This is a genomic window from Brucella sp. IR068, assembly GCF_049065885.1.
GTDB classification, from domain to species: domain Bacteria; phylum Pseudomonadota; class Alphaproteobacteria; order Rhizobiales; family Rhizobiaceae; genus Brucella; species Brucella intermedia.
On sequence record NZ_JBAKHE010000016.1, the window covers coordinates 1 to 57,671 of the forward strand.

Here is a 57,671-nt window from a genome sequence, read left to right on the forward strand (position 1 = left end):
TGGTACTTCGCAAGGCCAATGACCGCAAGCGATGTCATGCGAAACATCCCAAACACACACAACCAAGCCAAGCCCTCATCCGGCCATACCACCCATCCCGAAAACACAAGCAATCAAACAATCACAAATTAAACCATCACAATAAATCCCTCAAAATATCCGCGGCCGGTGTGATGCATTCATGAAAGCAACTAGCGAAGTGCTTCTATATCAGTATATTCCAGTCGCGCCCTTTCAGTTAATGACCGTACCGAAGGCCTCAGATGTGGGAAGCAGCCCCCACCTCCGTTATGTTTGGAAGCCGACAGCATTTAACCGCTTACGATTTGCCGCGAGGTAGCAATGGAATTGCATAAAAGTGATCGCAATATTCTAATAATTTACTGGGTTGTTGCCGTTTCCACCGCCTTGATCGCATTGTTCGGTGTCTGGCAACTATCGATAACAAACAAAGAAGCAGAATTTCTGGATGCGGAACATAGCGCGCGGGTTCTGGCTGTTGCTTTGGCCGGCCATGCTCATCAGATAGCAGTCAAAATGGATGTCCTGAGCGCGATAGTCATCGAAGACGAGGATAAAATTGCAAGCAACGGCGCCAGGACACGAGCCGAAGCGCTGGAAGGCAGAGCCGCCGCAGAACCTGCGGCACGTGCAATTATGATCGTCAATACGAATGGCGAAATAACGGACTCTTCAGACCAGGCACTGGCCGCGCAACTGAACGAGAAGCAGATTCAACCCGTAACCCCGTTCGTTTCAGCAGACACGCCTACGATGTGGTTCAGCCCTCCCTATTATTTGGAGGACACGTCCCGTAACTGGTCCGGATATACGTTTAACTTCAACAGGAAGATATTCGACAAGTCAGGGAAATTTACGGGATATGTTTCAATCGTACTGGAAGGACAGTTCCTTTATGGTTTCTATGACAACCTGGGTGACCGCGCCACGAATGCGGTCGGTCTTGTAGGTAGCGACGGAGTGATACGCGCTTCAAACCGACGGGCCGCGGTTGGCAGAAACGTTGAGAACCTGATCAAGGTTTCGATCAGAGACGGCGATGGACACCAGATTTCGACTTCGGTGGTGGACGGCCAGGAATATCTGTTCGTATATTCAAAAGTTGCTTCATCCGCTCTTTATGCTTATGTGGGCATACGTACCGCGCCTATAATCTATGCCTGGGCGGCCGATTTAATTCCGATAATTCTGGCTGCGATTATAATGCTTGGTTCGTTGACAGCAGGCGGACTAATGCTACACAAATACGTAAAAGGTCGCCGACTCCAGTTGCTTAGTGCCAGAGACGCTGCGGCTGAAAGACGTAACCGGGAATTTTTGCAGGCTGTTCTGAATACGGGAGGGGCACTTGTCGCAGTGACTGATGCCAAAGGCGACCTTGTTGTGGCAAATCCCGCATTTTATAGCGTATTCGATGATGTGCCGAGGGCAGACGGGCAATCCGAACTGGAGTTTATGTTCTCTCGCAAATTGGAACAGCTTGTAGAATGTTTGCCGCTACAGGCTTCACTCACTATCAAAGATAAAGATGGTCAGCGCCGTGAGATTACCTGGACGCTAAATTCAATAAGGCATGGTTCGGAAATCGAACATTTTGTTGCAATCGGATTCGATGTGACGATGCAGCGCAAGGCCGAGCTGGCGGTATATCAGGCGGGGAAAATGATCGCGTTGGGCGAAATGACGACTGGCTTGGCTCATGAAATCTATCAGCCATTGAGTACAATGGGCATGAATATCGATGTCCTGAAGAACAGAATTGAGTCAGGGGTAGCGGACAGGGAATTCATAGACGGCCGTATATCAGAAGTAAGCAAGCAAATTAAGCGTACTGTTGGCATAATAGACAGGATGCGGATATTCGGTCGAAAAGGCGACCTGGTTCCACAAACATTCTCAGTTGAGGAAGTGATATCGGATTGCCTGGTGATTATGCAGGCGCTGCTCGATGAAAAAGGGATCCAGATACGGGTTGATCTCCAGACTGACAGGGACCTGTTCGCAGACAAGATTCTGGTAGAGCAAATTCTTTTGAATCTGATCAGCAATGCGAAGGACTCCATTGTCTCAAAAGGCGGCGGTCAATCAATGATTACCATTCGTGCGAGGGATGAAGACGGCTCAACGATAGCCATCGATGTTATCGATACCGGGACCGGTTTCTCCGAAGCCCATGCAGCCCAGTTGTTTGACCCTTTTTTTACGACGAAACCCGTGGGCAAAGGCACAGGACTCGGTTTGCCGCTCAGCTTTGGAATGGCGAGCGATATGGGAGGGCGTATCGAGGCCAACAACGTTCCTGAGGGCGGAGCATGCTTTACGTTATTCCTGCCATCCTCAACGGCGCCTAACGCTTCTTAGCTCAAGTCACCTGGAGAAAGAACATGCCAGTCAATATGTCCCAAACAACGCCAATGATAGCTGCTAACGAGCGCAATCAGTTTTCGGTGCTTCTTATTGATGACGAGCCGGAACTGCTGGAGATTTTGCATCTGGCGCTGACCGACGCGGGCTATAATTGTCAAACAGCTGTTTCGGCAGATGCCGCACTCCAGCTTCTTGAGCGCAGCAAGGAAACTGATGTGGTGATCAGCGACATCAATATGCCTGAACTCGGCGGACTCGAACTGATTCATCTGGTGAGAGAGCGCTTCGCTGACAGGACATGGATGCAGGTTCTGTTTCTTACTGCGCATGCAACGACGGACGCGGCAATCTCGGCATTGAAGTTAAAGGCGGTGGATTTTCTAAAAAAGCCTATAAGCCGGGAAAAATTGCTGGAATCCGTTGACGCCGCGGCGCGGGTGGCGCAACGCGAACGGCAGCTCGTGGATTTTTTGAACAAGGGCAGGGCACAGTTCAACCAGCTAAGCCAAAATGCTTTAAGAATATCGGAAATGCTCCGCGACGTGAAACTGGATACCGTCGCGCCCGCGGGGGGCGCCAGCCGGCCGCCGAAGGGTGAACCTGTTGCGACCACCGGAAATAGATGCGAGCGAATTTCCGCATACCAGAATGCTGCAACTACTGAGTTTGCGCTCATTACGCTTCAAATATTTCGGTGAAAAGCTGTTTGCCGATCCCGCCCTGTCGATCTTGCTCGATCTGATGGAAAGCCACATTAACAGTACTGAAGTGTCAGTTTCTTCAATATGTGTTTCGGCAGGTTCGAGTTTCAGTACAGCCATTCGACGCGTTGAAGACCTGGAGAAGCTTGGGCTGTTAGAGCGGTTGAACGATCCGATTGACGGACGCCGACAGTTTGTAAAGCTCACCGACTTGGGTATAGAGAGAGTAACCGACTTCTTGATCGCCCTGGATGCTAATATCACCGGGGCAAACTCATGACCTGAGAGGCACACAGGGTGGTGCCTTGCCGCTGACAGACTGGTTGATGAGCAAGGTTTATCCAGATCGGATTTCGCTCCTTCATTGAAGCAGAGCAATATACATCATTGCTGCTAGTCCTTTGCTCCCAGAGGGGCCGACGGCACGTGGCATAATCGAGCCGGCGGGTTTTAGGTTGATCGTTCAGCCGCAATATAGTCTCGCGTGAAATTCCAGAGTCAAAGGGCGCCTTTGCGACAAGGCCGCGGAGCGAATTGTCTTGCCGCCTGTCAGACGGACCTTGAAAAAGTCGTCCGGATCGCAATCGGGAGAAGGGGGGAACATCACAGCATTCTTCGCGATCCAGTCCACATGAAGAAGAATGCTTGAATCCAGCTTCGGCAAAGTTTCGCGTCATAGCGCTTCTGTATCTGTGGGAGAGCTTGCGATTCTATTGTAACTGGAGGACGCAGATGAATTGGGAGGAAGGGCTTTGTTTAGCAACAATACCGGTGGCCGTTTTGTTGGTCTTTTCCGGTTTGACCGGACTAACGGTGTGGGCTGAAATCGGCTTGCTCGTGGCAAGTTTGTTGGTAGCGTTAATACTGGTGTTGCGCAGGATCCGCAAGCGGAGCTCCAGATCCCGGCTTGAGGAGATACTGGTTTGCGAACGTTCCGACCGATACGTTGGAATTGACCATGAGGGGGCAGTCGTTTGCGGAGACAGGCAGCTGCAAGTTACTCTCCCCCCTAATACGATTGTTCGTGTGAATGTAAAAGTCAATTCGACGGTCGTTGCCACAGGCGCTCGCACTATCGACCAGGATATACGCTCGAAATTGAAAGGTGAGATGGTAAAATCCTGCTTCCTGGAGATATCAACACGTGAGCCTGCCGTGCAGCAGTTTGTAATTCATCTCCTGGCCAAGGGGCGCCCGCGGCATCTCGACACGATAGCAATTCGCAGGGCAATGACAAAGGCTGAATACTGGCTGCGAAACTTAAGAGCATAAACCGGGGCAAATTCATCGGGTGATCCCGCCGAGGTGCTTGTTTAACTTTGCAAAATGGTCGTGGTCGCTCCAACCGCTGAAGCGGTATTGGTCAACTCGAGTGCCGAAGCGAAGGAAAATGGACCGTATGGGGGGCACGTTGGCGCGATGTCCCCGTGGGCGTGAAAGTCGCTGTTAGACCGTCCCGACGGCAATCGAATGATTATGCCAGACTGCACGTTTGACATCGGCTACCTGACCTCTTGACTGGAGTTGTTGAAAATCTTCCCAAAACTCTTCCCGTTAGAAGCCATCCAAACTCCACCCGGACACAGCTGCCGGTCCATATGAGATGACAATTACAGGGCGACGCCGGTTTATAGCGGGTGCTCTCATCCAAAGGGGCTTGTTTAAACCAATCTCGGCGAGAGACAGCAGCGGCTCAGGACCAACACATTCTTTCTGGAGATATTGGTTTCAAAATGATTTGAGTAGCTCGCGTTATTTGGCGGCGCCGCCTTTATTGCAACCAATGCATTCAAAATGGCAGCGATTGTGGGTGCGTGGAGAAATCGATTGGTTTAAATAATATTCATCAGACACGAGATTTCGCAGCCTAATTTTTATCAGGCTATTTTCAATGACGAATGAATTTTCCTTCCTGATAGGGAGGACGGATAGGGTATTCGGATTGAAATGTTCAACGCTCGCTGATTAGCTACTCTAGCGCAAGATTTTACGAAGACGTCCGCAGGCAGAAGAGGCTTCTGGTGAGGATCGCCTCGTTGTGGATGCTATGAAATCAACCAGTCGATTGCTTCTGATTTCTACATTTCCATAAACGCGACGGCTTGCACTGATGCCTCACGTTCATCTAACGTCCCGCTTTATTTTTACGTCTGCGTTGGATGGCTTTATCAACGGTCCACGCAATAAGAACGCCAACAGACACGCCGGCGACTGCAACGGCATGAAAATTCACTATTTCAAAGTAGAAGAGACATATCCAGCTCAGAGCAATCAGTGACCAAAGCGCACCCCAATGAAAAGATCCAAGGTGTTTTTTTTGATGTTGTGGGCCGTCAACCTCGTTCATCGTCTCCTCCGGAACGCTCCGAACCATTTCTACCAGATATCAAAATCTATTGCGGTTTATACCGCTATTTTAATTCAGCCGGAAGAAATTTGCATCAAGGTTGTTTGAGCTCGGTGCTGGTTGGCTTCTCCTGTTCCCACCACCGGCTGGCCTGGTTGTGCTTTTGCTGTGAATTGACCGCGGTCGGTAACGCCGGTGATAATCTCCTGAAGTAGGGGCTTCGAAGCAAAGCTCCTGCTGGGCGTACCGCACCCGCTACCACGATGGAAATGTGGAGACTTTTTGATATCGCGCGAACTGCCTTTCAAGGCGGGCGTGCATTCAACCGAATTCTGCTTGCCGTTGTTGAACGATATGGTGCGACGTTTCCTGTACTCTCGATCAAGCCACCTTGGCTGACGAATATTCCAGCTTGAGGAAAGTTTCCGGCTGTAACGGAGCGCTTCGTTTTCCCAAGAAAAAATGGTTCCGTGATGAATAAGTACAATGTTGTTGTGTTTGCTTTAATGGGCGCCAGCCTGCTCGCCTGTGCGGCCCCTCCTTCCAAAATCAAACCTGTTTATAGTGTCGGGGCGGTTTGTACGCTAGCGGATAGAGAGCGTCTGGATGACTTATGGGCTGAGCAGAAAAGGACTGCTTCGCAAGACGCGTGGGGAGTATTCTGGCTGGGTATTCCTACAGGAAAAGGTCAGGATCATGCCCCAGAGATCGCGCGTTTGAAGGGACGTTGTAACGTCAAGTAGTCGTCATCTTCCATAGCCGTTGGGGTGGAGTGCTGGTTGAAACCTGCGTGATCGCGGAGATTGCGTCGGCATGGCAAGCATTGTCCGCCTCCAGCACCATCTGCTTTGACCCGTGCTATATACCGTCCCCCCAGGTCCGCGAATATAGCAGCGGCCCCTGGGAGCCAATTGAAAAGCCCTTCGGTGGTTACAGATGCGATGCCGGAGAACCTTCAGTTTGATCCATTCCGGTTCTCATGGATACTGATGATATCAGGCCGGCGCCATAGGGAATTCTTGTCTCTTGGCCTGATACTTGCCTGCATCCGAAGATCCAGTCTGCCGGCAATAATGCCCGCAGAGGACTTTTGTCCGTTGTGAGCATGGAACGCTTGTACCTGCACTGAACGCAAAGCAGAAAATGTGACCGGAAGAGCTCGTGCCGATAGCCATGCTCGAAGTGTCGTTCGTTGCGTCTGTCGGATGGCGTACCTGGCAGCAAGTTGAGGGCCAACCTCGTCGGTAAAAGAGTCGGTTTCAATAAGCGCCCATCGACCCGCTTGCCCTGCCTGCCCGATAAGTCTGCCGGATATGTGTGGCGCCAGGAAACGCATCGCGAGACGGTAAGGGTACGGGCATTCTGCTCTTCATGCTGCTGAAGTCTGCTACCACTTTGCCCAGTTTCAGCAAAGCTTCGTATAATAGCGATCAGGTGATGGTTAAAATGGCCGAAGGCCTTGAATTTTGGTGAATGACTGAGGCGCGATAATGAAATGGGAGGAGCTGCTATGTCTGGCAACTTTACCGGTGGCCGCTGCGTTGGCATTCTCAGGCTTTAAGGGCCTGACCGAATTGACTGCGATAGGATTGTTCGTTGCAACTGTCCTGGTGGCAACCATCCTTATTATCCGCAGATTCCAGAAGCCTGTGATGGACTTTGTGTTCATCGAAAAGATATCTTGCCAGCGTTCGCAGCGATACGTTGGAATTGCTGAGGACGGCCGCATAATCTGCGGGGACCGAAAGCAGCATGTCGCCCTCGATTCCGGAGCAATTTCTGGCGTATATGTCAAGATTAACTCTGTCATTGTGTCGCTAAGCGGGAGCGGCATCAAATTGAGCGATCTGGTAAGTCAACGCCTCAAGGGCCAGCTGATAGATTCATTTTCAATTGAAATTTCTACCCGTCATCCGGCGATGCCAGAGTTTACCCTTCATCTCCTGACAACCGGGAAATCCCGCCCCATGGAATCCTTGGCGGTGCGCATGGCCCTAACCAAGGCGCAGTATTGGTTGCGAAACTTGCGAGCATGAAAAAGAAGTAAGAGAGCAGTGAGAACACAATCTACCACAAGCCTTGCTCACCGCCGTTTGCATCAGGTGGGTTAAGTGCCTGACCTCATAAGGAACGGGATTGAGTAATGGGCTGGGAGAAGCGCTTGAACATTGCGGCGATACCGCTCTCTGTCATTCTGGCCGTAGCCGGGCTGCTTGGTCGGACGGCCGCGGCTATAGCCGGGCTCATCCTGGCTGCTATGCTGGTTGTCGCGATTTTGATGCTGCGACTGCTAACGCCGGCCGGCATTGGTTCTGAGTATGCTGAAGTCCTTGCATGTAAGCGTTCCAGGCGCTTTGTCGCTGTCCACCGTGATGGAGGGCTTGTTCTTGGCGATCAGAAGACACAAGTGAAGGCGGCGTCTCATGAGATTGCTAGCATTGATCTGAAGATTAATGAGGTGGCCGTCCCAAGATGCGGAAGCCGTTTGATGTGGAATGAGCTGTCTGCGAAATGCCTGATAGACAGTGTCTTTCTTGAAATTACAATGAAGAACCCCGCGGTTCCAAGCTTTATGGTTCATCTGCTCCGGGAGGAGGACTCTTGCCAGGCGGAATCTGCGGCCTTCGGGGGAATTGCCAAAAAGGCGGTCTACTGGTTGGATAATCTGATCAACTGAACGGATATCCCACACTTTCGGCCCCAGATCCGCGTTCCCGACAAGCGTCGCGCGTTCAGCACCCGGGGACCTTTTTCCTGGTGTCACCTATTAACATTACAGCGCCTGACGTTGCCAGATCTCTTCCACCCTCCAGGCGGCCGACCAGAGCGACTGCAATCCTGATCGCGGTTTTGCGGTTTGAGCCTCTTTTCACGCATCGATTTCGCGCCCATGTCTGGAGATTATCCGGTAGAAGTTCATCGAATGTGCGAGGAATTACGAGCGAAATGGACAGCGAGCCCGACTTCGCGTCGCAAAGCGAAGCAGGTGAGGTCCGTGTGGGAAATCACCTGCTTTGAACGATGCATTAATGCGAGCTTTAGAGCTTAACAGTTTTCCTCAAACTTTACCGAGACGCTTGCGCAGTTCTTCGTTTTCTGCGCGCAGCTTTGCTGCCAGTTCCCTGCGCAGTCTGAGATTTTCTGCTTCAAGAGCGACCAGAACGGCGAGCTCGTCGCCAGAAGATTCATTTACCGGACCGGCTGTAGCTTTTTGTGCAGCGTTCTTCCAGTTGTAATAGGTTTGCTCGCTTACTTCAGCCTGTCGCAACGCAGCCTTCAGTGTGGTCTTGCCCCCTTTTGTTGCCTTTTCGATAGAAGCGAGAATAGCGGCGCGCTGAGCGGGCGTATATTTGTTGCGTTTACGCTCGGCCGTGGATGCTGCCGCGGGTTCTGCTTTTGCAACAGCTTTAGCTGAACTAGAAGTCCCCTTGCTGGTTCTGGTTTTCTTTGATGGCGTGTCCGCGCCTGTTGCGCTGGTTTTCGGGGCGTCTTTTTTTCGCGAGGTCCGCGCCTTTGGTTTCTCGTTTGCAGGTTCAGCAGTTACATTTGGAATTTCAGCCGGATTTGCATCCGCAATTGTTTCATCAGCCACGTCGAGTGTCTCCTTTTTTGTTGTCGGGAACTCCCGGTCATTGATTTTATAGATTAATACTTAATATGGGAATAAGATTGAATCCATCACGGTATGGGGCGTCGCTCTGAAAAGGAGCCCGGCTGGATGTTGAAATTCAAAATGAAAACCTATAGGTAGCGACAAAGCTCTTTGAGCGTCCTGCTGCCATTGGATTGCTGTCCACTATGAAGAAACCAGCCCGCAACGTCGTCGTCGAATATAAGAACAAGCGTGCTCGCAAGAAGAGCGTTTCTCTTTGGGGAAACCTTGATCTGAAAACTATCGCCCGCGAGGTTGAAGCAGATACGGTACAATCTCCTGTGACTGCTCCCGCAGATCCTGGTTTGCCAGAAACGGCTGAGAACAAGGCTGAAGTCAAGGACACGAACATGGGGCTTCGGGTCGTGGCCGAAACTCAAGTGCCAGAAGCCCGGGATGAGCTTGCGGCGGCAGAAATTGCAGTGCCACAACCGGCTGCAATCCGGATTGACCCGGCGAAGTCGAAGACTGCCGAAAAGCTTGCTGTGAGGCAGAAAAAGCGGTCCGGTCAGCACCGGCCAAGCAACAGCATGTTGCGAGAAACAGAAATGGTAACGCGCCCCGTTACAATACCAGATATTCGCGTTGAGTTATCAATGCTCGAACAAGAGAATGCAGATCTCAAGCGTGAACTAATCGCGAAATTGAGCGAGGAAAACGGGAAATTGTCCGGGATGCTCGAACGGGCTCAGCATCGATCTGTCACCTACAGGAAGATGAGCCCGGTTCAGCCAGAGCGCCGCTTACCATGAGCGGGATCAATGCGGGTTGTATCAGCACTAAACATTAAATGTTTCGTGCGCTGGTGATACTCGCCCGATCAGGTTATCCTCGCATTCGCTCATGTTTTCGGAAGGAAGACTGCCGTGGTCTTTTTGTCAGGAAAAGGGAGGGTAATGAACGATGAAATCATGGAGTGAGCGTTTCGTTGCGGGCCTGAAAAACTGGCGGTCGCGCAAGAACATCTCCAGCGAGGATGCAGCGCCTGAAACGCAGTACACGTCAGCTGATACGAAGCCGCATCAATCGGTTAATGGATCGCAAGCAGAATTTTCAGTTAACGGGGCGCCGGAAATCGTTGATCGCATTGACGATGCAATGCCGAAGGTTGAAACGACAAATCCTCCTCTCTCCGTATCAGTGGCTGGTGACGAAACACAAGCACCTGTCTTATCGCCGGATCAGCCGGAATTGACAAACGAGGTGTCCCGCGAGCCCTCGACCCCAACGTCTGTTACTGCACCGCAGCAAAAGCCGTCTCGTAGGAAATCAAAAAGCTCTCGAGAAGGGAATGTGACCGTCGAGACCCTCTCCACTTCAGACGGGCAGGAAGAGCCCCATGGCAGGTCCGGGAGCAAGCGTGTCGCCAGAAGCAGTAAATTGCAGTCCCACAATGCATTGCAGAAGGGAGCTGCCGGAAAGGTTCGGGCAAAAGCACTTGATAAAGCTAATGGCAAGCCAGCTACGCCGTTAGGAACGGGAATTCCATCAGTTGCATCTGTGCCATTCAAAAAGGCAAATACACGTCAGAAAAGTTCCGGAGACCCGGAGCTGCCGATTGCAGAGCAGGCAACGGGCAAAGATACGACCGCTGCTACGGCTTCCAGGTCTAAGCCTATTCGCTCTCGTGTCAGAAAATCAGAACATGTAGATGATGTGGTAACAGACGAAGTTCTTGCTGAACTGGAAGAGGAGAACGCCCACCTCAAACGCCTTCTGCGCGAAAAGTCCAGTGCGTCGCATGGTAATTCCGGCAATTGAGGTGGTGGTCGCTCCCAACAAACTCGGCTGCTGCCGGATGAAATTTGCTTGGACCGATAACTGCCTGCAATGGCCTTTGATGCGGGCCGGGTTGAATTCATATCACCCGGCCTGATGATGGCCAGCCAGGATGCTGCGCGTTTAGGGGAAGCCTGAGCCTACTGGCGGGTGACGGACGAGCGGTGGATGCGGAAGTGCTGAAACCACCATCTCAGAACCACGCGCGACGGCTTACCCGGCTATCTGATCTCGGTCGCCATGAAAGAGCATTGTAACTGCTTTATAAGCGCAGCAATGCCGATGATAGCGCAACAGTGACCTGGTTCGACGGAGGCAGGGACGAATGCGTCAACGGATCCCTTCGTTAGTTAAAGAAAACGCAGAATTGGTTTAGCCAGAAAAGACGAGATGCGAGCGCTCGCCATCTGGTTGTCTTGGTCGAGATCGACCGGCGTCCATGTCATCTTGCGGCGCTCCAGTATCAGAGCCATCAGGCGGCATTTGGAACAGATATTCGATCTTTCCAGAAACGCGTTCACCTTTGAAGCGCTGGGAAAGCTTGACCGTTGGGGCTATCCATACAGTGTTAAAGGCATCAGTATAAGCTGAGCATTTCATCCGCTGGCAAGGCTGCGTAGCTTCTCCAAAAGGTTTTCGCTGATTTCGAATTGCCGGGCTGTGCCGCGGCCCATGGAATTTGTGCCCATGGTTTCAGTCAACATTCCCCGCTTGACGAGAAGGTCAACGGTCTCTTTGACGCCGCTGCGGGTCAAGGCAGTAACTTCCATTATATTTGAAAGTGTTAGCTTCTGGTGTGCCTGGTTCATTGTATAAAGGATCGTCATCATGCCGATCTCTTTCACCCGCGCTTGTGGAGTTTCGCCTTCCAGCGGGTTGTCGAGAATCTCATGGAGGATCAGCCCGGAAAAGGCAAGGTTTTGCAACTGCGTCTTGAGTGCTCTTGTCATATCATTAAACTGTGTTATATACGGTAGTAAAGCTGGCTTGCGCTACCTGCGGAAAGCGTTCCCGTAGCGTGTTGCTGTTGTTGGGAGGGTCCACTGCATGAAAAACCATCTGCTCAAGTGCCTGCTTTCTGTCTGTTCTCTTATACCATCTTACCTGATTTCCAGCAGCAATGTGCGCGCTGATGAGTGGGGGTGCAAGGTAATCCTCTGCCTTTCGAATCCAGGTGGCGCAACCCAGTATGCAGAATGCCGTCCGCCGATCCACAAGCTATGGCGCGAACTTGCAAGAGGCCATTCGTTCCCGACATGCAGTGCGGTCGGATTCAGGAGCTCCCGGCCCGGCTATGACCCATACTATTGCAGCGAGGGTTATAAGCTTTCGGGCGGTTTCGGTTCTCGCGGCGAACAGGTGACCTGCGTTTCGAACTCGCTCCATAGAGTAAGCCGCTCGATGTGTTCTATGGATCCGGACAATCGTTACAGCCAGTCCGGCTCTGTTCTTTCAGCACGCTGGGAACACCGGGACGGGCGGCGCGAGTGCATGGGCTATCCGATAACGCGCCCGAAGGTCCGGGAGCGTCCGCATTATTTGGATATTTCCATTGACGGCGTCGGCAAGCAGCGCGTGTGGTATTAAGTGATGAGCGATGCATTCGTCGATCTCGCAAATAGCTGCGCTCCGATAGTTCAGGTGGAAACGCTGGCCGCCATCGTCAGTCTGGAAAGCAGGTTTCGCCCGTTCAACATCCGCATCAATAGCGGCATGCCGCTTCCCATGCAGCCGGCAAGCAAGTCTGAGGCGATCGAAATTGCGACAGCCCTGATTGCTGATCATCAAGACATCCAGATTGGACTCGGCGGTCTTGGTACCGAGGCGCTTCGCAAAATGAACTTGTCTCTTTCCGATGCCTTCGATCCCTGCCGGAACCTGAACGCAACAGCCACGCTGCTCGATAGCTACTACCGTCACGCGCTGCGCTTGGCAGATAATCCGCAGCAGGCAGAAACAGTGATGCTCCAGTCCTGGTATGGGCGAGGCGACCCGTCTCTTGGCAAGATGGTCAGATATGATGAGCAGGTGAGAAAGGAAACAGCGCGCCTGCTCTCCAAGCCTGGAAAGCTCGCTATCGAAGCGCCGGACCGGCAGGGTGCGCGCGAGCATCGGAACCAGGCACAACAAGATGGGAAAATCGCCCGACAAATCTCCCGAACGGATGAAGCAGCATCGTGGGACGTCTTCGGTTCTTCGCGGCACTCTTCTGTTCACGCCTTCCAGAATGATCGATTGGAGCAGAGTGAATGACTATCCGTACCAAACATCGCCGTTTTTATGCCCCCGCTCTCCTGGCCGCCGTCATTGCGGCTTGCTTTGTCGAGCCGGCCTTTGCACAGTCCGCCGGAATTGAAACCGTGCTGCAGAACATCGTCAACATGCTCACCGGCAACATTGCGAAACTGTTGGCGATCATCGCCGTCATTGTCATCTGTATTGCCTGGATGTTCGGATACATGGATCTGAGAAGGGCCGGCTTCTGGATTATCGGTATTGGCGGTATTTTTGGCGCCACCGAACTGGTCAATACGATTGTTGGCAGTTGAACGTAATGACGAACGTTCCGGTTCTCGAAGAAGACACGCTGTTCCTCGCCTGCACGCGTCCGGCAATGATTGCTGGCGTCACCATGGAAGCGATGGGTATCAATATCATGCTCACGACGATCCTCTATATTGTTGCGGGCTCTATTGCTTATGCCACCATCGGCATCGCCTTCCATTTCGTGTTCCGGGCTCTCGTGAAGCACGAACATAACATGTTCCGTATCCTCCTTGTCTGGGTCGAAACCCGCGGGCGTTCCCGCAACATTGCCTATTGGGGAGGCGCGACACTATCGCCATTAAAACTTGTTCGGCGTTATGATGAAGGGGACCTTGACCTTGCCTAGACTTGCGATGCTCCGGTCCCGCGAACTGGGACCCGAGACCTTCATTCCTTATGTTCGCCACGTTGACGAGAACACCATCGCTCTCCATTCCCGCGCACTGATGTCGGTGCTCGTGCTTGAAGGCGTTTCGTTCGAGACCGCCGATATTCTTGATCTCAACGGCCTGCATCGAAGCCTCAATACGCTCTACCGTAACATCGCCGACGAGCGGCTTGCACTGTGGACGCATGTGGTTCGCCGACGTGACAACGACTATCCTCAAGGGCATTTTGCCAATCGGTTTTCCGATTGTCTGAATACCAGATATCGCGAACGGATGGTGCGCGAGAACCTGTTTCGCAACGATCTTTATTTGTCCCTTGTCTGGCATCCGCACCGGGATCCTGTCGAGAAAGCAGCCAATCTCCTCTCACGGTTGCGCAAGGCCCGACGATCCTCAGTCGAGCTCGACCGGGAGGCGCTGAAACATTTGCAGGACAAGGTGATCGATATTACCGCGGGACTTAAGCGTTTCGGCCCTCGTGTTCTGTCCCTCTACAAGCACGAAGGTCTCCTGTATTCCGAACCGAGCGAGTTGCTCCACCAGCTTGTTGGCGGGCGGCGGGAGCCCGTGCCCTTGACGGAAGGACGGATCTCTTCGGCGATCTATTCGGATCGGGTCATCTTCGGGCGTGAGACCATTGAGATCCGCCATGAGGCGGAAACCCGTTATGCCGGTATGTTCGGCATTAAAGAATATCCAGCAACTACGCGCAGTGGCATGCTCGACTCAATCCTGACGTCACCCTTTGAGCTTGTTCTCACGCAGTCCTTCGCCTTCACATCCAAGACGGATGCCCGCACGATCCTGGGACGCAAACAAAATCAGATGGTCAGCGCTGCCGACAAGGCGGCGTCGCAGATCGAAGAGCTCAGCGACGCGATGGATGATCTCGAATCCAACCGTTTTGTAATGGGGGAACATCACCTGAGCCTGTCGGTCTTTGCGTCCAGCGTGAAGGAACTCGCCGATCATATGGCGAAGGCGCGTGCGGATCTTACAAGCGGTGGGGCGGTTGCCGCCCGCGAGGATCTCGGTCTTGAGGCTGCATGGTGGGCGCAACTGCCGGGCAATCAGCGCTATCGTGCGCGCTCAGGCGCGATTACTTCGCGCAACTTTGCCGCGCTTTCCCCTTTTCATTCCTATCCGGTGGGAAAGAAGGATGGCAACGAATGGGGATCTGCGGTGGCGATGCTCAAGACTGCTTCCGGCTCGCCATTCTATTTCAATTTTCATCACAGCGATCTCGGCAACACCTTCGTCTGCGGCCCATCAGGCACAGGCAAGACGGTCCTTCTTAATTTCATGCTGTCGCAGCTGGAAAAGCATGATCCGCATATGGTCTTTTTCGACAAGGACAGGGGGGCCGATCTGTTCGTTCGAGCCGCAGGCGGCACTTATCTGCCGCTCAAGAACGGTGTTGCAACCGGCTGTGCGCCACTAAAGGCGCTGGATCTGACACCAGAAAACAGAATCTTTCTCACGAACTGGGTAAGCAAGCTGGTCAAGGCAGGCGCACAGGAGCTGACCGTCACCGAGCAGCGCGACATCGCGTCCGCCGTTGATGGGCTCGCTGACCTTCCCGTCGGGCGTCGTTCCATTGGGGCTTTGCGCACCTTCCTGAACAACACCGATCCCGAAGGCATCGCTTCGCGGCTCCGACGATGGGAGAGCGGAGGGCCACTTGGTTGGGTTTTCGATAACAATCTGGACAACATAGGAATCGGCGCGAAGTTCATTGGCTACGACATGACCGATTTTCTTGACAACGAGGAAATCCGCACGCCTTTAATGGCCTATCTGTTTCACCGCATCGAGCAACTGATCGATGGCCGTCGCATCATCATCGTCATTGACGAGTTCTGGAAGGCGCTGCAGGACGAGGGCTTTCGCGACCTTGCCCAGAACAAGCTGAAGACAATCCGCAAACAGAATGGTCTTCTATTATTTGCCACTCAAAGCCCACGCGATGCCATTGTCTCGCCGATCGCCCATACGATTATCGAACAATGCCCCACCCAGATTTTTCTGCCCAATCCGCGCGGCGACCATGTCGATTATGTCAACGGCTTCAAGCTGACTGAGCGCGAGTTCGAACTGATTTCCCGCGAGCTTTCGGTCGAAAGCCGTCGCTTCATCGTCAAGCAGGGCCACAACAGCGTGGTTGTCGAACTCAACCTCGACGGCTTCGAAGATGAGCTTGCGATCCTGTCGGGCCGCACGGCAAACGTGGAACTGGCGGACGCAATCCGCAAAGAGCTCGGCGAAAGCGACGAGAACTGGCTATCGCTGTTTCAGCAAAGAAGAAGGACTTCATGATCATGAACGGTAGCAAGGCGCTACTCCTGGCGGCGGCAGCGTTATCGGCGCTGGTTCCTCTTGCCAGGGCCCAGGGAATTCCAGTAATCGACCAGTCAGCTGTTGCAAAACAGATTGAGAGCATCGCACAGCTTAAATCCCAGCTCGAGGCGCTACACCTGCAGGTTGAACAGGCACAGAAGCTGTATGGCTCGCTGAACAAGCTCACCAATATGGCAGATGTCGCCGGCCTGTTGAACGATTCCTCGATCCGGAAGGCGCTGCCGCCTGACTTCAATGCTATCGAAAGCCTGTTCGAGGGAGCCGGGACAGGTGCTGCCGGCAACGCTGCTTCCAAATATCTGGAGACCAACTCGTCCTATCGCACGGACGCAAACGATTTTTACGCGCAAGAACTCTCCCGCATCCAGAACAGGAATGCCGGGCAGATGAGCCTGGGCCAACAAATCTATGACGCCGCCACGAAGCGCATCGACGGGATCGATGAGCTCCGCCAGCAGATATCGAGCGCTGCCGATGCCAAGGAAATTGCCGATCTGCAGGCACGTCTTCAGGCGGAAACAGCTTTTCTTCAAACCGATGTCCTGCGCATGCAAGGCTTGAAGATGGTTCAGCAGGCGCAGGCACAGGTTGATGAGCAACGCAAGGCCGAAGATTGGCGCCAACGCATGGACACTATGGGAGCGGCATTCAAATGAAATACTTGGTATTGGCGCCGGTACTGCTACTGCTTTCGGCATGCTCTCCCGAGGAGAAGGTCTATACAGTCGACCAGTTTGCCGCCGATGAGGCCTTGCTGGCGAAGACCATCAGCGAATGCCGCAACAACCCGGGCGAACTTCGCGATACACCCAATTGCCGCAATGCCGAGGCTGCCGACGGCAGGCTTCGCCTCGAGCGCATGCGCAGGGCGCTGGGTGGCTGAAACCATGTATGAGGTATTCAGCTTCGTTGACGGCCAGTTCAAGACCCCGCTCGAGAATTTCATTTCGAGTGGAACCTTGAACATCGCCAATTGGATCAGCGGTCCGCTGACGGTGGCGCTGACGCTCTACATCGTTCTCTACGGCTATCTCGTATTGCGTGGCTCGGTGCAGTCGCCAATCCAGGAATTCGCCTTCAGGGCGATAAAACTCGCCATTATTCTCATGATGGTGAAAAACGCCGGCAATTATCAAACCTACGTCACCAACATCTTCTTCGACACATTGCCGAAGGAAATCGCAGAGGCGCTGAATTCAGGAGCAGCACCAAGTGCCTCAACCTTCGACAGTCTGCTGGACAAGGGCCAGAAATGCGCCCATGAGATATGGTCCCGCGCTTCCTGGCCACTTGATATCGTCACCGGGATCGGCGGGATGTTGGTGGTCGGCGCGAGTTTCCTCGTTGCAGCAATCGGCTACATTGTATCGCTTTATGCGCGCTTGGCGCTCGCCATCATTCTGGCGATCGGGCCGATCTTCATTGCCCTGGCCATGTTCCAGTCAACGCGCCGGTTTACTGAATCCTGGATTGGCCAGCTCGTCAATTTCGTCATTTTGCAGGTGTTGGTGGTCGCCATCGGCTCGCTGTTGATCACCTGCATCGATGCGACATTCACGGCAATCCAGGGCTACAGCGACGTGCTGATGCGTCCGGTCGCTCTCTGCGCGATCTCTGTCGCCGCTCTCTATGTTTTCTATCAGTTACCGGCCATTGCTTCGGCGCTTGCCGCCGGCGGTGCATCGCTGACCTACGGCTATGGTCTTGCGCGCGACGCTCATGAAGGCGTGATCGGCCGGACAGCTGCATATTCGATCACGACGGGCCGACAGGGAACACGCGTAATCGGCCGCAAGCTTACAGGGCCCGGGCGGATTGACCGGCTGGCATGACGATATTGGACAGGTAATCCAGATGATCCGTACTTTTTTGCTACTTTTGCTAACTGCAAGCCTTGGGGGTTGCACATCGATGACCTACCCGCTGCCCAAATGCGACGGTTATTCCAGACGTCAGCTGAACCGCTCCATGTGGCAATTGGAAGGCGATGCGAAGCCAGCAAACCGTGCCATCCCGTTCACGGAAGAACCTGTTTCCGCGAGCTCCGCCGCTTTCGCCCGTTTTGATAACGCCGGCTCCTATCGTTCGTGTGAGGACAGGTGAGATGGTAAACCCGGACAGCCTCAAAGACTATTTTGACAAGGCGAGGCGTTTCGATCAGGACCGGCTGATCCAGGTTGAGCGCTCAGCCCGCATTGCCTGGTCCGTGGCTATTTCAGCTGGTGCGGTTGCTGTCGTGTCGGTTGTCGCCGTTGCAGGGCTTACACCTTTGAAGACGGTAGAACCTTTCGTCGTGCGGGTCGATAATTCAACCGGGATCGTAGACGTTATATCCGCATTGACGTCGACCGCGGGTACATACGATGAGGCGGTGACGAAATATTTTGCCGGAAGATATGTCCGTGCCCGAGAAGGATATGTATGGAGCGAGAGCGAAGAGAATTTCCGAACGGTGGCGCTCCTGTCCACCCAGCCGGAGCAAACCCGTTTTGCGGCTATCTATCGCGGCAGTAATCCGGACTCCCCGCAAAACATCTATGGTCGCAGCGCCACTGCGAGGATCAGTATTGTTTCGATCTCGCTGATCAACCCCAATGTGGTATCGGTCCGGTTTATACGCAAAGTCACGCGCAGCGATGAGGTACGCGACACACATTGGGTGGCAACACTCACATTCGCTTACGTTAACGCACCGATGTCCGCGACAGACCGATTGGTCAATCCTTTGGGCTTTGTGGTCAGCGAATATCGGGCCGATCCGGAGACGATCAATTGAGGTATCCGTTTCCGAGCGCCCTTTTTCTTATCATCGGGCTTTCTTCGACAGCCCTTGCCCTCGAGATACCACGCGGTGCGCCTCAGGACAGCCGCGTCCGATTTATCGACTATCAGCCTTACAACATCACGCGGATCGTCGGCACGCTGCGCTCATCCGTACAGGTCGAGTTTGCGGTCGAGGAAGAAATCGCGCACGTGGCGCTTGGTAACAGCGTTGCCTGGGAAGTTGCGCCAGCAGGCAATATCCTGTTCCTCAAGCCTCGGGAAAACCAGCCTGTCACCAACATCTCCGTCGTAACGAGAAAGCGAGATGGCTCAACCCGGAGCTACCAGATGGAACTGACCATTCGGGACGGTAGCGTTGAGGCCGGGCAGAACACCTATTTCTACGTGAAATACCGCTATCCGGCAGATGAAGCGGCACGGCGGCGAGAGGACGCTGCAGCGCGTTCCCGCGCGGCCAAGGGTGACGCCGTCGAAGAGGTCTTATCCCTTCACGAGGCTTTTGGTCCCCGAAACTGGCGATACTCCGCCCAGGGCGCACAAGCGCTGGAGCCGCAGGCTATCTACGACAACGGCAAGGTAACGACCTTTGCCTTTGCCGGCAATCAGGAGATGCCGGCGATCTATATGGAGAACTCCGATGGCACAGAAAGCCTGGTTCCCAAATCCGTCGACGGCAGCCTTGTGCTCGTTCATGCGACCGGCCGCAAGTTTATCCTGCGCAGGGGTGGAGATGTGCTTTGCATTTTCAATGAGGCCTACGACCGTCTCGGCATCAATCCTCAGACGAACACCACGTCACCTTCTGTCGAGCGTGTGGTGAGATCGCAGCTCAGTAAGGCACAGTAGGAGGTATCATGGCGGATGCACAAACAGAGCAGATTCCGGGTGAGCGCGCTGAGACCTCAACTGGTAGAAAGATTGACAGCAATCCTATCCTCAAACGCAGTGCAGTTGCGATCGCTATCGTCGTCTTCGCCACTTTCGCGCTCTGGTCGATGCAGGGGCAGGACAAGCCGTCCGCAACCACGCAGCTGGAGCGGGTCGTTATCCGCCAGACCTCGAATTTCGAGCCGGCCAAAGAGCCCCCTCAACTGGTGCTGACGCCGCCCGAGGTCCAGCTTCCCACGCCTGTGCTTACAGACCCTAAACCCGCCGACGAAGAAAAACTACTCGATGCAGCACGACGTGCGCCGGTAATGGCCTTTAGCGGGCAGAAAGCCCCGCTTGGCCCGCAGCAGGACTATGCCAACACCGGGCAAGATGCCAATTACGTCCCGATCGGGAACGCACCGGGCAACTTTAACCGGCAGGACGAGAGTGAGGATCAGCGCTTCAACCGCATGCTGACTACAACGCAATTGCACGGCTCGCGCGCGGGCGTACTCGGCGATCGGAATTTCATCGTGGCGATGGGAACGTCCATTCCATGTGTTCTGGAAACGGCACTGTCTTCTGACCAGCCTGGCTTTACGAGTTGTGTCATCAACCGTGATGTTCTGTCAGACAATGGTCGGGTCGTGCTGATGGAAAAGGGTACACAGGTTGTGGGCGAATATCGCGGTGGCTTGCGCCGGGGCCAGAAGCGTCTGTTCGTTCTCTGGAACCGGGCCAAGACCCCGAAAGGCGTGATCATTACGCTGGCGTCCCCTGCAACAGATGCCCTGGGTCGCGCTGGTATGGACGGTTACGTTGACACGCATTGGTGGGAGCGCTTCGGCAGCGCCATCCTGTTGTCCGTCGTTAGCGATGTGACATCTTACGCCAATCGCCGTTTGCGGGATAGCGATGTCGATGCGCAAAATAGCACCGGCGCCGGCCAGCAAGCAGCAGCAATTGCAGTTGAACAGTCGATCAATATCCCTCCAACCCTGATAAAGCACCAAGGAGGGCTCGTTTCGATCTTCGTAGCGCGCGATCTCGATTTCTCCAGCGTTTATGGGCTTCGTGTAACAGAGCCACGCAACCGGATTTACGATCGTGCTGTTCTAGGCGACTTCGCCCCGGCATCGACGATTGTGACGAAATAGGCATGGGGATGACCATAGTTGCAGATGCTGGCGTGCTTCGCGAACTGCTCCTGCCGCTGGCCCCATTTCTTCGCCATAAGGCACTTTATGAGGTTATCGTCAACAAGCCTGGCACGGTCATCACCGAGGGACCTGATGGCTGGCTGACCCACAAGGTCCCCGAACTCACCTTTGACCGGCTCATGCGCCTTGCGCGGGCAGTTGCGAGTTTTTCCGATCAGGCGGTCAATGAATCCCAACCGATCCTGTCGGCGACCCTGCCTGATGAGGAACGCATACAGATTGTGATTCCGCCGGCGACGGCAAAAGGTACGGTCAGCATCACCATCCGCAAGCCATCCTCGATATCGCTCAGCCTTGACGACCTGGAGGACACGGGATTGTTTGCCGAAGTGCAACGGGTGGAAGACGACCGGCAGCCTGACCAACAGCTGCTGCACCTTTATCAGGCCGGTGCACACAAAGAGTTTCTCAGGCAAGCTGTGCTGGCGCGAAAGAACATCATTATCTCTGGCGCAACGGGATCGGGAAAGACGACGCTCTCCAAAGCGCTGATAAATTACATTCCTGACAGCGAGCGGATTATTTCGATCGAAGATACGCCCGAACTGGTAATCCCGCAGCCAAATCATGTTCGGCTCTTCTATTCAAAGGGCGGCCAGGGATTGGCCAGAATTGGCGCCAAGAACCTTCTAGAATCCTGTCTTCGTATGCGACCGGACCGGATCTTGTTGCAAGAACTGCGCGACGGAACAGCCTTTTACTATATCCGCAACGTGAACTCCGGGCACCCAGGTTCGATCACCACAGTCCATGCTGACTCAACGCGCCTGGCATTTGAGCAACTCACATTGCTGGTGAAGGAATCGGAAGGAGGGAGCGACCTTGAGCGACGCGACATACGCGAAATGCTCGCGATCGCAATCGACATCGTCGTTCAGTGCAAACGGATTGACGGGCGATTCCGTGTGACCGAAATTTACTTCCGTGATGCCCTCTCGTCCCGTGGGAAAGCTTCTGTTGGCCGCCAAGGCCTATTGCCTGTATAGCACCCCGCTGACGCGTTCCGGATCAGGGAATAGGCGGTAGTTCGCCTTCTGCAACCCGCCAGATCCATGGCGTTATCTCTGGCCGGGCTTCGATCAGTTCGCAGAGCCTCTGTTCATAATCAGCCCCGGCGCTTGCGGGAACGATGAACATGGCAACCGGGGCCGGCCTTTGTTCCGGCAATGTCACGCATACAATGGGAACACCACGTGGCAGATTGAAACGCTGCCCTTTGACACTCTTCCGCTTCAGCTGGCACAGTTTCTCCAGAAGCTTCGCTTCGTGCACATCCTCGATAGGCAACCAGTGCTCATTGACCACCATCGGGGCGATGTCCTCAATTGCTGCGATGCCTGCAGCCGAAACGCCGAACGTAGCGATGACGATCAGGTGGAACGACTCGTTCGAGCGCCATAGCTGCAGTTCTGCCTCATGGCGCGTAGTAAACCGTTGCCACGTGCTTTCCTCGATCATCAACGGAAATGGCATGTGCCGAACGAAGACCTTTTGTCCGTCGCGCGCGGGGGAAAACTCTTTGACCTCGGCCACGATCAGCATCAATTTCCGCGGGACCACACCGTTCGCCTCCACGCGTTTGAACACTGCCGCGCGCCGGGTGGCGATCCCCTCCCGGTCCTCAACACGAAATACTTCTGGCACAAACAGTATCTCGCTCAGGAGCCCGCGCCTTGTTATCATCCGGGCTGCCGCGTGGAGCAGGCTGGCGCGGACGCGCCCCCATCCACGCTTGCCCTTCCAGGTTGATCGCCACTCAGTCAGTTCACCAGCCTCCCAGAGATAATGTAGCAACGCTTTGAGCGACAATTTTTGTGGTACTCTATGGATGACTGCCTTCGAGGACGGAGCCGGAGGTCCAGCCGCAGCACGCGGGCCCTTTTTCGTCAATGAAAAATCCAGCTTCAGCTCGGCCCTGCCGCTGGCGTCGATCTCAATTGCCGTGCCGATCAAAGGGCCAAGACCCGAAAGCTCGTAGGGTGGCTCATAGGATGGGCAGGCAGGATGGTGATCGCGCCCTGAAAGCGGCATCCGCTTGATGGTGTGCTGATCTTCGACCCGCGCAATATACATGGGCACGGGCGGCTCTCTACACATACACATTGCACGCAACCGTTGCGTCCGTGCCTGGCCGAGGAGCCGTTGCAAATCAGGAGAGGTTTCCTCAATGACCCGATTCCCGATCGCGAACCTTCGCATCTTCCGCTCCTTTTTACCTTGATAGCCTATACGGTTATCGAGCATTATACTGATTTAAATAAGTCAGTAAAGTGCCCGCGATCAAACCAGTATGTGCGGCGGCAACATATTCGCTCGTCAATTTGAGCGGTCCGATGAGCTGATCTTTGCGAGAATAGATGCCGCTTGCGAGCAGCAGGCGGCAAGGGAAGCTTCGCCGCGGCTGGAGCCGGATTTTGGCGCAAGATGGCCAGAATCACGCGAGCCGCCGCGCCCTTGCCTCCTTTGCTCTTTGCGGCGTTCGGTTGTGGTCCCGCGAGATGCGGAAACAGGAAAAGCAAGGAAAGGGCGAACGCGCAGGCGTCGGAAAAGATATGGAAAGAAAGAGGGTTGAGGAACTGAGGGAACGAGTGAACTGCGCACTGGTACTTGAGGCAGCGGGTTTTGCCATCGACAAGAGAGAAAGCACCCCGCGTGCGGTCAAATGGCGAAGGCGAAAGGAGATCATTATTGTCATTTACAATGGCAAAGGATGGTTTGATCCCACATCGGATGCCAAGGGGGATGTGTTTGGACTGATCGAGTGGTTGCATGGTGTTCCATTTACGACAGCCCTTGATGAGGCCGCCCGTCTGTCTGCTTTTGCACCGACCAGACCGGAATGGAAACCTGCTACCCCAAGGCGGCGATCAGACACGAGCATTCTACACCGTTGGCAATTGCGGCGACCGCCGTGGCCCGGTTCGGATGCATGGCGCTATCTGCATGAGGAGCGTTATATTCCCGGAGCCATAATCAAAAATGCTATCCGGCAGAATATGTTGCGCGAAGGTCTCTATGGCACCATGTGGGCAGCACACACCAATAAGGCGGGTGCAATTACCGGGTGGGAAGAACGCGGCCCGCAATGGCGCGGGTTTTCGACCGGCGGGACGAAGATGCTTTTTCGTTTCGGCAATATCGACGCGAAGCGTTTGTGCGTAACGGAAGCTGCCATTGACGCCATGAGCCTTGCTGCGCTCGAAGCCCGTAGCGGTGACACTTTGTATCTCAGTACAGGCGGAGGCTGGTCGCCGGCAACCGACATGGCAATTCATTCTCTGGCGGCGCAGGCGGGTGTGTCGCTGATAGCTGCCACTGATAACGATCCCCAGGGGGATGTTTACGCCGGTCGCCTCTCGGCGATTGCAACGGAAACGGGCTGTAGGTTTGATCGGTTAATACCTGACCCGAGCGACTGGAATGCTGTTTTGAAGGCAAGAGCAGAAAGTGAGTTGGAGGAAAAAGAAAACGTGGATTGGCTGCCAGCCGTCCACCGTCTGCGTCAAGGGTAAGCTTCGCCCGGCTTCGCCGACCCTTGACCCCGCCGGACGGAACGGTGGCCTGGAGAAGGGGTGAGAAGGGCTGAAGGGGAAGATGGGCGTCCCGCAGGATGTAACGACGCCCCGGCCCTGAAAGCCAAACACAGTGCCAAAAGGAGCCACCAAAATGATCCATACCTCAATGCGCAAAGTTTATCAGGGCGTTGCCGACCGCCGGCAGATGTATCGTATGTTCGATCGGCATGCGCAGCGTCCAAATCGTTTCTCCGACGGCGCGGCGAGCCTTTATTGCGGCGAATGGTTCGCGATCACAAAGAGCGAGCATGATTACATGCTTGATATCTTGCCGCCTCTTTTTCAGCGTTGCGACATGTTCGCGTTAAGAGAATTTCTCACTGGTTCGATTACGAGCGTGTTCTTTTCGCTTCATATCGATGGCTGCGTTCGGCATTTTCATGGCTATTGCGACCTTTCGGACAAGGGGGCACCTGATCGTATGAGAGCCACGATCCTGAAGCGCGAAACCGCGCCAATGCAAACAATTACGCGCGAGGAATGCCTCGAACACATCTGGTCAGCCACTCACGACGAGTATCGCGGTTATGCCGATTGGCGGTTTCCCCGAACGCAGAATGGCAAGCGGATCGTCCAGGTCTACGGAAGAGCAGGGGGCGGAGATTTCAAGGTGCTCGATCAGCTCACCGACCGGGAGATCGTAGCCAAACTCCCGGTTCATTTGCGTTCTCTATGCCAGCGCGAAGCTGCTTGACGTATTGCAAACCGCATCTCTCCATGTGGAAACGACGGACACAATTGGTGACGAAACGTTCGAAGGGGAGTGTAGGCGAAGCGGCTTGAACAGCTCCACAGCGTTGCTGATCACCGGTGGGACCGACACTCACGGTGTCTCGTAGACTGACAGGATACCTGAAAGCGCCCGGACCAACCCCAGGCGAATAGCCGCTGGCCCGATTCAGCTCATTCATACCTTTCCATCCAGAACTTGGCGCGACCGCACTCGCCGACTTGCTCCGCGAGAGTGATGTCGCGCGCCCAGCAAACAGGAGATAGCTGCAATGACAGTGAATGATCCCTTCAGCCTCGATATTTTTAGCAACACTGCGTTGTCATCAAGTATTGGCCTTGGCACTGTCGCCTTCGCGGACAATTCAGAACAGGACGACGATCCCGATCCTTCGAGCCCGGCGCCAGTTCTTCCCGCCACAGCGAAGGACCATCCCTCCGAAACTTTGTGTCAGATGGGGGCCCAAAACTTCTATCTCACTAACAGTCGCGGGCTCGCGCGCGGCTGGAAGGAGCGTGCGCGTGACAATATCGCCGCCATCCGGCTTGCTGCCGAGATCAGCGCTGCGGATCGGCCTGCAACGCGTGAGGAGCAGGAGAAGCTGATCCGCTTTACCGGTTTTGGTGCATCAGACCTTGCCAACGGCGTTTTCCGGCGACCCGGCGAGATTGATTTCAGCGAGGATTGGAATTTGATCGGAACAGCGTTGGAGGATGCCGTAAGCGAGATTGAGTATGCTTCCCTTGTCCGATGCACCCAATATGCCCACTTTACGCCTGAGTTCATTGTTCAAGCAATCTGGACAGGTTTAAAGCGCATGGGCTGGCGCGGAGGCCGAGTGCTTGAACCTGGTATCGGCACAGGACTATTTCCGGCTTTCATGCCTGAAGACCTGCGCGACGCCTCCCATGTCACCGGTGTGGAGCTCGATCCTGTCACCGCGCGCATCGCCCGTCTGTTGCAGCCGCGATCCCGCATCCTTACGGGCGATTTTGTCCGCACTGAACTGCCGCCCGATTTCGATCTCGCCGTCGGCAATCCTCCGTTCTCAGACCGAACCGTTCGATCTGACCGGAACTATCGCTCAGTGAGACTACGGTTGCACGACTATTTCATCGTCCGCTCGATCGATCTCCTGAAGCCCGGCGCCTTCGCCGCCTTCGTGACCAGTTCAGGGACTATGGACAAAGTGGATGGCTCTGCACGCGAGCACATCGCGAAATCCGCCGATCTGATCGCGGCCATCCGCCTGCCTGAAGGCAGTTTCCGCGCCGACGCCGGAACAGATGTTGGGGTCGATATTGTCTTTTTCCGTAAGCGGAAGGCCGGAGAGCCCGTCGGTGACCAATCGTGGCTGCATGTGGACGAGGTGCGCCCGGCGATGGCGGACGAGGGGTCTATCCGCGTCAACCGATGGTTCGAGCGATACCCCCATTTCGTCCTCGGCACGCACGCGCTGACCTCCGGCCCCTTTGGCGAGACATATACATGCCTCCCACGCAAGGGCGACGACGTCGCGTCCTTGCTATCAGCGGCCATTGCTCTCCTTCCAGAAAACCGCTATGACGGTGAACCTTCCGAGTTCGACCCGGATCTGAACGATGTCGTCCACAATACGCTGTTCGATATGCCCTCCCGGAACTGGGTGCGCGAAGGCAGCTTCTTCATTGACAATGTCAAGGGCCTGATGCAGGTCGTTGACGGTAAGCCGGTCGCGGTGAAAGTTCGCAAGGGACACAGCGCCCACGGTATCCCGGAAAAGCACGTCCGTATCATCCAGAAGCTCATCCCGGTTCGTGACGCTGTGCGAGAAGTCCTCAAGGCGCAGGAATGCGGCCGGCCCTGGAAGGAGCTTCAGGTAAAACTCCGTATTGCCTGGTCAAGCTTTGTGCGGGATTTCGGCCCGATCAATCATACGGCTGTATCGACCATCGAAGATGCGCAAACTGGAGAGGTTCGCGAAACGCACCGTCGTCCGAACCTCGCTCCGTTCCTCGACGATCCCGATTGCTGGCTCGTGGCTTCCATCGAGGACTATGATCTTGAGAATGACACGGCGAGGCCCGGCCCGCTTTTCTCCGAGCGGGTTATTGCGCCGCCGGTCCTGCCAGTGATTGAGAGCGCGGCGGACGCGCTTGCGGTCGTGTTGAATGAGCGCGGTTGGGTCGATCTCGATCATATTGCGGAAATTCTGCATCGGGCTCCGGAGGATGTCGTTGCCGAGCTCGGCAGCGCTATCTACTGCGATCCCGTCGACGGATCCTGGCAAATGGCCGACGCCTATCTGTCTGGCCATGTCCGCGACAAGTTGACGATAGCCGAAGTCGCGGCGGGGCTCGACCCAGCCTTTGAGCGCAATGTAACAGCGCTTGCTGCAGTGCAGCCGGCCGATCTTCGGCCCTCCGATATTACTGCGCGCCTTGGTGCGCCATGGATACCGGCTACCGACGTTGTTGCCTTCGTCAAGGACAGCATGGGTGTCGACATTCGTATTCACCATATTCCGGAACTGGCGACATGGACTGTCGATGCCAGACAACTCGGGTTTCTGGCCGTCGGAACGTCTGAATGGGGTACCAGCCGCCGGCATGCCGGCGAGTTGCTTGCCGATGCGCTCAACAGCCGGATCCCGCAAATCTTCGATACGATCAGTGAGAACGGCAAGGAACGCCGGACATTGAATGTGGTGGATACCGAGGCTGCGAAAACCAAGCTTCAGAAAATAAAGGATGCCTTCCAACGGTGGATCTGGTCTGACCCCGACCGGACCGAACGTCTCACGCGCGATTATAACGACCGCTTCAACAATATCGCGCCGCGCCGCTTTGACGGTTCCCATCTCCATCTACCGGGTGCGAGCCGGGCGTTCACGCTTTATCCTCACCAGAAGCGCGGCATCTGGAGGATCATTGCATCAGGGGCAACCTATCTCGCCCATGCAGTGGGCGCGGGCAAGACGATGACGATGGCAGCCAGCATCATGGAGCAGCGGCGCCTAGGCCTCATAAACAAGGCAATGCTGATTGTCCCCGGTCATTGCCTGGCGCAGGTCGCGCGTGAGTTTCTAGCGCTTTACCCGATGGCGCACATCCTCGTTGCCGACGAGACCAATTTCACCAAAGACAAGCGTGCGAGGTTTCTTTCGCGCGCGGCCACCGCAAATTGGGACGCGATCATCATCACGCATTCCGCCTTCAGGTTTATCGGCGTTCCGTCAGCCTTCGAGCATCAGATGATGCACGAGGAACTGGAGCTTTATGAAAAACTTCTTCTCGACGTCGAGGAGGAGGATCGCGTATCGCGCAAGCGCCTCGAGCGATTGAAGGAGAGCCTGCAGGAGCGGCTCGAAGCGCTCTCCACGCGCAAGGATGATGTTCTGACCATCGGTGAAATCGGCATCGACCAGATTATCGTCGATGAGGCCCAGGAGTTCAGGAAGCTCAGCTTCGCCACCAATATGAGCACGCTCAAAGGGGTCGATCCGAACGGTTCGCAGCGCGCCTGGGATCTTTATGTGAAGTCACGTTACATCGAGACGAAAAATCCGGGTCGGGCGCTCATTCTTGCTTCTGGCACGCCAATCACCAATACGCTCGGCGAAATGTTCACCGTGCAGCGGTTGATGGATCATGCGGCGCTGTTGGAGCGCGGACTACAAGAATTCGATGCCTGGGCATCGACTTTCGGGGAGACGGTCACCGAACTGGAGCTCCAGCCCTCCGGCAAATACAAACCAGTCTCGCGCTTCGCCAGCTTCGTCAACGTACCCGAGCTGATTACGATGTTCCGCTCCTTTGCGGATGTCGTTTTGCCCGGGGATTTACGCCAATATGTGAAGGTTCCGGCGATATCGACCGGTAAACGCCAGATCGTCACCGCAAAGCCGACACCAGAATTCAAGAACTATCAGATGGTGCTGGCCGAGCGCATCAAGGCAATCGAGGAGCGAAACCGGCCGCCGGAACCCGGCGACGATATTCTGCTTTCTGTGATTACCGATGGCCGCCATGCCGCGATTGATCTTCGTCTCGTCAATCCTGACAGTGACAACGAACCCGAAAACAAGCTCAACAATCTCATCTCGAATGCCTTTCGCATCTGGCGGGAGACGGCACAGAACCGCTATGTCCGTGCTGACGGGAAGCCCTATGAGCTTTCGGGTGCCGCGCAGATGATATTCTGTGATCTTGGAACCATTTCAGTCGAGAAAACCCGCGGATTCTCGGCTTATCGCTGGATCCGTGACCAACTGATCAAACGCGGCGTACCCACTTCTGAAATCGCCTTCATGCAAGACTTCAAAAAATCGGAGGCCAAGCAAAGGCTGTTCGGCGACGTGCGTGCCGGCAAGGTAAGGTTCCTGATCGGATCGTCGGAAACTATGGGCACAGGGGTCAATGCCCAGCTTCGCCTGAAGGCACTCCACCACCTCGACGTTCCTTGGCTGCCCTCGCAGATCGAGCAGCGTGAGGGCCGCATTGTACGGCAGGGTAATCAACACCAAGAGATCGATATTTTCGCCTATGCAACCGAAGGTTCGCTCGACGCGACCTTGTGGCAGAACAATGAGCGCAAAGCCCGCTTCATCGCGGCAGCATTTTCCGGCGACACATCGATCCGTCGGCTTGAAGATATGGGCGAGGGGCGGGCCAATCAGTTTGCAATGGCCAAGGCTATCGCCTCGGGCGATCAGCGACTGATGCAGAAAGCCGGTCTGGAAGCGGATATTGCGCGGCTAGAGCGCCTGCGCGCCGCTCACATCGACGATCAGCATGCCGTGCTAAGCCAGATTCGCGAGGCCGAGCGCAAGATAGAGCTTTGCACGCGCCGCATTGGCGAGCTCGGACAGGATATCGAGCGCCTCATTCCAACCGCTGGCGATGCCTTCGCCATGACCGTCAGGGGCAAAAACTTCCGCGAGCGCAAGCAGGCTGGCAGGGCACTCATGAATGAAATTCTTTCGCTTGTGCGACTGCGGAAGGAAGGGGGGTGCGTCATCGCTTCGATTGGCGGTTTTGACCTCGAATATTCCGGCGAACGTGACCGTAGCGGCGGCTATCGTTACTCGACTGTGTTGGTCCGCAGTGCAGCCCCTGATGAAATCGATCTACCAATCAGCGTCACACCGCTTGGAGCAATTTCCCGCCTCGAATATGCCATCGGCAGTTTCGAATTCGAGCAGGAACGGTATCGTCAGAATCTTGACGAAGCACGCCGAAGGCTTGCATCTTATGCGTCGCATAGCGGCGGCGGTGAGTTCGCATACGCCGATGAACTGGCGGAGAAACGCCGCCTGCTTGCCGAGGTTGACGCCGCTCTGGCAAACGACATAGACGGACTTCACGGGCCTGCTATGATCGCCGCCTGAACAACGAAGTCGGCGATGCGTAATCCGCGCAGTTGGCCACGATCTGGTTTTATGGCGTGGCGGGCTTGCACTGTGGCTATCGCGACAGGCGACCTTCGTCATCAATGAGGGTCAGCTTGCAGGGCGCTACATTGCTCCATTTCCAAAGGACGAGGTTGAAATCGTCCTCGCGCGCGCCCGGCGCAAAACTCCTGACCAGCAAACCATGATAGCCGGCTGCGACAAGCCTGTCCGCGAAGGCTTGGGTCTTCGCTTGTCCTGCCTCCTTCATCTGTTCGCGCCACGTCGGATCTGCGAGGCTCGCATCATCCATTCCTTGCGCTCGCAGTGCCACATTGTTTCGCGTGTCGAAAATGGACCCGAACGCCGCGGAATAGGAGACAAGCGTCGTTGGCTGTAAGGCACCGACCTGATTTGCCTCACGAAGCGCGGTCATGATTGACAGCGACGTATAGAGTGCTGGTGTTCCCTTTCGGTTGAACCTGCCTCCGTAAAGCTTTGCTCCGCGTCCGGACATCGGCTCGCGCGCGTATACGGGGTTCAGCGCCCTGTATAGTGTTCCGTGAAAATCCATCGGTGCAATCAGGCGTGAACACCGGCATCGACCGCGTCGATATAGTCGAGAACTTCGTCGGCGCGGCCCTCACGTACGAGCTGCATGGCTGTCAGGCCGGAGAAGCCGGCCAGCGGTTCGGAACGATACCAGGCATAGGCCATCAGCGCGGAGCCGAACCGCGGTTCGACCTTGTTGACGATTTCGGTCATCTCCCGCAGGCGACGCTGGGTCTTGTCGGATCGAATGCGATCCTTGCGCTGGATCGCGTCTTTACCGAGACCAGCTGTGCGCGCGATCTCTTCGCTCGTTGTACGCAGTGCGTGTGCGATTTTGCGCGGCGAGAATAGCCCCCCGTCCGCATATTGGGCGAGACTCATTCGACAAGCCCTCCATTCAAAAATGCCAATACTTATGACGCAATATAGCGTCAGAAAGCGCGAATTTCAACGGGTAAGGAGTTCGCAGACACGAGGGGAGTTGCATCGATCGACAGCCATATCCAGCATTTTCGAGAAAGTACTGGCATACAGCGCTCCGGATGGTTTCTGTCATCCGCCTCACGCCACCCTCGATATAAAAGGCCAAGTGGCTCCAGCGCCGAAGAGACCGAAATCGAGAGTTCAGAAGTGCAAATCTCAAGTTATAATTGAGGTCAAGAGGCGAGAATTTCCAATCCGGAAGCCGTCAACCGTCTCGGATTTAAAAGGAAAAGATGAGGCAGGAAGAGGAGTGAACCTGCTCGCAGATCGGTCAGGCCGCTGACGCTGACGCTCAAGCGCGCCGCTCGCGATCCCGGCCCGTCGTCCTTCGCAGGGCTGTGAGCCCCGCTTGTCCGGCCGGACAGGGATGCTCGGCCGCAATTGCATCGGCCCGCCCGCTCCGCAGGGCGGAAGGTGTCTTCAGGAAGAAGACGGAGCCGGGCCGGTAAGGGACCGCGTCCGCAAATTCAAGAAGGAGCATTTTCATGCATCTCATGAAGGTTGACCCGCGTGCACTGAAGGAAAATCCCGACCGCTCGCGCCATACAATATCCACGCCCCAGGCCGATGCCTTGCTATTATCCACCATCAAGGCGGTCGGCATTGTCCAGCCGCCGATCATCGCGGCTGAGAAGGACGGAGGAAATGGCTATGTTATCAATGCCGGCCATCGGCGTGTGAAACAGGCTATTGCGGCCGGACTGGAGGAGATTGACGTACTGGTCGCCGAAGGGGCTAACGATCATGGCGCAATGCGCTCCATGATCGAAAACATGGCGCGCGAGCCGCTTAATCCCGTCGATCTTTGGCGGGCAATCGAACGGCTGATCGCGCTCGACTGGACCGAAGAGGCTATTGCGGTGGCATTGGGCCAGCCCGTCCGACAAATACGCAAACTACGCCTGCTTGCCAATGTCCTGCCTGCCATGCTCGATCGTATGGCGCGCGGTGATATGCCTAATGAACAGCAGTTGCGCACCATTGCAGCGGCTTCGGTGGAAGAGCAGAAAGAAGTCTGGAAGGCGAACAAGCCAAAGAAGAACGAGGCTGCATCGTGGTGGTCGATAGCCAATAGCCTCAATCGCAAACGTTTGTATGCGAAGGATGCGAGCTTTGGAGACGATCTCGCCGCCGCTTATGGCATCGAGTGGGTCGAGGATTTATTTGCTCCCGCGGATGAAGACACCCGCTACACGACCAACGTGGATGCATTTCTCGGCGCCCAGCATGAATGGATGACAGCCAACATGCCGAAGCGCTGCTCCATCGTTGAGATCAATAGCTGGGGTCAGCCGGAACTGCCAAAGAAAGCTGAGCGCATTTATGGCAAGCCGCAGAAATCCGACCAGACGGCCATGTTCCTTGATCGCGAGGGCAAAGTACAGACTGTTCATTTCCGGATGCCAGAGGTGAAGAAGCCAAAAGGCAAGACCGGCAATCACGATGCGGAAGGCGTCAGCCTGACTGGCGATGATCCGGTCGTCGTGGCGAAGACACGTCCGGATGTGACCCAAAAGGGTTACGAAATGATCGGGAATTTCCGAACAGATGCTCTTCAGGAAGCGCTTCGCCATGCTCCAATCGAGGACGACATGTTAATGGCATTGCTGATACTGGCTTTCGCGAGCCAGAATGTGCGTGTCGATCTCGCGAACGGCAACACCACGTATGGCAGGCAGGAGCTTCTACGCCACGCTGTCGATCTCTTCGATGAAAATGGCAAGTTTTCTTTCGACATGAATATCTTGCGCGCTACTGCTCGCAAGATGTTGGCCGATGTGTTTTCCTGCCGGCGAGGACCGTCGAACAGTGGCATTGTTTCGCGCATTGCCGGAGAAGCCATCGGCGCGGATGCGTATCTTCCCAACATGGGCGGAGAGGACTTCATGCTTTGTCTGTCCCGACAAGCGCTTGAAGCGGCATGTAAGGACACATCGGTTCTTCCCCGCCCGCGGGTCAGAGAAACCCGCGCTGCCCTGATTGAGCACTTTAAGAGCGGCCATTTTGTGCATCCGGCAGCGCTATTTGCGCCCAACAGCCAGGATGTGAGCGATTGGTTGAGCTCAGGCGCTGTTCTTCAGGGCGATGACGTATCCATCGCGGATGAAGACGCCCTGGAAGGAGTGGCGAGCAATCCCGATGATATGTCTGGCGCGGACGCCAGCGTAGAGGAACAGGACGATCCTGCCGCCAGCATGGCGCAATCCCCGGAAGACGATGCTTCCGGTGCAGATGATTATGAAATCGCCGCGTGATCGCGATTTCTTCGTCTACCAGAGCAACAACACGCCGCTGCCGGCCTATCCGGCGGCGGCTTTGTTTTCAGCAAAAGCAAAGGGGATTGAACCATGTCAGCGTTGCTGATCTACGATATTGCTCCGATTGGCTCCATCATTGAGTGGGGCGACGGCGGGCCGCGGCCACCAGAGCGTTTTCGCAAGAAACTGTCCGTGTGGAAAACACGCAATTGCAAAGGCCAGCTGGCACAAAAGCAGGGTGAACGGACCAGACCGAACTACTATTCCCGCCTGAATTCATTATCCATGAAGGCGATTTCGGGGCTGAAGGCACGATCCTGCTGCAGGTATTGCGAACCTTCACCATTGATAGTGAATTGAGTTCAAGGTGCTCGAACGCCCATCCGTCGGTACCGTGCTGGTGTTCGGCAGGGCAGGAATACGCGCCGAACTTGTTCATCTGGCTGAAAGCCACGAAGCAGCGCGACCTGGTTGAAGAGCCATGGTTATCCTAACGCCGTCTTTGAGCAGGTCCATGGCCGGACGCGATTGCCGCTGATCTCTTACAGGAAGGACGACACGTTGATTTCGCCTGGCCGACGCACGCAACCTGGCCCGATGGAGGAAGCCCGTTGACAGACCCGCGACAACGCAAGCTCATTGATCGCAATTCATCTTATGGCTGCGCTGGCTCCGCTTATGCGTCGGGGTCGCGCTGCTTGCTACCTTGGCAGAAGAGCTTGTCCGAGCGATACTTATTCACGCGCCAACCTTACCGCCGTTGTAGCTCGGCCGCGGGGGTCAGAGGCCATGTCACGCAAGCCCGGCCGGCAGGATCGGGTGATCGCCACCTTTCGCGAAGGCTATGGTCCAAGGCCAGATCGGGCGGTGAATCTGCCCGATTTTCGGTCGGATCTGCCGTAACGCCTTGTGGCGAGATGGAGGCGCGTCCGGGAAATGCGATGCCGAAGTTAATGTCCACGCGGCGCAGCCCGAGCGATTATCGGGCGGATTTGTAGCGGGGAGACATGGCCTTTTTTTCCCGCGGCGCCGCTTCGAGGCATTTACCAGCCCTTGGCCGTCCCTCCCTTCGGATCAGGGTGCGCTCGTAAACCGGCCGTCGGTCGCTTCAAGGCCGCGTTCCGCGCCGCCCTGCGGCCGGACGGGCCTATCTCGCCAAGGCAGGTCCGCGGGCTGCGCAGGGCTTGAAATCCCCGCTAGCCCGCACACCGGCCTCGCTTGATTTGTCCCTCCCGGACCCTGAAGCGCCCGTCTTCTCGCCGGTTTGGCCCGAGCACGCCCGAAGGGAGGGCCGGCCAAGGGCCGTTTCCGAGCCCTCGAGCGAACCGAAGGAAAGGAAATCCCATGTCAAAATCCGCTAGAACTCCGCGTCCCGCCACCCGCACTCTTCAGGCCCGCAAGGGCACTACACTGGAAATGGTCCGTCTCGCATGTCCCGATACCACGCAAGCCGCCATGATCGCCGAGAGTTTCGGTCTTGCAGTTCTCGACAGCGAGGGCATCTGCGAGCTTCACCGACGCATGATCATTGAAACCGCCGAAGCTCTGGGCGAAAGTCTCGGCGAGCGCGCCATGCACATCCATCTGCAACGCATCGTCGGCGCCTATGTCGGTTCTGCCCACGGCGCAGGCCAGTTTTACAGCCGGGCGGTCACGGAAGCGCGCGATCTTACCGCCAAAGCCGCCAGCGATCTCCGTGACGAGGACCTCGATGGTCCCGTCGGCTTTGAAAGCGCCGCGCAACGCAAGCGCGAGTTTGCCGCCGATATGGGCATCCAATCTCACGCCTTGCGCATGGCTGCCGAAGGCGCGGTCGCGGCCTATGAGCAGGTCCTCGGCGAAAAATGGAAGCCATTTGAACGACCTGTAGATAATCCCGGACAGTCCCTTGGCCGCGAGGCCGCCGAAATGCAGATGGCTGCATTCGGCTAAGACCTTCCGTCGCGGGGCTTCGGCCCCGCAAGCATTGCAGCCCGCTTCTTGGGTCAGGCCTGCCGGGACTTGAAGCCGGCGCAACGGCTGCGCCGTCCTCCACTGTGTTCCGGCCTTCGGTGCGCCGCCTCCCTGAGTCCCGGCTGTGGCCACCGCCACGGGCCGCAATGGATGGGGCCGCAGATGGAGGTAAAAAATGAGCATGAAAAATGAACAAAAGCGCACAGACATCCATGCGCAGATAACGGATCGGATCATCGCCGATCTGAAAAAGGGCGTGCGGTCATGGGTTCAACCGTGGGCAACAGGGGATGGAACGAACGGCGTTATCCGCCCGCTGCGCCACAATGGAGAACCCTATTCCGGCATGAATGTTATACTATTGTGGTCCGAGGCAGTTGCCCGCGGTTATACTGCGCCAACGTGGATGACGCTGCGTCAGGCCAACGATTTAGGGGGACGTATTCGCAAGGGCGAGAATGGTACTGTAGTCGTCTATGCAAGCCGCTTTACAAAAACAGCTATCAATGCTTCAGGCGAGGAGTTTGAACGAGATATCCCTTTTCTCAAGACATATCGGGTTTTCAACGTCGAACAGATCGAAGGTTTGCCGGCTAGTTATTGTTCGCCTTCTCCGGCAACTGAGCCATCCGTAACGGCAACTGAAAATGCCTTCCGGTTTTTTGCCGAGATCCGCGCGGATATCCGTCACGGCGGATCGCAGGCCTACTATTGCCCTTCCAGCGATCACATTCAAATGCCGGTTTCCTCCGATTTTAAAGACATTGTTTCCTACTTGTCGGTTCTGGGACATGAAACAATCCATTGGACGGCGCATCCTGATCGTGTTGGCCGTGATTTAAGTCGCTATGCGAAGGACCGCAGTGAACGCGCCAGAGAAGAACTCATTGCCGAAATCGGCGCGGCGCTTCTTTGCGCCGATTTGGGCCTCGTGCCGGAACTGGAGCCTCGCCCCGATCACGCATCCTATCTGGCAAGTTGGTTGACTGTGCTTTCTAATGACAAGCGGGCAATTTTCCAGGCAGCAGCCCATGCGCAGCGCGCGGTTAATTTTCTCCATGATCTTCAACCACGAACCGAGCCGATAAGGGGGGCAGCTTAATGTACGACAGCGGCATTTGTCACTCGATTGCATTTCGTGTCCTGAGGAGGCGACCATGCCTGCTGGTTCAATCGTCCAGACAAGTATTGACGCGGATGTGATGGAGCGTTGAACGATGCGGTAAAAATGTTGCCTGAGGTCGGGAACGCGGTTCAGATTCTTCTGGTCCGTAATGCAAATGGGTGTGTGGTTCGCCTCGAATTGTTCCCTAACAGCGAGATGCGCAACGCATATTTCCACGTGGCTGTGCTCACTGCACCAGAAGATTAGCTGCTCGATTTCTCCGATGATGTGAAGGCGCCCTTTTCCAAGCCTCAAGCTGCAACGCGTGGCGAGCCAGGTTTACTCAAAACTTGGATCTCACCTGGCCGGTACCGCGTTGGATCGCTGCAATGGGTGCAGGGTCTCTCGTAAGCTCTGGCTCGAGCTGTCACCATTGTGGTTGGCGGTCTGGCATGGGACGCCAAAGACCCCGCATTGACGGCATGCCCACACAACAGCTCATGCTTTGCATCGGTTGAAGGGCGGATACCAAGTTTCAGCGTTCCAGCACGGTCCGACTACGCGATACTCTTGGCAAACCCGGAGCGCTCACCAGAGCGAAGCGACGGGTGCGCTGATGGCGAAATCCATTCAGCTACTGCGACATGGACCCCGCCAGCGGCATTGAAGTGGCCGCTGGTCATGACAGGCGATAACGGGGATGGGAGGGTGAATCAGCACTGGCGGGGGAAAACAAACCAGGAATGCTCACGTGGTGGTTGGCCCTGTCGAAGAACATGACCGATGAAGAACGGCCATGCCCAGTTTCCTACCGTTTGAGGTTTGGGAGCGCCTATCGCTACCTCGATGAAGCCGGTTTGACCGGAGGACGCCTACGCCTCGATCGTCTTCCGCAACGGTCAGCCATGCCTATTTTCCGCCGGCGGGCAAGCCCACCTTTGCATCGCGAAGCAAAATAGCCCTGTCCGACCGTCCTTCATTCCATTACGGCCCTTCGGGTGCGGTTACGATCGCCCCCGGTCTTTTCACCGTCATCGAGGCAGCGATAGGCGCGGCCCGAGCAAAACGGAAAGGAACCTGAACATGGCAGTCATCGGCAACTTCGCGACAAACGGCAACACCATCATTGGCAACGTTCGTACTCTCACCGTCGGCTTCCGGGCCCGCCTTAGTCCCATCGAACGCGTCTCGCGTGACGCCCCTGACTTCCGGGTCACCGCAGGCAACGGGGTCGAAGTCGGCGCAGGCTGGAATGCAACCTCAAGCGACGGCGAGCCATACATCTCCCTCAAGCTCGATGATCCGAGCTTCAACGCTCCGATCACAGCAGCGCTATGGCCGAGCGAAGCGGAAGGCGAATATACGCTCATCTGGAACCGCCCGAAGCGCGAAGTCTGATCCATAGTCGAAGGAGCTCCGTCGCAAGGCGGGGCTTCTTTTGCGCGTAAAGCCGGAGCCGTTTGCCTCTTTGAGGCTGTACAATCAGTGGCTTGTCGCGCAAGTCTGGCGACTTTATCGCGAAAACGCAGCGCCGTGCGATCCCGCTCTCACAGCGCAACGAGCCCCATCTGCTTCTCCGGAATATCGAAGATTAGAGTTCTCTGATGCTAGGTCAGGCGAGCGTGGCGTCAGCGCGGTGACGATCCCCGTCCTAAAGCCTTTTCGATGAGTTTCAGGAAACTGGGGAATCCGTACGTAGGCAGACGAAACAGGTCAGCTATCAACTTTGACCTCATTCAGACCTCTGTCGCCAGCACCTGTTGCGAACCAGAGATGTCACGGCACTCTGCTGGAAACCCGGGTGCAGAGAGGTGCCCCCGCCGGTTTGCGTTTTCTGATTATTCTGGCCGGGCATGACAGCGACCGAGCGGGAAATCTATCCATGCAGCCGGTAATGTCATGGATGCTTGAACACCGTCATTTTCCTCCCGTTGCTGCACGACTTTACCACCCGGTGAAAGAACCTCGCGGCGTCAGTCGCTATCGATAGTGTCAGCGCAGCGATAGCCACGGCGGCGTTTGGTTCGGGCAAGACGAGCGAATACCGATAGCGCCTCGTCCTGACTGTCGAAGGTTTGCATCATGGATTGCCCGGTGGCGCCTATACGGCCCCAGGTTCGCACAACCGATGCACCACCAAACAGTGTCGGCTGAATCCCTAGCGCATAGAAGCGTCGCATATTCCGAGAAGGATCGATGCGGCGAAGATGAACTATTGTCTTATCATTGTCTGCCATGGCCGAACTGTCGCTTCCTTTCAAAGCCGCGTCCAACGACTTTCTTGAATCGATCAAGGCCAAACGATTCATTCTCGTGATCGATTGGCGTTTGGATGTGATGAGCTGGCCGGTCGGAGAGCGAATGATTGGGGAGCTTCCTCGCAGATGTGGTTCTGCTCGTACCAATTAGGACACGCAGGATTGGCTGACCGGTGCAGCAAAAAGATATGGTTCGTTTCAACTATGGCAACGCAAGCATCGTCGCGCACACATAGGCCAGACCTGGGACCCAGGCCGACAGTCATACTCTTTAAAATGAGCGAGTAAATCCTGCGTCCAAACGTGACGGGAGTTGCCGGCCAGAGCAAAGCGGAGGGCGTGTTGTTGGCTATCGAACCTTGCTCAACGAACCCGGTTGAAGGTGAAGGGCCCCGACACGCTTTTAGCTTTATTGCCTGCAGGTAACGAGGGACGGTTCGGCTTCAGGTTCTTTGTAGGCCTGTGACACCGCCGGGCGTGAAGGCCTTCGAACGCTACCGTCGGCGTGATCATTAGCGAAATTGGCCGTAACCTGGAGTCGGCCTCGCAAAAAAGGTCAAATGCGCGGTTTGACGAACCGATTTGCGCGCGCCGAAGCATCCAATCCTTCCGCCGGAAGTAGATCGCACGACCACAACGGATCGGACGGTGCCCCTGTACGATGATGATCTGCTCATCCTTCCGCATCAATTGCGTTATTTCATGGGGCATGATCAAAGGTCTTCTCTGGTAGTTGACACTTTCTGATCTGCGCGATGCGCTTTTTTTCATATCCCAGCCGATATTGCGGGAGCTGCTCCTTACCTCGACAGTCATCTCGCCGCATTGCGCCGATACGTTCCGCGCTGTATCGAGAGCTTTGATCGCGGCATAGGAAGCAAAGGCGCATCCGTCAATCCAGGACGTCGCACCATCTCTTCCAAAATGCCGTTCCAACTGGCCCACCGACTGGTACATCAACATCATCGAAATCCCGTACTTGCGACCCCGATCACGCGCCTCTTCCAAAACACGCATGTAGCCCAGAAGATCGACTTCATCGAGGATGAAGAGCGCTCGCCGCTTGAAGCTGCCATCGGCCTGTATCATGGCATTGATCAGTGCCCCGACGATCACCCGGCCGATGCCGGGATAGGAGCGAAGAATCGAAGCTGGTATGTTGAGGAACACATCCTTCTGACCAGTCACGATATCACTCGATTTGAAGGCATTGCCGCAGACAAGTGCGGCGTAGCTATCGAGCGAGAGCCATTGAGTATCTTTTGAGGCCGTAGAATAGACGCCAGAAAAGGTTTGCTCGGTCATGTTGGTGAAGACGCCCAACGTTTCCCGGATGAAAGCTGAACCTGAATTCTCCTGAATGTCTCGCAACATGGCGAGCACAGACGGCTCGGGTTCGGACACAATTTCGCGAAGGCTGCGCAGATTTCGCTTTCCCTCATAGTCCGGAGACAGCATGACATGGGCGAGCAATCCCGTCAGCAGATTGTGCGCCTGACTTTGAAAGTAGGAGCCAGTAGAACTTTCCAGGCGTGCGCTCTCCGACAGGAGCATATGCGTCAAGCCGACAATGTCCTCTTCTTGCTTAGGCGAGCTTTCGATCCCGTCCAGGACATTAAAACCCATTATCGGGTTGGTCGGGTCGAGCACCATGACCTCACGCCCGAGTCTTTTCGTGCGATGCTCGACCACCATTGGTGCGACCTCGGTTGACGGATCCAGGCAAATTAGCGGCCCGCTATAGCGCAGTGCCGTCGGCAAGACGTTGCTCGTGGTTTTGTACCCGCCTGATCCGGCGAAAAAGAGCATATGGGTGGAATCGAAATCCTGGCCGTAGGTCAGAAGTGGTGCCTTGCCGCCCCGGCCCCAGGTCGAGCGATCATTTGGGTCGAAGGGTAATTCATGGACAATCTCTTTGTCGACACGGTAGCGTTCGCCGACAACGATTTCGCCATCGGGTGGAAAAAGCTTTGCTGCAGCCGACATTGAAAGCCAGTCCGCATCACCGAAAGTCGCCTGTCGCACTCGTTTGACCTGTTCGGGAACGACCGTCGAGATGCGAGCGGAGGCAGCCACTGCTATGAAACCGCATAAGGCACCCACCACGACAACGGTGTCGAGATAGGATAGCGCACTGTCCCAACCTACGACACGGCGTCCGACGAATGGAGCGAGGCGTTCGTACTCTCGCAGGCCGTAAAAGCCGGCCGCTGATAGATAGCATAACAGACCTGTGATGGCGATTGGCCGCCTGCGATGCATTGGCAAGACCCACGCCGTCAAAAAGCCGGCAAGAGGCCCGAAGAGAAGTGCTGGTAATGGTGCGCCGCGCAGAAACCAATACGCCGTTTTGTGCGACATTCCCGAAGCCAGCCCTGCCCACCGCCAGCCAACTATATGGAACGTGATTGCCGTAACCGCGATGGGTACGAGAACAAGCAAGAGGCTCGGATGAACTTTCCCTTTCAGAGCCATTCTTGCACCTCGTCGATATGAGCAACCTTCTGCTTCAGTGCTTGAGCGAGGAATGCCTGTTTGCCGATAGCACGCAACCGCCGATGTTCCGGCGATCCAGTCGTAACACGGGTGAGTTCAAGCAGACCCCCGAGCAAAAAAGCTCTGTCAGCCTTGGACAGGCCCGCCTTTACGACGATACCGCCAAGCAGGAATTTCTCGCGAACTTCCCGTTTGCGGTCACCTGCCATTTGAAACCGCCTCCGGCGTTCCAGGCTCAGTAGCCGTTGATCTACGCGACGGAGCAGAGGCGCTATCACCCGGATTTTTCTCTTTGCGAAATCGTGCGGCTATCTCTTCGAAGACGCGATCGATCTCCTCGTCTGCGATCTCCATCTCTGCCAATCCCGATCTGGTTGCTGCCTTTGAAAAGCGCTCGGCAGATTTGACAACCATGGAGCGCCGGCGTTCCCGCAGTTTTTCGATCTGCGCATCGATATCCAGAATTGATGATTTTGCGGCCATCTGCGTGTTCCTCCTCGTACGACAATGAGCGGCTTTCCATTTAAGTAACTTGAATACGATAGTAAAGCAAGCTACCGTCCATAAGTCTTCAAGTCGTAAATGGGAAATTTTAGCCTGGAGTTTGTCTGGAGAAACGGCATCGGCCCTGCGGACCGATCGGTTTGAGGGCGCAATATACGTCGCTTGCGCGACGTGTTTGAGAGGAGCGAAAATCCGTCGTGGCAATCATGTTCGTCCGAGCGCAGATAATCGGTAGAGGAACAGGGCGCAGCATTGTTTCGGCGGCCGCCTACCGCCATCGCACCCGGATGATAGACGAACAGGCAGGCACATCTTTCAGCTACAGGGGGGGCGCGTCAGAGTTGATGCACGAAGAACTGGCGCTTCCGGACCAAATCCCGGCATGGCTGAAAAATGCTATCAAAGGAAAATCTACAGCCCATGCCAGTGAAGCTCTATGGAATGCAGTTGACGCATTTGAGACCCGAACAGATGCCCAGCTTGCACGCGAGTTGATCATTGCGCTGCCGGAAGAACTAGCCCGGGATGAAAACATTGCTTTGGTTCGCGAGTTTGTCCGGGATAACTTTACGTCAAAGGATATGATTGCCGACTGGGTGTACCACGATAAGGAAGGTAATCCGCATATCCATCTGATGACAGCTTTGAGGCCTCTTAGGGAAAGCGGGTTTGGGTCAAAAAAGGTACCCGTGCGGGATGAAGACGGGAAAGTGCTGCGCGTCGCCACGCCTGACCGCCCGAACGGCAAGATAGTTTACAAGCTCTGGGCTGGTGATAAGGAAACCATGAAGGCGTGGAAAATCGCCTGGGCGGACACTGCAAATTGGCATTTGGCACTTGCCGGTCATGAGATTCGTCTCGATGGTCGCTCCTATGCCGAGCAGGGCCTCGACGGCATAGCGCAAAAACATCTGGGACCGGAGAAAGCCGCTCTTGTCCGCAAAGGTGTAGCGATGCATTTCGCACCCGGCGATCTTGCGCGCAAGCAGGAGATGGCAGACCGTCTGCTTGCCGAGCCAGAAATATTGTTAAGGCAACTCGCCAATGAACGCTCCACCTTCGACGAGAAGGATATCGCCAGAGCGCTGCACCGCTATATCGATGATCCGGTCGATTTCGCCAATATCCGCGCGCGGTTGATGGCATCTAACGATCTTGTTCTGTTGAAGCGGCAACAGGTGGATGCGGAAACCGGAAACGCCAAGGAACCCGCCGTGTTTACAACGCGGGAAATACTGCGAACCGAATACGACATGGCGCAATCGGCGGATATTCTATCAAAGCGGCCGGGGCTTTCTGTTCCAGAGAAGGCCGTCGCTGCGGCAATCCGGCAAATCGAAACACAGGATCCGCAAAATCCATTTCGCCTTGATCGCGAACAGGCAGACGCAGTGCGTCATGTCACCCGCAGCAGTAGCATTGCCGCGGTTGCTGGCCTGGCGGGGGCGGGCAAATCAACACTGCTTGCCGCGGCACGTGTTGCGTGGGAAAGCCAGGGGTTTCGCGTAATCGGCGCGGCACTCGCTGGCAAGGCGGCAGAGGGGCTGGAAGAGAGTTCCGGTATCAAATCCCGAACACTAGCGTCTCTGGAGCTGGCATGGGCCGGTAGGCGGGATCTACTTGAACGTGGCGACGTACTCGTCATTGATGAGGCGGGCATGATCTCATCGCAACAGATGGCGCGGGTGTTGAAAGTTGTGGCGGATGCAGATGCTAAGGTCGTTCTGGTCGGAGATGCCATGCAGCTTCAGCCCATCCAGGCGGGTGCTGCTTTTCGGGCAATCAGCGATCATATCGGTTTCGCAGAGCTAGCCGGTGTGCGTCGCCAGCGCGAAGAGTGGGCTCGTGATGCTTCCCGCATGTTTGCTTGCGGCGATACTGAACAAGGCCTGGACGTCTACGCGCAGCAAGGTCGCATCACCGAAGCCGAAACGCGTTCAGAAATTGTCGAACGCCTGGTTGCTGACTGGACCGAAGCGCGGCGAAGCCTCCTTGTGAATGCTGCCGAAGGGGAGGATGCAGCGCGGCTTCGAGGGGACGAGCTGCTTGTGCTTGCCCATACCAATGAGGACGTCAGGCGGCTCAACGAAGCCTTGCGAAAGGTGATGATGGACGAGGGAGCCTTGACCGGATCACGGAAGTTCCAGACGGCGCGGGGAATGCGCGAGTTTGCATCTGGTGATCGTATAATATTCCTTGAAAATGCCCGCTTCTTCGAAGTGCGTGTGCCCCATCTTGGACCCCAATACGTGAAGAACGGTATGCTTGGCACAGTCATTTCGACCGGCAGCAAGCGAGAGGGACCAGTGCTGAGCGTTCGTCTGGATAACGGTCGCGAGGTCGTGATTAGTGAACAGAGTTATCGCAATCTTGATCACGGCTACGCCGCGACGATTCACAAATCTCAGGGTATCACCGTCGACCGCACCTTCGTGCTTGCCACAGGAATGATGGACAAGCATCTGACTTATGTGTCTATGACGCGTCATCGTGATCGCGCCGATCTGTATGCAGCGCGCGAAGATTTTGAACCGAAGCCGGAATGGGGACGAAAGCCGCGTGTCGATCATTCTGCTGGCGTTACGGGCGAATTGGTCGAAACCGGCGAGACGAAGTTTCGGCCCGAGGACGAGGACGCCAGGGAAACCCCTTATGTTGATTTGAAAACCGGCGACGGCGTCGTCCAGCGTCTGTGGGGAGTCAGTTTGCCAAAGGCCTTGAAGGCGGCTGGTGTGTCGTGGGGTGATACTGTCACACTACGCAAGGACGGTGTTGAAATAGTCAAAGTAGAAGTGACTGTCGTCGACAAGGAGACCGGTGGGAAGCGAACAGAGGAGCGTGAAGTCGAGCGAAATGTCTGGGTGGCTGATCTGAAGGAAACGGCCGATGCCCGCGAACTACGCATCAAGAAGGAGAGCCGTCGGCCGGAGTTGTTCAAACAACTGGTCGAGCGTCTGTCGCGTTCCGGTGCAAAGACCACAACGCTGGATTTTGCGAGCGAGGAGGGCTATCGGGCACATGCGGCGGATTTCGCGCGGCGGCGAGGAATTGATATTATGGCGCAGGTTGCGTTCGGAGTTGAAGAGGGCGCAGCGCAGAAGCGGAAGCAGGTCGCAAAGCTCTGGGAACGGGCAGGTGCGGCGCTCGGCTTCGTCATCGAGCGAGAAAGAAGCGTTTCCTATACTGAAGGGCGTCCGCAATATAGTAGGGCGGAAACTCCGGGAGACCGGCAGTATTTAATCCCGCCCACGACCTCGTTTGCCCGCAGTATCGAAGAAGACGCCCGTCGTGCACTGCTTCGATCTGAACACTGGGAGGAGCGGAACGCAATTCTGCGGCCGATCCTGGAGAAGATTTATCGGGATGCCGAAGGGGCCCTGGCCCGATTGAACGTGCTGGCTTCCGATAGACGAACCGCGCCGCGCCAACTTAGGGATGAGCTCTTGGCCAGACCGCAGCGTCTGGGCCGTCTGCGTGGATCTGGACACGTGGCCGATGACCAGGCCACGCGTGAAGAGCGGAGTGTAGCACTCGCCGCTCTGGCGGATTTGCTGCCATTGGCGCGTTCTCATGCTAGCGCGTTCCGCCGGCAGGCTGAGCGTTTCGGCATTCGAGAGCAGCAACGTCGCGCACATATGTCGCTGTCAATCCCGAAGCTCTCGAAAATGGCGATGGCGCGACTCGTTGAAATTGAAAAAATTCGCGAAAGGGGCGGTGACGACGCTTATAAGACAGCATTCTCGTTCGCGGCCGAGAACGTCCAACTGGTGCAGGAAATCAAGGCGCTCAGTAATGCCCTGACGGCTCGTTTCGGCTGGAACGCATTCACGATGAAGGCGGACGCTTTTGCGGAGCGCAACGTGACTGAGCGCATGCCCGATAATCTCGCGCCTGAGCGTCGCGAAAAACTGGCGCGGTTGTTTTCAGCCGTACGTCGTTTCGCGGAGGAACAGCGTCTGGCCGAAAAACAGGACCCATCGAAAATCGTTGCCGGCGCCAGCGTCAAGGCCGGCACGGATGCGGTACCCGTACTACCAATGCTGCCCGCCGTGACCGAATTCAAAACTCCGTTAAATGAAGACGCGCAGGCGCGCGCGTTAATTGCCGCACATTATCTTCAGCATCGCGCGGCGCTCACCGAAGCAGCGTCACTTATCTGGCGTGATCCAGCCGGAACGGTGGGAAAGATCGAGGAACTTGTCGTCAAGGGAGTTGCCGCCGAGCGGGTCGCCGCAGCGCTCGGCAGAGACCCCTCTGCTTATGGCGCCCTGCGCGGCTCCGACCGGCTGGTGGACAAGCTGCTTGCCGCCGGTCGTGAGCGAAGGGATGCGCTCCAGGCTGTGCCGGAAGCCGTCAGCCGCGTCCGTTCGCTCGGTTGGTCGTGGATTACTGCTCTGGATGCAGCAACCAAGGCCGTCAGTGAGGAACGACGACGTATGGCAATCCCCATTCCAGGGCTTTCGCAAGCAGCCGAAGAGGCGCTCAAGCAGTTGGTGGCAGATAAGAACAAGAAGAAGAAACAGAAGACTGACATTGTCCAGGCTGCCCTGACTCCACACATAGCCCAGGAGTTTGTCACTGTCAGTCGAGCGCTTGATGAGCGTTTCGGCAGAAATGCGGTCCTGCGCGGTGAAAAGGATGTCGTCAATTGCGTTGCGCCTGAACAACGCCGGGCATTCGAGGTGATGCAGGAGCGTCTGCAGGTTTTACAGCGGGCAGTCCGAATAGCAAACAGTGGGGAGATTGTTGCGGCGCGGCAGCTGCGCGCCATTAATCGCGGACGCGGTGTCATCCGTTAGCTTTTCCAAAGAGCGCAAGGAACTCGAATAGGTCCGGACAGGAGTTTTGTACGGTCTGATGGCCCCCACCTGCATTCCGCTAAATTTTGCTGATCATGGAAAGCGCTCAAACCGCTTCCGGCCCAGAGGGCCAGCACGGACTTAGCGTTACACAATATCGCCCGATCAGGGTGCCGGATGAACTCCACTCACTTGTGTGCCCGCGGGATGTTTAGTGACAGCGATTTCGTCTCAATCAACAACCCAATAACAGGGTATACGTAACCAAAATCGCGCTATCGGACAGGTCAAATCTCGCTCGAGGGAATACATATAGTTCCTTGTTCGAGCAGAGACTGCAATTCCCCGACTTTTCTGCGGCGCCCCATCGGCGTCCCCGTGTTGTCAGATCCCGTTCACGAGCTCGTGAGGGACGAGGGCTTGCCTTGGAGGAAGCCATTCGACAGCTTTTACTGAACGGAGTACGGCCTTCGGCAGGCTCCCTTCCATGAGTGTTCGAATTCCGTAGTAGGTCAATACGTCCCGGGCGAAAACGTGGAGAAGTAAACCGTCATTTGTGAAGTGGATATTCGCGCCCCCTGCTTCGAAGACCACGGACTTGCGGAATTCTTCCAGATGAGCAGATTGGCACAGTTTCGCAACTTTCTTATAAAGTTGCTCTGCCCTGTACGATGCGCATCTGGCGGGAATGAAAGCTTCACCGACATGCGGATACATGAAAATCCTCCCTAAACTGCAACTCGAGGCTTGTGCGACAGGGGGGCAGGCGAGAAGTCAAACCAAGGCGAGGACTGCCCTGGGCGCTTCTGGAACGGTGATCTGGACCTCTGTACAAGGGCTTTGCGCAGTTTAATTTGTGACGCATCTGCAAAAGCACCCGTAACGAAACCTCGAATACTCCACAGCAAACTGAAGACCGTCCCAAACCTTCAGCACGACCGATCTCCTCGAAAGAAACGCCGGCGCGACGGTAAACACGCCTCATATACGGTTCGTAGTTGGAAATGAGCTTATCGATACCATTGTCCAGCGCTACCTCGCACAGGGCGAGCAGTAGGAAGGAAAAGGCATTGGCTGGAAGCAGACCGGGCATATCGCGTTTTAGTAAGTCGTCGTCGATGCACATGCGTGTACCTTCCCAGATGCCAGGAGCTCTCAAACTGCAAGCATTGGGGAATGTGTCGCGAAAGACGTCATAGAGAAGCGTTGGCCCTGTTGTCGGCAGGAGACGCACTGAGCCGTAAAGTCGGGTAAAGTTTTTACCGCACCATAGAAGGTAGGCCGGTCCGTGATCGTCATAACGATCACGCTCCCATGGTCCGGAAACAGACACACTCCAACCGAGCCGATCTGCGAATATTTTCTTCCTCAGTCTGAATGACTGATCGAGCAAATACCTATATTTTTGATACTCGTGTGCTTGAACAAGGAGATACATACTTGCCTCCATCGATTAATGGAGAGCAGCATGTAATTCGGTGTGTGCCTGTTAAATCTCCGGAGATAGGCCCCCTTAATTTAAGGTATTGCCATAAGGATTGATCAAACGCAGCTGGATAGCGCGAGACGTGGCGGAGGCGATCGTTGCCGCGCCGAGCTTGTTTCTTGCAGAAGTCAGATAAGTTTGCACGGTGTGATCGGAGAGTTCGAGAATGGCTGCAATATCCTTGCTATTCTTACCAAGCGCGGTCCAATAGAGGCATTCCTTCTCGCGTTTGGTGAGCTGTGGCACAGGATCGTGTTTGCCGTGCAGTTCCACGATCGCCTTCCTGTGGATATGCAATCCAATTCCCTCCCATTCGTCCCGATACCGATTTACGATTTCGCTCCATTGGTCTGGTGGTTTTCGGGAATTCAAAGAAAAGAGAGCACGCCGTTTCTTGTCGATGATGGGAATTGAGTAGCCGCTGGCGCCAAGTCCATGTTGTTGGGCTTCGTTTAAAAACTCCTGCGCGTCCTCTGCGACGTCAAGGTCACGCCAATCGAACGCCGCTTCTCTCTCGAAGCCCTCCCGCACAACCGGATCAACTTTTGTATATCCGCTCAGGAGATAATGGGAAACCCAGCTGGGCGGGTAAGTTGTGCGAACGTATGGTGTGTCTACGACGTCTGCCACCGTCAGAGCAAGATGATAGGTCGCAAAGTCAACACCATAGGTGGTTTGCAATACCGCGAGTGCCTCCACAACAGATGATGCTGCCCGAATAGCCTGGACGGCATTGTGATAGCGCAATGGTGATTCATATTGCTTCATCGAGATACCCCCTGGAAAACAATTGGTCATGAGATCGACCAAAAGGAAATCGCAAAACCCCAAGTTCGGTTTCAGATTATTAAAATATTCTAAATTACAAATCAAATTATCGAGAGACATGATATAGTATAAGTGTCAATCGGCATCTCTAATATTGTTCTCTTGCTGCAGCCCCGTTGTCAGCCTCATGCCGAACTATTGCTTTTCTGCGGGCTGTTCTATAGAGGGTCGACGTTATCCGACTGCTGGTCCGAGGCTAAGCTACGTTTCGCCCAATCGATATAGCCAATCACACCTTGGGTGAGCGCAGCGGTCATCAGATCAACCGTGAGAAGCGTAGAGCCGCGGCGGCAAGCTCGTGGCGTGCTTCTTGGCCATAGGTCACGCCTTGCAAGGCACCATCATTTAACCAGTTCAGAGAACCAGCTTGCCATAACTTGGGGGCATACTAATAATCGGAAGTGATTATGGTGGGATGCCTGGCTTCGGTTTCCGTAAAAGCTGGTCTCGGTTTTTCGTCCGTCGCGCCTGGCGGTGAACACACGTACGTCGCTCCTCGTTATCATGGCCCGACCGGCTGGTAGCTTCTATGTCAATGCCCTGATAATGGGGAAGTCTTCCGTGGGATTTATCTGTCTCACGATTGTTGGCATGCTCTTGGCAGATAGCACAATCGTAATTTCTTGTTTTGACAACAGACGGCGTTAGGCCCTCGGTGCGCTATTCCTCGTTCTTTTTTCAGGGGCTGTCGTTGTGTTTGTCCAACAGAAGTTGGAGCTATCCGCAAACCAGACCCGAGAATATTGGCTACTCGTTGGTTCAGTTGGTCATGTGTTCATTACGGGTGTGTTCAGCGCCTTTGCACGGTTGAGGAGGAATTCTCAATGACGAAATCTCCGTCAAACTTCATGAATGAATGCGACATGGCGCCCCGGCTCAATGAAATGTTCGCTTTCTTTTCCGCAACAGCGGGCGGCAAATCAGGTGCTCCTGAAAGGAACCCTGTCGTGGATCCCAGATTATTGCAATTCGATAGTCGATTGTCGCGGTTCGCAAAAGTGCAGCAGACCTTATGGGGGAATTTCGATCCCCATTATTTCAGCAGTATTCCTTATCGCCTCGAAGAGGAAATCCGACTGGGCGACGCATTGTTGGAATATGGAATGAGCAAAGCGCAATCCGGCCATCCTGTAGGATACTATATACTTGGTGCAGCTGAGGGCACTTTTGCACGCACGATCGCCAGTTTGGCGGAGGGGTCAATCTTGACCTTGTCGTGTAGTCCCAACAAGGAAAATGAAGCAAGTTTCTATCGTGGGGGGCGACCACAACATTCTACTTTCTTCCTCGGTCCGTTTCACCGATTAACATCATCCTTTCTTTCAACCGATCCCGTTTTAGCCCCGCTAGGGGGCAAGTTTGACGTCATTGTGGAAGACACGACATTCCAGATGTATTCTGCTAATCGGTCAGGGCAGATCGACTTCGTGAAACAATATTTACATGATGATGGAATATTGCTTTTCGTCGAGAAACATAGGCACCCCGACACGGCGGAGTATGTTCGGCGCGAGCTGCAGAAGGACTATGGCTTTAAGGCGAGATATTTTTCATCCGAAGAAATAGACAAAAAGAGAAAGACAATTCTCCAACGAATGAACCTCAACGAGGTCACTCTGGAGGATATGGCATCCACCATCGGCGAACATTTCAATCACGCCTGCATTACCTGGAATAGCGGAAATTTCTATACAATCGCGGCGAGCAACAATGCCGATAACCTAACTGCATTGGTGCAGCAAATGTGCGATCCCTGCATACCGAACGAATACGTCTATGAAGAACTACCGGGTGCCTTGGCTGGCTTTTCAACAACCCTGCCCAGATTTCGACAACCCGCCAGAAAATCGCGATGAAACAGCCAGAAATGGAATTCGGCACAAAGAGCGATCAGGCGGTGATGTTTCATTTTCTAGCGGCGATGCTCGTTTCTAACACCGGTCGGAACGCCTACTTTGTTTGCATAATATGGGGTGGCCTCACCTCGGAAAACGATGCGCGGGTTGTCCCATTTCTGTTATTTGCAAGTACCTTGTCGCAGTTTCTCGTCAGTGGAATATCCGGCCATATAGCCGATGTAGCGGACCGGCGATATCTCGTTATGGGTATGGATGCGGCCCGAGCGGTCATTGTTGCATTAACGGGTTACGCGGTATTAGCGGACATTGGGGTTACAGCTCTGATTTTGTCGGCTGCGCTTTATTCGGCCGCCGATCGCGGCTACCTCACCGCCATGCAGTCTGTGATCCCCGGTCTGCCCCGGAGTGCAGTTACAGCCAATTCTGCGTCCTATCTGATGATGCAATCGGGTACATTCCTCGGAGCGGCTCTGGCGGGTTTCCTTCTTAATTTCCTGTCTTATGGTGCGGCACTGTCGCTAATTAGCAGTATGTTTATTCTGTCTGGTGCCTTTTTAGGGGCAAAGCGAAGTTTCTCTTTTAACAAGAATCGGACTGAAACTGGTGATTTTGAGCGACCGAAGTACTTCTCTTCGATAGGGCCACTGATTGAGAACAAACTATTTTTACCCACCCTGTGTTACAGTTTTTCGTTTGGGGTAGGGATTTTTGTCAACGCTCTTCTGGCGGTTTATGTCCTCAACGAATTGAATGGCAATGCGGTTCTGTTTAGCAAGCTTGAATCTGCATGGGCACTGGGCGGTGTGCTCATATGTCTTGTATTGGCAGCGGGTTCCGGATCGGCTTTGTTGAAGCCTGGGCAGACCGGGTTTCTGTTTTTTTCAGGCATAGCTTTGGTGCTGCTTTGGATAATTCCGCTTCGCATTCCTGTTGCTATCCTTCTCGTCCTGCTCGGTGTCACATACAATCTGAGCCGGATCGGTCTGGATGTACACGTCCAGCACAATGTCCACCCAGCATTTATCGGACGCGCGAGAGGGGCCATTAACTCGATAGCGACAGGGCTTGGATTGCTGATTTATGTTCTGATCGCGATGGTTGGCGACGCTATGCTCCCTTCGCACATTCTCGCGGGATATGGCGTTTGCGCCATCATCGCAGCGGTGACATTCATGATCGCTTCCAATAGCCGCCCAGAATGTAACAGGAGTGGGCGAGATTGATTCATTCGTCCGACATCCGCAGCGCGTTGAACAGCCTGGTTCCCCTGGTGGAGGATTACTGGGATAGTTCCGTCTCGGCATATTCGGCTGCATTATATGATGGATTTCAAACGAATGATTTAGATGTCAGGCAAGATGCGTTTGGCCGGCTTGTCAAACTTCTCCGCAGGCGGGCGTTGCAATCAGGGTATAGCGATGCAGAAGCGCATACGCTGACAAATCAACTTCGATGCAGGCCAGTCATTCAGACAGGGCCCCATTGTCATCTCATTATCGAGCCGGACGCATTTTTCACCCACCTCTTCAGCATCATGGGCTTAAAAGCGCTCGCTGAATGCTGGCACATTCATTATTCCGTTTCGACAGTGAAATTCATCGAGAAAGCGAAGAAGGGACCCGGATGGCTTTGGCTTGATGGGCAGCATGTAAACGTCTTTGGTTTATCTCGTAGCAAAATGGAGCCTTACAGTGTCTGCGGCCGCCAAGATCGTTTCCGTTTCCTTTTGACTTCCCCTAACGACCAAGCACCCCGCCCGGCACTTGATCGGTTGAGTTCCATTCTTCCCGAAGACGAATTCCCCTCTGCAGCAGAGGCAATCAAGACAGCGAACCAGCATCTATGGCCAAATTGCTTCGGTTGTCAGAACAAATATCTTCAACTGGACGACGCGGATCTCGCCCTCCTTGTGCTTGACCATCTTCTGGATCCAACTTCCTGGCTGTCGCGCCATTTCTTCGATGCGCCCCATATGGTCGCTGCTTTTATGAACGAGGTCAAAAAGCTCGATCTCGGCCCATGGGCTGGGTGGTTCAAGTTCGGCACGGACTTTTTCTGGCGGATACGGGATGGACGGATAAAGCGGTTGAAGCTTGAGAATAACAGGTTGCGCGATGAAGCTGGAACGTTCGAGTTACACCTCAATTCCCGGTCTCTGGCTGAGGCTCTGGAAGCGGAAGAGATCATGCCGGGTCTCTTTCTTGTATTTCTGGTTCTCTCCATACTTCCCGGTACGAGAGTGCTGGGCGGTAGTAGGCAGGTCGTATACTATCCGTTGATGCGTTTGGCATTTTTGTCTGCGCTCGACAGTTCTGCGGCTCCCGTCAATAAGGTCCTGGCAGAAAGTGTTCGATCAGATCGGATGCCCAGTGTCTGGGGACATCGGACGATTGCTCCTGCCTTTGCGTCCCCGTGGGAACTCTACACGACAACCGGTGATGATCCGGAGGCCAGAGAGCTGATACTGGAGGCATTCGCCGGCCGTACTCTAATTTCAGCGAGTGCGGGCCTCCCGTCATTTTTAGAAGATGAGCTTTGGGCCCGATTGTGCGTTCGGGCCAAATCCGGCCATTGGCACGTTTGAGCCTTTGATCGAAGGGCCGCGCATCACCATTTCGCGTCGAATGTATTCGGCCGTCGCTTTCAAATCCGGAGGCCCACTGATGACTAAACACATGACAACCATCCGCCGCCTCGAAACAGCGGACCTGGAAGCATTCCGACGTGTGCGGCTGGAAGCTCTTCTCTGTGAGCCTGCCTCATTTACGAGTACCTATAGGGATTAGGCTGTTATGTCGGAAAACGACTGGCGGCAGCGATTGAACGATCCGGTTTTCGCCATTTTTCAAGACGGGGACCCGATAGGCCTTATAGGCCTCGTTCGGGAACGCTTGCCCAGGGCAGCTCACCGTGCCTCGATTACGATGGTGTATATTCGCAAGAATTTTCGGGGGAGTGGACTAGCGAAGTCTCTTCTGGACACGGTTGCAAAATTTGCGTGGGATATCGGTGTGACACAGCTGGAACTGACTGTAAGTTCCGAAAACCCTGTGGCAATTAGCTTCTACCGCCGGGAAGGCTTTGTCGAAATTGGCCGTATTCCGGCTGGCTTCATACACGAGGGCAGAGAAATTGATGACGTTTTGATGGTGCGTCGTCTGGCAATCGAGCCGACGGAAACGAAGTTGCGCCCTGTGTGATAATATACTGGAACTTTGCGACCAGTTCCGCGCATCCGTTCCTCTGCCCGGCAGCCTCGTAGCGGGTCGAAAGATCCATTTTTTACAATGTGGTCCCTGTAAAAAGCAGGTCATGTCCTAACCGACAGATTGTCGAGTTTACTCCGTAGATGAATGCACCGCGCCGCGCATGACTGCGAATATGAACATTCGTGAGATTTTTGCGCGCAACCTCAGAATAATGCGACACGCAAGGGGCTTGTCGCAGGAGAAACTTGCGCATCAGGCTGGTATTGATCGGACATATATAAGCTCTCTCGAGAGATGCATTTATAGTCCGACCATCGATATGGTCGCCACCCTTGCCGAGATACTGGAAGTTTCCCCGGCGGATTTGCTTACGCATGAATCGAACAGCGGGAATTCGCGTCCGCGGAACCGAAAACCTTAGAAGCGGCTAGCCTCGTTGTAGCTATTATTCCAGCATTTGGGTTTACCGTAAGCTGGCTGCGGAATGGCATAGCATGGCCGCGACTTCATACGATTTCACGAACGCCGGAACAGGAAGAAACTCAAACCGTGAATGGAAATTATACGCGCCTGTGAACATATTGGGCGTCGGAATACCGCGCTCAGACAAGACTGCACCATCGGTTCCTCCGCGCATTGAAATGAGTTTCGGTTTGACGTTCACCCTGTCGAGAGACGCCAGGAGTAACTTCATCGCTCGAGGATCGGCCGAGAAAAACGGGCCGACATTTCGATACTCATCGGTTATGCGGCATTGGATTTCGCCAGACGGGTATTGCATTTTCATCGCATCTACGATGGCAATGATTTTCTGCTTTCGCGCCTCGAATGAAGCGGTGTCGAAGTCGCGTATCAGAACCCGGAGCGTTGCTGTGCTGTCGTTGGCGACAAGATCCGACATCCAGTAAAATCCTTCTGTTCCATCCGTATGTTCAGGTGTGTCCTTTCGATCGAACTTGGCGATGAAATCCTGCGCCATAAGCACGGGGTTTACAAGTTTACCTTTCGCTGACATCGGGTGTGCGCTGACCCCCTCAAAGGTGATTTCGCAAGTGGCCGCATTGAAGTTTTCGGTTACGACCTCACCAAGTTCACAACAATCGATCGTATAGGCAAAGTCACAGTTAAATCTTTCCAGATCCAGCGCTTTGGCACCTCTCAGCCCGATTTCCTCATCGGGGACAAAGGCGACGGCCACATCGCCATAGTTTCCGGCCTCATCCAGGCGGGCCATAAGTGTCATGATAACGGCGATTGCAGCCTTATTGTCCGCTCCAAGTACACTTGTTCCATCGCTCGTGATGACATCATGGCCAACCCATCGATTGATTTCCGGATGCTGGTCAACGCGCAACCAGATATCCTTTTCCTGGTTAAGACAGAGGTCACAACCAGTGACGCGATGTATTTGAGGGCGAATGCTGGCCTGCAGACCCACATCTGCGGTATCGAGATGAGCAATGAAACCGATGCGTGGCGCATCAGGCTGAGTACCGCGCCTTATCCCGGTCACGATGGCTTGGTCATCAACGACAACCTCCTGAACTCCCAAGGCGATCATCTCCCGGGCCAAAAGGCGCGCGAGCTCCATTTGGCCAGGAGATGATGGCAAGCGCGATGAGGATGCGTCGCTTTGACTTGCAATTGCGACATAGCGGAAAAAGCGCTCCGTCAATTCACTGCTGATATCCATAGTGTGACTTCCAGTCTCAAGAGGTTTGCTTGATCGTTTTACAGCGGGACCGGTCACAGGCTGACACGACCGCAGCCTCCGGAAATCTCGACGTTTGTCCCGAAAACCGAGGATCGGTCCGCAAACTGATGCAAAATTCGATCTGCGTTCTGCTGTCTCGCCAGTTCGGGCACAAGGCGCTGCTCAAACGTTGCCCCGCTTAGTGCCTGTTCACCACCAATAATCAGCGGATGAAGCACCGCCTCGGTCAGGTTGTTGTTATCGTCAAAGGAACATGATCCGATCACGCTCTCCCAGACCTCGGGAGCACGCCACGTGCCCTCTTCTGACGGTACGTGGAAAATGAAGTTACCAAGGCTGTAGAAAATCGGCCTCTTCCGGTAGATCTCCATCCCCTGCAAGACAGGCGCTCCATGGCTCACAAAAGCCGCCGCGCCCGCGTCGATACATTTTTTTGCTATGCTTCTAACCCAGTCTGGCACCTGAAGCCAATCCGTTGCCCAGTGGTGATGGTGCAGATAGGCCATTACCAGACAGCCTTCCCGCGCGGCATCGGCGATAGCCTGGAGATTCATCGCCAGATCGCCATCGTTGATCTTTACGCTTCGTCTGAAATCTTCCGACCGCCGGAAAACAGCCCGCCCGATACAGACTTCCTCCAGCTCGTTGACCGGATATGGATCGTTCGGTTGACTGTCATTGGTCAGTGCCAGTTGCGTATAGCCCACCTTGTCCCGCACGGAACGAAGTTCGTCGAACGTTGCTTTGTCGACATCGATAAGTTGCGAAATGCCCAGGCGATTGACACCCGGTCGTTCCGGCCGGTCTTTCCCCGCATCATCGGCATACATAAAATCGGGACCTGGGCCGCCGTCCATTGCGACGATGGCAATCTTGCGTTGCCCAATCCAATCCAGACCGGGCTTAGCAGCGTCTTGATAGTTTCGACCGATCCCGGCATGCAGGAAGCCCCGCTGCTCTACTTCTTCCAAAGTCGAAAGTATGCCTGAGGGTCCCAGGTCGAACGCATGATTGTTGGAAAGGGAAAGAGCCTGAAATCCGATATCCTGAAGTGCGTCCAGAACGACGGGCTTGCTGCAGTCGAAAAATGAACCCTTCAGGGGCCAACCACCGTAGCGCCCGGCTATGGTACCTTCGAAATTGGTAAAAGCCAGGTCAGCGTTCTTTAAGATTGCACGGACCTCCTGAAAAGCTGGATTGGAAACGCTGCGGGTATCGTGCTTGATCAGGGATTGCCCGGTTACAGCGACGGTGAAGCTGTTGGTCATGATTGTCCTCTTTCGGCATGCGTTGCGATTGGCCATATGAACGGGAAGCTGGAACGTGGCTATTCCCGCTCATGACCGCTCGCGTGTGGTGAATGGTGTATGCTTCTATTGGATGAATCGGTTGGAACGAGCCGCGACCAGACTGCGCGTGTAAGCGTTCTGGGATTGCGCAAATACGGTTGCAGAGGGCC

At 55.0% G+C, this 57,671-nt stretch carries 50 protein-coding genes and 2 pseudogenes (1 of these 52 running past the window's edge); 35 read left to right on the forward strand and 17 right to left on the reverse strand.

All coding sequences use genetic code 11. The features are described from left to right. Positions 1-342 precede the first annotated feature (342 nt). The 4 genes from ACOWVS_RS20165 (at position 343) to ACOWVS_RS20180 (ending at position 4,361) form a co-directional block, all read left to right on the forward strand. Positions 343-2,382: a sensor histidine kinase gene (locus tag ACOWVS_RS20165; protein WP_075042332.1), complete on the forward strand. Its 2,040-nt coding sequence runs from the start codon at positions 343-345 to the stop codon at positions 2,380-2,382. 23 nt (positions 2,383-2,405) lie between these two features. Next, positions 2,406-3,086 carry a response regulator gene (locus ACOWVS_RS20170; RefSeq protein ID WP_075042333.1) on the forward strand — a complete coding sequence of 227 codons (681 nt, stop codon included), beginning with the start codon at positions 2,406-2,408 and terminating at the stop codon, positions 3,084-3,086. Next, a complete protein-coding gene (locus tag ACOWVS_RS20175) occupies positions 3,037-3,369 on the forward strand; it encodes a winged helix DNA-binding protein (RefSeq protein WP_081375292.1) in 333 nt (110 codons plus the stop codon). Before ACOWVS_RS20170 ends, ACOWVS_RS20175 begins: the two co-directional genes overlap by 50 nt. Positions 3,370-3,821: 452 nt before the next feature. Then, the gene (locus tag ACOWVS_RS20180; protein ID WP_075042335.1) at positions 3,822-4,361 is read left to right on the forward strand and encodes a hypothetical protein; all 540 of its coding nucleotides are present in this window, start codon (positions 3,822-3,824) and stop codon (positions 4,359-4,361) included. A gap of 853 nt (positions 4,362-5,214) precedes the next feature. Here the strand turns inward: ACOWVS_RS20180 and ACOWVS_RS20185 are convergent. After that, complete coding sequence (locus tag ACOWVS_RS20185) at positions 5,215-5,436, reverse strand: hypothetical protein (protein ID WP_139309302.1); 222 nt, start codon at positions 5,434-5,436, stop codon at positions 5,215-5,217. A gap of 1,490 nt (positions 5,437-6,926) precedes the next feature. Here ACOWVS_RS20185 and ACOWVS_RS20190 point away from each other — a divergent pair. Together ACOWVS_RS20190 and ACOWVS_RS20195 are read left to right on the forward strand one after the other, a co-directional pair. Next, a complete protein-coding gene (locus ACOWVS_RS20190) occupies positions 6,927-7,472 on the forward strand; it encodes a hypothetical protein (protein ID WP_075042337.1) in 546 nt (181 codons plus the stop codon). Between the two features lie 107 nt (positions 7,473-7,579). Next, positions 7,580-8,113 (forward strand): hypothetical protein, encoded by a 534-nt coding sequence (locus ACOWVS_RS20195; RefSeq protein WP_075042338.1) that lies wholly within the window; start codon positions 7,580-7,582, stop codon positions 8,111-8,113. A 381-nt stretch (positions 8,114-8,494) separates the two neighbouring features. Here the strand turns inward: ACOWVS_RS20195 and ACOWVS_RS20200 are convergent, their stop codons facing one another. Further along, the gene (locus ACOWVS_RS20200; protein WP_075042339.1) at positions 8,495-9,028 is read right to left on the reverse strand and encodes a transposase; all 534 of its coding nucleotides are present in this window, start codon (positions 9,026-9,028) and stop codon (positions 8,495-8,497) included. Between the two features lie 206 nt (positions 9,029-9,234). Between ACOWVS_RS20200 and ACOWVS_RS20205 the strand changes: the two genes are divergently transcribed. Beyond that, complete coding sequence (locus ACOWVS_RS20205; RefSeq protein ID WP_075042340.1) at positions 9,235-9,840, forward strand: hypothetical protein; 606 nt, start codon at positions 9,235-9,237, stop codon at positions 9,838-9,840. 151 nt (positions 9,841-9,991) lie between these two features. Beyond that, a complete protein-coding gene (locus ACOWVS_RS20210) occupies positions 9,992-10,849 on the forward strand; it encodes a hypothetical protein (protein WP_139309303.1) in 858 nt (285 codons plus the stop codon). A 368-nt stretch (positions 10,850-11,217) separates the two neighbouring features. On the opposite strand, the gene ACOWVS_RS20215 is transcribed toward ACOWVS_RS20210, so the two are convergent. Both ACOWVS_RS20215 and ACOWVS_RS20220 read right to left on the reverse strand, forming a co-directional pair. After that, positions 11,218-11,340, reverse strand: a complete 123-nt coding sequence (locus tag ACOWVS_RS20215) for a hypothetical protein (RefSeq protein ID WP_282097770.1) — start codon at positions 11,338-11,340, stop codon at positions 11,218-11,220. Positions 11,341-11,463: 123 nt separating this feature from the next. After that, on the reverse strand, positions 11,464-11,817 hold the full coding sequence (locus ACOWVS_RS20220) for a MarR family transcriptional regulator (RefSeq protein WP_075042341.1): 354 nt from the start codon (positions 11,815-11,817) through the stop codon (positions 11,464-11,466). A gap of 97 nt (positions 11,818-11,914) precedes the next feature. On the opposite strand from ACOWVS_RS20220, the gene ACOWVS_RS20225 reads away from it, so the two are divergent. The 13 genes from ACOWVS_RS20225 to virB11 are packed head-to-tail and all read left to right on the forward strand — an operon-like array spanning position 11,915 to position 22,021. Then, positions 11,915-12,454 carry a hypothetical protein gene (locus ACOWVS_RS20225; RefSeq protein ID WP_075042342.1) on the forward strand — a complete coding sequence of 180 codons (540 nt, stop codon included), beginning with the start codon at positions 11,915-11,917 and terminating at the stop codon, positions 12,452-12,454. Positions 12,455-12,457: 3 nt separating this feature from the next. Further along, on the forward strand, positions 12,458-13,120 hold the full coding sequence (locus ACOWVS_RS20230) for a lytic transglycosylase domain-containing protein (protein ID WP_075042343.1): 663 nt from the start codon (positions 12,458-12,460) through the stop codon (positions 13,118-13,120). Continuing rightward, a complete protein-coding gene (locus ACOWVS_RS20235; protein ID WP_075042344.1) occupies positions 13,117-13,416 on the forward strand; it encodes a TrbC/VirB2 family protein in 300 nt (99 codons plus the stop codon). The genes ACOWVS_RS20230 and ACOWVS_RS20235 overlap by 4 nt, the downstream gene beginning before the upstream one ends. 5 nt (positions 13,417-13,421) lie before the next feature. After that, the gene (locus ACOWVS_RS20240) at positions 13,422-13,760 is read left to right on the forward strand and encodes a type IV secretion system protein VirB3 (protein WP_075042345.1); all 339 of its coding nucleotides are present in this window, start codon (positions 13,422-13,424) and stop codon (positions 13,758-13,760) included. Positions 13,761-13,767: 7 nt separating this feature from the next. Next, positions 13,768-16,119, forward strand: a complete 2,352-nt coding sequence (locus tag ACOWVS_RS20245; RefSeq protein ID WP_420973133.1) for a VirB4 family type IV secretion/conjugal transfer ATPase — start codon at positions 13,768-13,770, stop codon at positions 16,117-16,119. A gap of 2 nt (positions 16,120-16,121) precedes the next feature. Continuing rightward, positions 16,122-16,817, forward strand: coding sequence for a P-type DNA transfer protein VirB5 (gene virB5, locus ACOWVS_RS20250; protein ID WP_420973134.1), 696 nt, complete (start codon positions 16,122-16,124; stop codon positions 16,815-16,817). Then, positions 16,814-17,044, forward strand: a complete 231-nt coding sequence (locus ACOWVS_RS20255) for an EexN family lipoprotein (protein WP_075042348.1) — start codon at positions 16,814-16,816, stop codon at positions 17,042-17,044. The genes virB5 and ACOWVS_RS20255 overlap by 4 nt, the downstream gene beginning before the upstream one ends. Before the next feature lie 4 nt (positions 17,045-17,048). Further along, positions 17,049-17,993: a type IV secretion system protein gene (locus ACOWVS_RS20260; RefSeq protein WP_075042349.1), complete on the forward strand. Its 945-nt coding sequence runs from the start codon at positions 17,049-17,051 to the stop codon at positions 17,991-17,993. Between the two features lie 22 nt (positions 17,994-18,015). Further along, positions 18,016-18,264, forward strand: coding sequence for a hypothetical protein (locus tag ACOWVS_RS20265; RefSeq protein ID WP_075042399.1), 249 nt, complete (start codon positions 18,016-18,018; stop codon positions 18,262-18,264). Between the two features lies 1 nt (position 18,265). Further along, positions 18,266-18,937 carry a virB8 family protein gene (locus tag ACOWVS_RS20270; protein WP_075042350.1) on the forward strand — a complete coding sequence of 224 codons (672 nt, stop codon included), beginning with the start codon at positions 18,266-18,268 and terminating at the stop codon, positions 18,935-18,937. Further along, complete coding sequence (gene virB9, locus ACOWVS_RS20275; protein ID WP_075042351.1) at positions 18,934-19,791, forward strand: P-type conjugative transfer protein VirB9; 858 nt, start codon at positions 18,934-18,936, stop codon at positions 19,789-19,791. The genes ACOWVS_RS20270 and virB9 overlap by 4 nt, the downstream gene beginning before the upstream one ends. An 8-nt stretch (positions 19,792-19,799) precedes the next feature. After that, complete coding sequence (virB10, locus tag ACOWVS_RS20280; RefSeq protein WP_075042352.1) at positions 19,800-20,972, forward strand: type IV secretion system protein VirB10; 1,173 nt, start codon at positions 19,800-19,802, stop codon at positions 20,970-20,972. 8 nt (positions 20,973-20,980) lie between these two features. Continuing rightward, positions 20,981-22,021 carry a P-type DNA transfer ATPase VirB11 gene (gene virB11, locus ACOWVS_RS20285; protein WP_075042400.1) on the forward strand — a complete coding sequence of 347 codons (1,041 nt, stop codon included), beginning with the start codon at positions 20,981-20,983 and terminating at the stop codon, positions 22,019-22,021. A gap of 22 nt (positions 22,022-22,043) precedes the next feature. Here virB11 and ACOWVS_RS20290 read toward each other — a convergent pair whose 3' ends face one another. Further along, positions 22,044-23,234: a DUF1173 domain-containing protein gene (locus ACOWVS_RS20290; RefSeq protein WP_075042401.1), complete on the reverse strand. Its 1,191-nt coding sequence runs from the start codon at positions 23,232-23,234 to the stop codon at positions 22,044-22,046. A 215-nt stretch (positions 23,235-23,449) separates the two neighbouring features. Here ACOWVS_RS20290 and ACOWVS_RS20295 point away from each other — a divergent pair, with 215 nt between their 5' ends. From ACOWVS_RS20295 to ACOWVS_RS20305, 3 genes are all read left to right on the forward strand, one after another. After that, positions 23,450-24,547 carry a DUF3991 and toprim domain-containing protein gene (locus ACOWVS_RS20295; RefSeq protein WP_247644462.1) on the forward strand — a complete coding sequence of 366 codons (1,098 nt, stop codon included), beginning with the start codon at positions 23,450-23,452 and terminating at the stop codon, positions 24,545-24,547. Between the two features lie 154 nt (positions 24,548-24,701). Further along, positions 24,702-25,304, forward strand: a complete 603-nt coding sequence (locus ACOWVS_RS20300) for a DUF1419 domain-containing protein (RefSeq protein WP_075042353.1) — start codon at positions 24,702-24,704, stop codon at positions 25,302-25,304. A 307-nt stretch (positions 25,305-25,611) separates the two neighbouring features. Continuing rightward, positions 25,612-30,708: a DEAD/DEAH box helicase family protein gene (locus tag ACOWVS_RS20305; protein WP_075042354.1), complete on the forward strand. Its 5,097-nt coding sequence runs from the start codon at positions 25,612-25,614 to the stop codon at positions 30,706-30,708. A gap of 76 nt (positions 30,709-30,784) precedes the next feature. On the opposite strand, the gene ACOWVS_RS20310 is transcribed toward ACOWVS_RS20305, so the two are convergent. Continuing rightward, a complete protein-coding gene (locus ACOWVS_RS20310; RefSeq protein ID WP_075042355.1) occupies positions 30,785-31,282 on the reverse strand; it encodes an RES family NAD+ phosphorylase in 498 nt (165 codons plus the stop codon). An 8-nt stretch (positions 31,283-31,290) separates the two neighbouring features. Continuing rightward, positions 31,291-31,641: an antitoxin Xre/MbcA/ParS toxin-binding domain-containing protein gene (locus ACOWVS_RS20315; RefSeq protein WP_075042356.1), complete on the reverse strand. Its 351-nt coding sequence runs from the start codon at positions 31,639-31,641 to the stop codon at positions 31,291-31,293. Positions 31,642-32,228: 587 nt separating this feature from the next. Between ACOWVS_RS20315 and ACOWVS_RS20320 the strand changes: the two genes are divergently transcribed. The 5 genes from ACOWVS_RS20320 (at position 32,229) to ACOWVS_RS20340 (ending at position 38,457) form a co-directional block, all read left to right on the forward strand. Then, positions 32,229-33,998: a ParB/RepB/Spo0J family partition protein gene (locus tag ACOWVS_RS20320; RefSeq protein ID WP_075042358.1), complete on the forward strand. Its 1,770-nt coding sequence runs from the start codon at positions 32,229-32,231 to the stop codon at positions 33,996-33,998. Beyond that, a complete protein-coding gene (locus ACOWVS_RS20325) occupies positions 33,982-34,107 on the forward strand; it encodes a hypothetical protein (RefSeq protein ID WP_282097771.1) in 126 nt (41 codons plus the stop codon). Before ACOWVS_RS20320 ends, ACOWVS_RS20325 begins: the two co-directional genes overlap by 17 nt. A 1,238-nt stretch (positions 34,108-35,345) precedes the next feature. After that, positions 35,346-35,933 (forward strand): hypothetical protein, encoded by a 588-nt coding sequence (locus tag ACOWVS_RS20330; RefSeq protein ID WP_075042359.1) that lies wholly within the window; start codon positions 35,346-35,348, stop codon positions 35,931-35,933. Positions 35,934-36,129: 196 nt separating this feature from the next. Next, positions 36,130-37,056 carry an ArdC family protein gene (locus tag ACOWVS_RS20335; protein ID WP_075042360.1) on the forward strand — a complete coding sequence of 309 codons (927 nt, stop codon included), beginning with the start codon at positions 36,130-36,132 and terminating at the stop codon, positions 37,054-37,056. A gap of 1,086 nt (positions 37,057-38,142) precedes the next feature. After that, the gene (locus tag ACOWVS_RS20340; RefSeq protein WP_075042361.1) at positions 38,143-38,457 is read left to right on the forward strand and encodes a DUF736 domain-containing protein; all 315 of its coding nucleotides are present in this window, start codon (positions 38,143-38,145) and stop codon (positions 38,455-38,457) included. A gap of 575 nt (positions 38,458-39,032) precedes the next feature. Here the strand turns inward: ACOWVS_RS20340 and ACOWVS_RS20345 are convergent. The 4 genes and pseudogenes from ACOWVS_RS20345 to ACOWVS_RS20360 form a co-directional block, all read right to left on the reverse strand. Further along, positions 39,033-39,296, reverse strand: coding sequence for a WGR domain-containing protein (locus tag ACOWVS_RS20345; RefSeq protein ID WP_075042362.1), 264 nt, complete (start codon positions 39,294-39,296; stop codon positions 39,033-39,035). A gap of 577 nt (positions 39,297-39,873) precedes the next feature. Next, positions 39,874-41,792: pseudogene (traG, locus tag ACOWVS_RS20350) on the reverse strand (Ti-type conjugative transfer system protein TraG). After that, positions 41,783-42,022 (reverse strand): conjugal transfer protein TraD, encoded by a 240-nt coding sequence (locus ACOWVS_RS20355; RefSeq protein WP_075042363.1) that lies wholly within the window; start codon positions 42,020-42,022, stop codon positions 41,783-41,785. The pseudogene traG and the gene ACOWVS_RS20355 overlap by 10 nt, the downstream one beginning before the upstream one ends. After that, a complete protein-coding gene (locus ACOWVS_RS20360; RefSeq protein ID WP_075042364.1) occupies positions 42,012-42,296 on the reverse strand; it encodes a TraC family protein in 285 nt (94 codons plus the stop codon). Before ACOWVS_RS20360 ends, ACOWVS_RS20355 begins: the two co-directional genes overlap by 11 nt. Before the next feature lie 218 nt (positions 42,297-42,514). On the opposite strand from ACOWVS_RS20360, the gene traA reads away from it, so the two are divergent. After that, the gene (traA, locus tag ACOWVS_RS20365; RefSeq protein WP_075042365.1) at positions 42,515-47,116 is read left to right on the forward strand and encodes a Ti-type conjugative transfer relaxase TraA; all 4,602 of its coding nucleotides are present in this window, start codon (positions 42,515-42,517) and stop codon (positions 47,114-47,116) included. A 384-nt stretch (positions 47,117-47,500) separates the two neighbouring features. Here traA and ACOWVS_RS20370 read toward each other — a convergent pair whose 3' ends face one another. The 3 genes from ACOWVS_RS20370 to ACOWVS_RS20380 all read right to left on the reverse strand — a co-directional run bounded on the left by ACOWVS_RS20370 (position 47,501) and on the right by ACOWVS_RS20380 (position 49,370). Further along, positions 47,501-47,833: a hypothetical protein gene (locus tag ACOWVS_RS20370; protein ID WP_075042366.1), complete on the reverse strand. Its 333-nt coding sequence runs from the start codon at positions 47,831-47,833 to the stop codon at positions 47,501-47,503. Beyond that, positions 47,814-48,554, reverse strand: coding sequence for an acyl-homoserine-lactone synthase (locus ACOWVS_RS20375; protein WP_081375293.1), 741 nt, complete (start codon positions 48,552-48,554; stop codon positions 47,814-47,816). Before ACOWVS_RS20375 ends, ACOWVS_RS20370 begins: the two co-directional genes overlap by 20 nt. A gap of 75 nt (positions 48,555-48,629) precedes the next feature. Further along, positions 48,630-49,370, reverse strand: a complete 741-nt coding sequence (locus tag ACOWVS_RS20380) for a helix-turn-helix transcriptional regulator (protein WP_075042402.1) — start codon at positions 49,368-49,370, stop codon at positions 48,630-48,632. A gap of 884 nt (positions 49,371-50,254) precedes the next feature. Between ACOWVS_RS20380 and ACOWVS_RS20385 the strand changes: the two genes are divergently transcribed. From ACOWVS_RS20385 to ACOWVS_RS20405, 5 genes and pseudogenes are all read left to right on the forward strand, one after another. Beyond that, on the forward strand, positions 50,255-51,286 hold the full coding sequence (locus tag ACOWVS_RS20385) for a hypothetical protein (RefSeq protein ID WP_075042367.1): 1,032 nt from the start codon (positions 50,255-50,257) through the stop codon (positions 51,284-51,286). Next, positions 51,283-52,512: an MFS transporter gene (locus ACOWVS_RS20390; protein WP_075042368.1), complete on the forward strand. Its 1,230-nt coding sequence runs from the start codon at positions 51,283-51,285 to the stop codon at positions 52,510-52,512. The genes ACOWVS_RS20385 and ACOWVS_RS20390 overlap by 4 nt, the downstream gene beginning before the upstream one ends. Further along, a complete protein-coding gene (locus ACOWVS_RS20395; protein WP_081375294.1) occupies positions 52,509-53,873 on the forward strand; it encodes a hypothetical protein in 1,365 nt (454 codons plus the stop codon). Before ACOWVS_RS20390 ends, ACOWVS_RS20395 begins: the two co-directional genes overlap by 4 nt. Before the next feature lie 79 nt (positions 53,874-53,952). Further along, positions 53,953-54,489: pseudogene (locus ACOWVS_RS20400) on the forward strand (GNAT family N-acetyltransferase). Between the two features lie 181 nt (positions 54,490-54,670). Further along, the gene (locus ACOWVS_RS20405) at positions 54,671-54,919 is read left to right on the forward strand and encodes a helix-turn-helix domain-containing protein (protein WP_075042404.1); all 249 of its coding nucleotides are present in this window, start codon (positions 54,671-54,673) and stop codon (positions 54,917-54,919) included. Positions 54,920-54,961: 42 nt separating this feature from the next. On the opposite strand, the gene pepT is transcribed toward ACOWVS_RS20405, so the two are convergent. From pepT to ACOWVS_RS20420, 3 genes are all read right to left on the reverse strand, one after another. Then, positions 54,962-56,191: a peptidase T gene (gene pepT, locus ACOWVS_RS20410; protein ID WP_075042369.1), complete on the reverse strand. Its 1,230-nt coding sequence runs from the start codon at positions 56,189-56,191 to the stop codon at positions 54,962-54,964. A gap of 53 nt (positions 56,192-56,244) precedes the next feature. Continuing rightward, a complete protein-coding gene (locus ACOWVS_RS20415) occupies positions 56,245-57,480 on the reverse strand; it encodes a CapA family protein (protein ID WP_075042405.1) in 1,236 nt (411 codons plus the stop codon). Between the two features lie 105 nt (positions 57,481-57,585). Beyond that, on the reverse strand, positions 57,586-57,671 hold the final stretch of the coding sequence (locus tag ACOWVS_RS20420) for a dipeptide ABC transporter ATP-binding protein (RefSeq protein WP_075042370.1). Its footprint extends 1,594 nt past the window's final position; 86 of the gene's 1,680 nt are visible here — the last part of the coding sequence; the start codon falls outside the window, past its right edge; the stop codon is at positions 57,586-57,588.

Bases quoted from the DNA above. Each gene is read 5' to 3' on its own strand.
- ACOWVS_RS20290 (WP_075042401.1), bottom strand. From the start codon at position 23,234: ATGCGAAGGTTCGCGATCGGGAATCGGGTCATTGAGGAAACCTCTCCT.
- ACOWVS_RS20165 (WP_075042332.1), top strand. From the start codon at position 343: ATGGAATTGCATAAAAGTGATCGCAATATTCTAATAATTTACTGGGTT.
- ACOWVS_RS20220 (WP_075042341.1), bottom strand. From the start codon at position 11,817: ATGACAAGAGCACTCAAGACGCAGTTGCAAAACCTTGCCTTTTCCGGG.
- ACOWVS_RS20415 (WP_075042405.1), bottom strand. From the start codon at position 57,480: ATGACCAACAGCTTCACCGTCGCTGTAACCGGGCAATCCCTGATCAAG.
- ACOWVS_RS20315 (WP_075042356.1), bottom strand. From the start codon at position 31,641: ATGAGTCTCGCCCAATATGCGGACGGGGGGCTATTCTCGCCGCGCAAA.
- ACOWVS_RS20340 (WP_075042361.1), top strand. From the start codon at position 38,143: ATGGCAGTCATCGGCAACTTCGCGACAAACGGCAACACCATCATTGGC.
- ACOWVS_RS20170 (WP_075042333.1), top strand. From the start codon at position 2,406: ATGCCAGTCAATATGTCCCAAACAACGCCAATGATAGCTGCTAACGAG.
- ACOWVS_RS20335 (WP_075042360.1), top strand. From the start codon at position 36,130: ATGAGCATGAAAAATGAACAAAAGCGCACAGACATCCATGCGCAGATA.
- ACOWVS_RS20305 (WP_075042354.1), top strand. From the start codon at position 25,612: ATGACAGTGAATGATCCCTTCAGCCTCGATATTTTTAGCAACACTGCG.
- ACOWVS_RS20190 (WP_075042337.1), top strand. From the start codon at position 6,927: ATGAAATGGGAGGAGCTGCTATGTCTGGCAACTTTACCGGTGGCCGCT.
- ACOWVS_RS20375 (WP_081375293.1), bottom strand. From the start codon at position 48,554: ATGTATCTCCTTGTTCAAGCACACGAGTATCAAAAATATAGGTATTTG.
- ACOWVS_RS20345 (WP_075042362.1), bottom strand. From the start codon at position 39,296: ATGGCAGACAATGATAAGACAATAGTTCATCTTCGCCGCATCGATCCT.
- ACOWVS_RS20405 (WP_075042404.1), top strand. From the start codon at position 54,671: ATGAACATTCGTGAGATTTTTGCGCGCAACCTCAGAATAATGCGACAC.
- ACOWVS_RS20225 (WP_075042342.1), top strand. From the start codon at position 11,915: ATGAAAAACCATCTGCTCAAGTGCCTGCTTTCTGTCTGTTCTCTTATA.
- ACOWVS_RS20380 (WP_075042402.1), bottom strand. From the start codon at position 49,370: ATGAAGCAATATGAATCACCATTGCGCTATCACAATGCCGTCCAGGCT.
- ACOWVS_RS20370 (WP_075042366.1), bottom strand. From the start codon at position 47,833: ATGTATCCGCATGTCGGTGAAGCTTTCATTCCCGCCAGATGCGCATCG.
- ACOWVS_RS20205 (WP_075042340.1), top strand. From the start codon at position 9,235: ATGAAGAAACCAGCCCGCAACGTCGTCGTCGAATATAAGAACAAGCGT.
- ACOWVS_RS20215 (WP_282097770.1), bottom strand. From the start codon at position 11,340: ATGGCTCTGATACTGGAGCGCCGCAAGATGACATGGACGCCGGTCGAT.
- ACOWVS_RS20260 (WP_075042349.1), top strand. From the start codon at position 17,049: ATGTATGAGGTATTCAGCTTCGTTGACGGCCAGTTCAAGACCCCGCTC.
- pepT (WP_075042369.1), bottom strand. From the start codon at position 56,191: ATGGATATCAGCAGTGAATTGACGGAGCGCTTTTTCCGCTATGTCGCA.
- ACOWVS_RS20270 (WP_075042350.1), top strand. From the start codon at position 18,266: ATGGTAAACCCGGACAGCCTCAAAGACTATTTTGACAAGGCGAGGCGT.
- ACOWVS_RS20310 (WP_075042355.1), bottom strand. From the start codon at position 31,282: ATGGATTTTCACGGAACACTATACAGGGCGCTGAACCCCGTATACGCG.
- ACOWVS_RS20300 (WP_075042353.1), top strand. From the start codon at position 24,702: ATGATCCATACCTCAATGCGCAAAGTTTATCAGGGCGTTGCCGACCGC.
- ACOWVS_RS20195 (WP_075042338.1), top strand. From the start codon at position 7,580: ATGGGCTGGGAGAAGCGCTTGAACATTGCGGCGATACCGCTCTCTGTC.
- ACOWVS_RS20360 (WP_075042364.1), bottom strand. From the start codon at position 42,296: ATGGCCGCAAAATCATCAATTCTGGATATCGATGCGCAGATCGAAAAA.
- ACOWVS_RS20245 (WP_420973133.1), top strand. From the start codon at position 13,768: ATGCTCCGGTCCCGCGAACTGGGACCCGAGACCTTCATTCCTTATGTT.
- ACOWVS_RS20265 (WP_075042399.1), top strand. From the start codon at position 18,016: ATGATCCGTACTTTTTTGCTACTTTTGCTAACTGCAAGCCTTGGGGGT.
- ACOWVS_RS20325 (WP_282097771.1), top strand. From the start codon at position 33,982: ATGAAATCGCCGCGTGATCGCGATTTCTTCGTCTACCAGAGCAACAAC.
- virB10 (WP_075042352.1), top strand. From the start codon at position 19,800: ATGGCGGATGCACAAACAGAGCAGATTCCGGGTGAGCGCGCTGAGACC.
- ACOWVS_RS20175 (WP_081375292.1), top strand. From the start codon at position 3,037: ATGCTGCAACTACTGAGTTTGCGCTCATTACGCTTCAAATATTTCGGT.
- ACOWVS_RS20355 (WP_075042363.1), bottom strand. From the start codon at position 42,022: ATGGCAGGTGACCGCAAACGGGAAGTTCGCGAGAAATTCCTGCTTGGC.
- ACOWVS_RS20385 (WP_075042367.1), top strand. From the start codon at position 50,255: ATGACGAAATCTCCGTCAAACTTCATGAATGAATGCGACATGGCGCCC.
- ACOWVS_RS20180 (WP_075042335.1), top strand. From the start codon at position 3,822: ATGAATTGGGAGGAAGGGCTTTGTTTAGCAACAATACCGGTGGCCGTT.
- ACOWVS_RS20210 (WP_139309303.1), top strand. From the start codon at position 9,992: ATGAAATCATGGAGTGAGCGTTTCGTTGCGGGCCTGAAAAACTGGCGG.
- virB11 (WP_075042400.1), top strand. From the start codon at position 20,981: ATGACCATAGTTGCAGATGCTGGCGTGCTTCGCGAACTGCTCCTGCCG.
- ACOWVS_RS20240 (WP_075042345.1), top strand. From the start codon at position 13,422: ATGACGAACGTTCCGGTTCTCGAAGAAGACACGCTGTTCCTCGCCTGC.
- ACOWVS_RS20330 (WP_075042359.1), top strand. From the start codon at position 35,346: ATGTCAAAATCCGCTAGAACTCCGCGTCCCGCCACCCGCACTCTTCAG.
- ACOWVS_RS20185 (WP_139309302.1), bottom strand. From the start codon at position 5,436: ATGAACGAGGTTGACGGCCCACAACATCAAAAAAAACACCTTGGATCT.
- virB5 (WP_420973134.1), top strand. From the start codon at position 16,122: ATGAACGGTAGCAAGGCGCTACTCCTGGCGGCGGCAGCGTTATCGGCG.
- ACOWVS_RS20255 (WP_075042348.1), top strand. From the start codon at position 16,814: ATGAAATACTTGGTATTGGCGCCGGTACTGCTACTGCTTTCGGCATGC.
- ACOWVS_RS20235 (WP_075042344.1), top strand. From the start codon at position 13,117: ATGACTATCCGTACCAAACATCGCCGTTTTTATGCCCCCGCTCTCCTG.
- ACOWVS_RS20230 (WP_075042343.1), top strand. From the start codon at position 12,458: ATGAGCGATGCATTCGTCGATCTCGCAAATAGCTGCGCTCCGATAGTT.
- ACOWVS_RS20320 (WP_075042358.1), top strand. From the start codon at position 32,229: ATGCATCTCATGAAGGTTGACCCGCGTGCACTGAAGGAAAATCCCGAC.
- ACOWVS_RS20390 (WP_075042368.1), top strand. From the start codon at position 51,283: ATGAAACAGCCAGAAATGGAATTCGGCACAAAGAGCGATCAGGCGGTG.